55 protein-coding genes, 1 tRNA gene and 3 pseudogenes (1 of these 59 cut by a window edge) are annotated in these 55387 nt (G+C 66.6%); 34 read left to right on the forward strand and 25 right to left on the reverse strand.

Features of this window, described 5'->3' with window-relative positions:
• Positions 1-334: 334 nt before the first annotated feature.
• Positions 335-666: pseudogene (locus H7347_RS10830) on the forward strand (integrase core domain-containing protein); the annotation flags it as partial.
• A gap of 477 nt (positions 667-1143) precedes the next feature.
• Here the strand turns inward: H7347_RS10830 and H7347_RS08765 are convergent.
• The 5 genes from H7347_RS08765 to H7347_RS08780 all read right to left on the reverse strand — a co-directional run bounded on the left by H7347_RS08765 (position 1144) and on the right by H7347_RS08780 (position 6252).
• A complete protein-coding gene (locus tag H7347_RS08765; protein WP_152823145.1) occupies positions 1144-3072 on the reverse strand; it encodes an OPT family oligopeptide transporter in 1929 nt (642 codons plus the stop codon).
• A 159-nt stretch (positions 3073-3231) separates the two neighbouring features.
• On the reverse strand, positions 3232-3858 hold the full coding sequence (locus tag H7347_RS10835) for a DUF3800 domain-containing protein (RefSeq protein WP_370513950.1): 627 nt from the start codon (positions 3856-3858) through the stop codon (positions 3232-3234).
• Complete coding sequence (locus H7347_RS11015; protein ID WP_370513951.1) at positions 3846-4121, reverse strand: DUF3800 domain-containing protein; 276 nt, start codon at positions 4119-4121, stop codon at positions 3846-3848. Before H7347_RS11015 ends, H7347_RS10835 begins: the two co-directional genes overlap by 13 nt.
• A gap of 121 nt (positions 4122-4242) precedes the next feature.
• Positions 4243-4722: a methylated-DNA--[protein]-cysteine S-methyltransferase gene (locus H7347_RS08775; protein ID WP_152823146.1), complete on the reverse strand. Its 480-nt coding sequence runs from the start codon at positions 4720-4722 to the stop codon at positions 4243-4245.
• A gap of 3 nt (positions 4723-4725) precedes the next feature.
• Complete coding sequence (locus H7347_RS08780; RefSeq protein ID WP_152823147.1) at positions 4726-6252, reverse strand: adenylate/guanylate cyclase domain-containing protein; 1527 nt, start codon at positions 6250-6252, stop codon at positions 4726-4728.
• Between the two features lie 35 nt (positions 6253-6287).
• Here H7347_RS08780 and H7347_RS08785 point away from each other — a divergent pair, with 35 nt between their 5' ends.
• The 10 genes and pseudogenes from H7347_RS08785 to H7347_RS08825 all read left to right on the forward strand — a co-directional run bounded on the left by H7347_RS08785 (position 6288) and on the right by H7347_RS08825 (position 17376).
• Positions 6288-7517 (forward strand): DNA polymerase III subunit delta', encoded by a 1230-nt coding sequence (locus H7347_RS08785; protein WP_186337429.1) that lies wholly within the window; start codon positions 6288-6290, stop codon positions 7515-7517.
• Positions 7518-7533: 16 nt separating this feature from the next.
• Positions 7534-7609: transfer RNA gene (locus H7347_RS08790), tRNA-Thr, on the forward strand.
• Between the two features lie 748 nt (positions 7610-8357).
• Positions 8358-9944: pseudogene (locus tag H7347_RS08795) on the forward strand (FAD-binding oxidoreductase).
• Positions 9945-9969: 25 nt separating this feature from the next.
• On the forward strand, positions 9970-10899 hold the full coding sequence (locus tag H7347_RS08800; RefSeq protein ID WP_152823149.1) for a diacylglycerol kinase: 930 nt from the start codon (positions 9970-9972) through the stop codon (positions 10897-10899).
• Between the two features lie 27 nt (positions 10900-10926).
• The gene (locus tag H7347_RS08805) at positions 10927-12789 is read left to right on the forward strand and encodes a YhgE/Pip family protein (protein WP_152823150.1); all 1863 of its coding nucleotides are present in this window, start codon (positions 10927-10929) and stop codon (positions 12787-12789) included.
• Positions 12790-12796: 7 nt separating this feature from the next.
• Positions 12797-13372 (forward strand): TetR/AcrR family transcriptional regulator, encoded by a 576-nt coding sequence (locus H7347_RS08810; protein ID WP_152823151.1) that lies wholly within the window; start codon positions 12797-12799, stop codon positions 13370-13372.
• A pseudogene (locus H7347_RS08815) lies at positions 13369-14928 on the forward strand (glycerol-3-phosphate dehydrogenase/oxidase). Before H7347_RS08810 ends, H7347_RS08815 begins: the two are co-directional and overlap by 4 nt.
• Before the next feature lie 175 nt (positions 14929-15103).
• On the forward strand, positions 15104-15229 hold the full coding sequence (locus H7347_RS10840) for a hypothetical protein (RefSeq protein ID WP_255476856.1): 126 nt from the start codon (positions 15104-15106) through the stop codon (positions 15227-15229).
• 417 nt (positions 15230-15646) lie between these two features.
• Positions 15647-16741 (forward strand): S-(hydroxymethyl)mycothiol dehydrogenase, encoded by a 1095-nt coding sequence (locus tag H7347_RS08820; RefSeq protein ID WP_152823152.1) that lies wholly within the window; start codon positions 15647-15649, stop codon positions 16739-16741.
• Positions 16741-17376, forward strand: coding sequence for an MBL fold metallo-hydrolase (locus H7347_RS08825; protein WP_152823153.1), 636 nt, complete (start codon positions 16741-16743; stop codon positions 17374-17376). The genes H7347_RS08820 and H7347_RS08825 overlap by 1 nt, the downstream gene beginning before the upstream one ends.
• 5 nt (positions 17377-17381) lie before the next feature.
• On the opposite strand, the gene panC is transcribed toward H7347_RS08825, so the two are convergent.
• The 5 genes from panC to H7347_RS08850 all read right to left on the reverse strand — a co-directional run bounded on the left by panC (position 17382) and on the right by H7347_RS08850 (position 20692).
• A complete protein-coding gene (gene panC, locus H7347_RS08830) occupies positions 17382-18233 on the reverse strand; it encodes a pantoate--beta-alanine ligase (RefSeq protein ID WP_370513954.1) in 852 nt (283 codons plus the stop codon).
• 8 nt (positions 18234-18241) lie between these two features.
• A complete protein-coding gene (gene panB / locus H7347_RS08835) occupies positions 18242-19060 on the reverse strand; it encodes a 3-methyl-2-oxobutanoate hydroxymethyltransferase (RefSeq protein WP_152823154.1) in 819 nt (272 codons plus the stop codon).
• A 37-nt stretch (positions 19061-19097) separates the two neighbouring features.
• Positions 19098-19799: an anti-sigma factor gene (locus H7347_RS08840; protein ID WP_152823155.1), complete on the reverse strand. Its 702-nt coding sequence runs from the start codon at positions 19797-19799 to the stop codon at positions 19098-19100.
• Positions 19796-20383 (reverse strand): sigma-70 family RNA polymerase sigma factor, encoded by a 588-nt coding sequence (locus H7347_RS08845; RefSeq protein WP_152823156.1) that lies wholly within the window; start codon positions 20381-20383, stop codon positions 19796-19798. Before H7347_RS08845 ends, H7347_RS08840 begins: the two co-directional genes overlap by 4 nt.
• Positions 20384-20446: 63 nt before the next feature.
• Positions 20447-20692: a hypothetical protein gene (locus H7347_RS08850; RefSeq protein ID WP_152823157.1), complete on the reverse strand. Its 246-nt coding sequence runs from the start codon at positions 20690-20692 to the stop codon at positions 20447-20449.
• A 277-nt stretch (positions 20693-20969) separates the two neighbouring features.
• Here H7347_RS08850 and H7347_RS08855 point away from each other — a divergent pair, with 277 nt between their 5' ends.
• Positions 20970-22718 carry a cytochrome c biogenesis protein CcdA gene (locus H7347_RS08855; RefSeq protein ID WP_152823158.1) on the forward strand — a complete coding sequence of 583 codons (1749 nt, stop codon included), beginning with the start codon at positions 20970-20972 and terminating at the stop codon, positions 22716-22718.
• Between the two features lie 15 nt (positions 22719-22733).
• Here the strand turns inward: H7347_RS08855 and H7347_RS08860 are convergent, their stop codons facing one another.
• From H7347_RS08860 to H7347_RS08870, 3 genes are all read right to left on the reverse strand, one after another.
• Positions 22734-22883, reverse strand: coding sequence for a hypothetical protein (locus H7347_RS08860; RefSeq protein WP_186337430.1), 150 nt, complete (start codon positions 22881-22883; stop codon positions 22734-22736).
• Positions 22884-22961: 78 nt separating this feature from the next.
• Positions 22962-23342: a hypothetical protein gene (locus H7347_RS08865; RefSeq protein ID WP_152823159.1), complete on the reverse strand. Its 381-nt coding sequence runs from the start codon at positions 23340-23342 to the stop codon at positions 22962-22964.
• A gap of 75 nt (positions 23343-23417) precedes the next feature.
• Positions 23418-23564, reverse strand: coding sequence for a hypothetical protein (locus tag H7347_RS08870; RefSeq protein WP_186337431.1), 147 nt, complete (start codon positions 23562-23564; stop codon positions 23418-23420).
• A 438-nt stretch (positions 23565-24002) separates the two neighbouring features.
• Here H7347_RS08870 and H7347_RS08875 point away from each other — a divergent pair, with 438 nt between their 5' ends.
• The gene (locus tag H7347_RS08875) at positions 24003-25217 is read left to right on the forward strand and encodes an MFS transporter (protein ID WP_152823160.1); all 1215 of its coding nucleotides are present in this window, start codon (positions 24003-24005) and stop codon (positions 25215-25217) included.
• Between the two features lie 10 nt (positions 25218-25227).
• Positions 25228-26160: an NAD-dependent epimerase/dehydratase family protein gene (locus tag H7347_RS08880; RefSeq protein WP_152823161.1), complete on the forward strand. Its 933-nt coding sequence runs from the start codon at positions 25228-25230 to the stop codon at positions 26158-26160.
• A gap of 1 nt (position 26161) precedes the next feature.
• Here the strand turns inward: H7347_RS08880 and H7347_RS08885 are convergent, their stop codons facing one another.
• Genes H7347_RS08885 through H7347_RS08905 form a run of 5 tightly spaced genes read right to left on the reverse strand, consistent with a single transcriptional unit; the run spans position 26162 to position 30265 of the window.
• Positions 26162-27070, reverse strand: coding sequence for a thioredoxin domain-containing protein (locus H7347_RS08885; protein WP_186337432.1), 909 nt, complete (start codon positions 27068-27070; stop codon positions 26162-26164).
• Between the two features lie 19 nt (positions 27071-27089).
• Positions 27090-27443: a DUF2304 domain-containing protein gene (locus H7347_RS08890; RefSeq protein ID WP_152823163.1), complete on the reverse strand. Its 354-nt coding sequence runs from the start codon at positions 27441-27443 to the stop codon at positions 27090-27092.
• The gene (locus H7347_RS08895) at positions 27440-28129 is read right to left on the reverse strand and encodes a glycosyltransferase family 2 protein (protein WP_227659107.1); all 690 of its coding nucleotides are present in this window, start codon (positions 28127-28129) and stop codon (positions 27440-27442) included. Before H7347_RS08895 ends, H7347_RS08890 begins: the two co-directional genes overlap by 4 nt.
• A gap of 13 nt (positions 28130-28142) precedes the next feature.
• Positions 28143-28973 (reverse strand): glycosyltransferase, encoded by an 831-nt coding sequence (locus tag H7347_RS08900; RefSeq protein WP_152823165.1) that lies wholly within the window; start codon positions 28971-28973, stop codon positions 28143-28145.
• 11 nt (positions 28974-28984) lie between these two features.
• On the reverse strand, positions 28985-30265 hold the full coding sequence (locus H7347_RS08905) for a hypothetical protein (protein ID WP_152823166.1): 1281 nt from the start codon (positions 30263-30265) through the stop codon (positions 28985-28987).
• Positions 30266-30528: 263 nt separating this feature from the next.
• Here H7347_RS08905 and H7347_RS08910 point away from each other — a divergent pair, with 263 nt between their 5' ends.
• Positions 30529-31008 (forward strand): hypothetical protein, encoded by a 480-nt coding sequence (locus tag H7347_RS08910; RefSeq protein ID WP_152823167.1) that lies wholly within the window; start codon positions 30529-30531, stop codon positions 31006-31008.
• A gap of 196 nt (positions 31009-31204) precedes the next feature.
• Positions 31205-31933, forward strand: a complete 729-nt coding sequence (locus H7347_RS08915; protein WP_152823168.1) for a class F sortase — start codon at positions 31205-31207, stop codon at positions 31931-31933.
• A 129-nt stretch (positions 31934-32062) separates the two neighbouring features.
• Here the strand turns inward: H7347_RS08915 and H7347_RS08920 are convergent, their stop codons facing one another.
• Positions 32063-33163: an alpha/beta hydrolase family protein gene (locus tag H7347_RS08920; RefSeq protein WP_152823169.1), complete on the reverse strand. Its 1101-nt coding sequence runs from the start codon at positions 33161-33163 to the stop codon at positions 32063-32065.
• Between the two features lie 117 nt (positions 33164-33280).
• Positions 33281-34048, reverse strand: coding sequence for a hypothetical protein (locus tag H7347_RS08925; RefSeq protein ID WP_152823170.1), 768 nt, complete (start codon positions 34046-34048; stop codon positions 33281-33283).
• Between the two features lie 522 nt (positions 34049-34570).
• On the opposite strand from H7347_RS08925, the gene lpdA reads away from it, so the two are divergent.
• The 9 genes from lpdA to H7347_RS08970 all read left to right on the forward strand — a co-directional run bounded on the left by lpdA (position 34571) and on the right by H7347_RS08970 (position 42989).
• Positions 34571-35980, forward strand: a complete 1410-nt coding sequence (gene lpdA, locus H7347_RS08930; protein WP_152823171.1) for a dihydrolipoyl dehydrogenase — start codon at positions 34571-34573, stop codon at positions 35978-35980.
• A gap of 371 nt (positions 35981-36351) precedes the next feature.
• Positions 36352-37107, forward strand: a complete 756-nt coding sequence (locus H7347_RS08935; protein WP_152823172.1) for a succinate dehydrogenase cytochrome b subunit — start codon at positions 36352-36354, stop codon at positions 37105-37107.
• A 29-nt stretch (positions 37108-37136) separates the two neighbouring features.
• A complete protein-coding gene (locus H7347_RS08940; protein WP_152823173.1) occupies positions 37137-39131 on the forward strand; it encodes a fumarate reductase/succinate dehydrogenase flavoprotein subunit in 1995 nt (664 codons plus the stop codon).
• Positions 39131-39880 carry a succinate dehydrogenase/fumarate reductase iron-sulfur subunit gene (locus H7347_RS08945; RefSeq protein ID WP_152823174.1) on the forward strand — a complete coding sequence of 250 codons (750 nt, stop codon included), beginning with the start codon at positions 39131-39133 and terminating at the stop codon, positions 39878-39880. Before H7347_RS08940 ends, H7347_RS08945 begins: the two co-directional genes overlap by 1 nt.
• A 47-nt stretch (positions 39881-39927) precedes the next feature.
• The gene (locus H7347_RS08950) at positions 39928-40266 is read left to right on the forward strand and encodes a hypothetical protein (protein ID WP_152823175.1); all 339 of its coding nucleotides are present in this window, start codon (positions 39928-39930) and stop codon (positions 40264-40266) included.
• Between the two features lie 157 nt (positions 40267-40423).
• Entirely contained in the window at positions 40424-41743 is a 1320-nt protein-coding gene (locus tag H7347_RS08955; RefSeq protein WP_186337433.1) for a DUF445 domain-containing protein, read from the forward strand.
• Between the two features lie 31 nt (positions 41744-41774).
• A complete protein-coding gene (locus H7347_RS08960; protein WP_152823176.1) occupies positions 41775-42245 on the forward strand; it encodes a hypothetical protein in 471 nt (156 codons plus the stop codon).
• Position 42246: 1 nt separating this feature from the next.
• Positions 42247-42549: a DUF2516 family protein gene (locus H7347_RS08965; protein ID WP_227659108.1), complete on the forward strand. Its 303-nt coding sequence runs from the start codon at positions 42247-42249 to the stop codon at positions 42547-42549.
• Positions 42549-42989 carry a hypothetical protein gene (locus tag H7347_RS08970; protein WP_152823177.1) on the forward strand — a complete coding sequence of 147 codons (441 nt, stop codon included), beginning with the start codon at positions 42549-42551 and terminating at the stop codon, positions 42987-42989. Before H7347_RS08965 ends, H7347_RS08970 begins: the two co-directional genes overlap by 1 nt.
• Here H7347_RS08970 and H7347_RS08975 read toward each other — a convergent pair.
• Genes H7347_RS08975 through H7347_RS08985 form a run of 3 tightly spaced genes read right to left on the reverse strand, consistent with a single transcriptional unit; the run spans position 42962 to position 45071 of the window.
• Positions 42962-43741, reverse strand: coding sequence for a DUF2993 domain-containing protein (locus H7347_RS08975; protein ID WP_152823178.1), 780 nt, complete (start codon positions 43739-43741; stop codon positions 42962-42964). The two genes, H7347_RS08970 and H7347_RS08975, sit on opposite strands and share 28 nt — an antisense overlap.
• The gene (locus H7347_RS08980; RefSeq protein ID WP_152823179.1) at positions 43716-44567 is read right to left on the reverse strand and encodes a class I SAM-dependent methyltransferase; all 852 of its coding nucleotides are present in this window, start codon (positions 44565-44567) and stop codon (positions 43716-43718) included. Before H7347_RS08980 ends, H7347_RS08975 begins: the two co-directional genes overlap by 26 nt.
• Positions 44568-45071 carry a DUF2505 domain-containing protein gene (locus tag H7347_RS08985; RefSeq protein ID WP_152823180.1) on the reverse strand — a complete coding sequence of 168 codons (504 nt, stop codon included), beginning with the start codon at positions 45069-45071 and terminating at the stop codon, positions 44568-44570.
• Positions 45072-45095: 24 nt separating this feature from the next.
• Between H7347_RS08985 and H7347_RS08990 the strand changes: the two genes are divergently transcribed.
• Both H7347_RS08990 and H7347_RS08995 read left to right on the forward strand, forming a co-directional pair.
• Positions 45096-46190, forward strand: a complete 1095-nt coding sequence (locus H7347_RS08990) for a UDP-N-acetylmuramate dehydrogenase (RefSeq protein ID WP_186337434.1) — start codon at positions 45096-45098, stop codon at positions 46188-46190.
• A gap of 45 nt (positions 46191-46235) precedes the next feature.
• Positions 46236-46910 carry a hypothetical protein gene (locus H7347_RS08995; RefSeq protein ID WP_152823181.1) on the forward strand — a complete coding sequence of 225 codons (675 nt, stop codon included), beginning with the start codon at positions 46236-46238 and terminating at the stop codon, positions 46908-46910.
• A 76-nt stretch (positions 46911-46986) separates the two neighbouring features.
• Here H7347_RS08995 and H7347_RS09000 read toward each other — a convergent pair whose 3' ends face one another.
• On the reverse strand, positions 46987-48699 hold the full coding sequence (locus tag H7347_RS09000) for a long-chain-fatty-acid--CoA ligase (protein WP_152823182.1): 1713 nt from the start codon (positions 48697-48699) through the stop codon (positions 46987-46989).
• Positions 48700-48826: 127 nt separating this feature from the next.
• Here H7347_RS09000 and mshA point away from each other — a divergent pair, with 127 nt between their 5' ends.
• The 6 genes from mshA to H7347_RS09030 all read left to right on the forward strand — a co-directional run bounded on the left by mshA (position 48827) and on the right by H7347_RS09030 (position 53673).
• Positions 48827-50092, forward strand: a complete 1266-nt coding sequence (gene mshA / locus H7347_RS09005) for a D-inositol-3-phosphate glycosyltransferase (protein ID WP_152823183.1) — start codon at positions 48827-48829, stop codon at positions 50090-50092.
• A 57-nt stretch (positions 50093-50149) separates the two neighbouring features.
• Positions 50150-50899 (forward strand): phosphoglyceromutase, encoded by a 750-nt coding sequence (locus H7347_RS09010; protein ID WP_152823184.1) that lies wholly within the window; start codon positions 50150-50152, stop codon positions 50897-50899.
• A gap of 15 nt (positions 50900-50914) precedes the next feature.
• On the forward strand, positions 50915-52165 hold the full coding sequence (locus tag H7347_RS09015; RefSeq protein ID WP_186337435.1) for an ATP-binding protein: 1251 nt from the start codon (positions 50915-50917) through the stop codon (positions 52163-52165).
• Positions 52162-52872 carry a response regulator transcription factor gene (locus H7347_RS09020; protein ID WP_186337436.1) on the forward strand — a complete coding sequence of 237 codons (711 nt, stop codon included), beginning with the start codon at positions 52162-52164 and terminating at the stop codon, positions 52870-52872. The genes H7347_RS09015 and H7347_RS09020 overlap by 4 nt, the downstream gene beginning before the upstream one ends.
• Before the next feature lie 112 nt (positions 52873-52984).
• A complete protein-coding gene (locus tag H7347_RS09025) occupies positions 52985-53341 on the forward strand; it encodes a hypothetical protein (protein WP_152823185.1) in 357 nt (118 codons plus the stop codon).
• A 137-nt stretch (positions 53342-53478) separates the two neighbouring features.
• A complete protein-coding gene (locus H7347_RS09030) occupies positions 53479-53673 on the forward strand; it encodes a hypothetical protein (protein ID WP_152823186.1) in 195 nt (64 codons plus the stop codon).
• Positions 53674-53715: 42 nt separating this feature from the next.
• Here the strand turns inward: H7347_RS09030 and H7347_RS09035 are convergent, their stop codons facing one another.
• The gene (locus H7347_RS09035; protein WP_186337437.1) at positions 53716-54606 is read right to left on the reverse strand and encodes a hypothetical protein; all 891 of its coding nucleotides are present in this window, start codon (positions 54604-54606) and stop codon (positions 53716-53718) included.
• A gap of 33 nt (positions 54607-54639) precedes the next feature.
• Here H7347_RS09035 and H7347_RS09040 point away from each other — a divergent pair, with 33 nt between their 5' ends.
• Positions 54640-55387 carry the 5' portion of a Ppx/GppA phosphatase family protein gene (locus H7347_RS09040; protein ID WP_186337438.1) on the forward strand. 200 nt of this gene lie beyond the right edge of the window, so 748 of the gene's 948 nt are visible here — the first part of the coding sequence; it begins with the start codon at positions 54640-54642; its stop codon lies beyond the right edge, outside the window.

The following is a 55387-nucleotide window of genomic DNA, read 5'->3' on the forward strand; positions in this document are numbered from 1 at the left end:
TCGTCCTGGTGGTGGAGATGGTCGCACCACCGGGAGGAGCTGGGAGGTTTCCCAGCACAATGTCTCCTAGCGGGAAGAGTCCCGAGGGGGAGGAGGTGTGATTACGCTTTTATGCCGTTGAGGAGTGCTGTGGTGTGCTCGCGCAGATATTCCCGGAGGCCGGGCAGGGGCAAGTCCACGTAACTGGTTTTGGTATGGCGAATTACCCCGGCAAACGCCTGTCTACCGGGGAGGGTCGTGCAGCCGTCGAAGGCTTTTATCGTGTGGTATCCACAGTGCCATCGGGTTGTGCGTCTAGGAGATCTTTTTTATCTAGCCCCGCAGGGTAACCTCACCTGAAGGATTAGTGTTTCATGCTGATCGTGGTACTCAGTTCACTAGTGATCAGCTATGGCAGGTATGCCAACAGCTCGGGATTGCCAGTCAGTAGGACGTACCGGCGTGCGTTTCGATAACGCGATGTCTGAATCATTCTAGTCCACCCTGAAAACCGAGTTTTATGATCGGAGAAAATGGGCCAGCCAAGATCAGGCCCGCACAGCGGTGGCCCGGTGGATCGAAGTAGTCTACAACCGTCGTAGGTGGCACTCATCGATCGGGATGATCAGTTCCGTAGAGTTCGAGAACCGGATCGCCGACCAAAAACAACAAAAAGCAGCAGCTTAACTACGTGTCCACGATTTGCGGGCAACCCCACCACGGCATATTTCCGCATCTCGGCAGGTTACACGGTGTCTTGGATGCACCGTACGGACTTCAAGCAGCTACGCCGGTGCCACTACGCGCGGCTTACTCACCGGCAGTATGCCGCAGTGTTGGTGGTAGACGTTGACCAGACAGGCTCGGAAGGCGGGCACCCATCCAACCTGAACCCCTATGTCCGATGCGTAGTACGCAGCCTTGTGGGCCGATGGTACTGGCCCGGCCTGGGTGGGTGGAGATCAACACTGAGGGCGCAAGTCCCAAATGCTCTGGCTAATCGAGTCTGTATACGCAGGCAAGGCTGGGTCGTTTGCCCGGATGTGGTTGTTGACGGCTACCAGTCAGGTGCTTGGTTTGCTCATGGGTCTTCCCGTTCGTCGTTCTACGCAGGGTATGCTCCGAGGGCCATCAAGGATCCGAGCCGCTTTATAACCCACTTCCTTATGCGCTCGCGCGACGTACCCAGCGATACAATCCCGCCGTGAGTGCCGCAAAGACCACCAGGCCCACCCACTGCCCGGCGGCCTCGTAGCCCTCCGGCAGGAGCGCCAGCGGGTTGGCTTTACCCGTGGTGGCGATGACCCCGGCGTGAATCACCCCAAAGAGGCTTTCGCCCACGATCAGGCCGGTGGCCATGAGCACGCCCAGGCGAGTGGCCTGCTCGGGGTGTGCGCTGCGGGCCGCCCGGCGGTGGTAGAGCGCGCCGATCACGCTGCCCACTACGATCATGAGGGTCAGCCCCATCGGCAAGTACATGCCCATGCCCACGGCCAGCGGCGGCAGCGCGAGGCGTCGGGAGCCGGTGCGCCCCAAGGCCTCGTCGATGGCGATGATACCCACGGCGATGAGAGCACCCAGGCCCACCTTGCCCCAGTCCAGCGAATCCCCGAAGATCCCCTGCGCCACGGAGCTCATCAGCGCGGCCTGCGGCGCGGCAAGGGCATCCGGCCCCGCACCCTCTGCGCCCTGAAAGCCGAAGGCCTGCAGCATGAGCTGGAGGATCGGCGGGATCACCAGGGAGCCAAACACCACGCCGATGATCAGCGCCACCTGCTGCTTCCATGGGGTGGCGCCCACGAGCTGGCCGGTCTTAAGATCCTGGAGATTATCGTTCGAGATCGTGGCGATGCCAAACACCACGGCGGCGGTAAAGAGCGTATAGGCCACCAGGGCCGTGGGGTTGCTCTGGGACTCCGCGCCCGTTGCCACCTTGATCAGCAGCGCGGCGGAGAGCACCGTGATGATGCCCATCGAGGAGATCGGGCTATTCGACGCCCCGATCAGCCCCGCCATGTACCCGCACACCGCCGCGATCAACAGCCCAGAGACCAGCGTGAACACCACGCTCAGGGCGATGAGCACGCCGGTGTGGTGGCCGATCGCAGTGCCGCGCACAAAGCCCCACAACAGCAGCCCGATGGGGATCATGGACGCCGCGATGCTGCCCAGCACCAGCGGGAAGGGAAGGTCGCGCTCCGCCAGCTCCACCCGCTGCCCGCCGCGGCGCGCCCGCGAGGCCAGCAGGGAGGAACGAATGCCCCGGGCGATGGGGCCGATGATCTTCAGCAGCGTCCACAGCGCCGCCACCGCCATCGCGCCCGCGCCCACGAAGCGCACGTCCTGGCTGAACACGGCCGACACGGACTCCGCCACCTCCCCCGAGGCGGGAACCTGGCCCTGGGTGAAAATCGGCATGAGCACCCCGTGCGCGATGATCAGCCCGGTGAGCATGGCCACCCCCACCGTGACGCCCACCAGGTGGCCCACCCCGATCAGCGCCAGCGACAGGCTGCTGCCCACCATCACCCCGCCCGAGCCCACGCGGAAGGCGGCGGAGACCTCCCCGGCCACGGCCTTGATAGCACCCAGCAGCCCCAACGAGGCAGACGCCAGCGCCCCGCCGATAATCACGCGCAAGCCCCGACGATTCTCCTCCGCCGAACCATGCTCATCGCCCACGCGCAGCACCTCGGCCGCGGCCACCCCCTCTGGGAAGGGCAGATCCGAGCCGGTGACCAGGGCGCGGCGCAGCGGGATGGAATACATCACGCCCAGCACCCCGCCGATCATGCACACCAGCAGGGTGGTCCAGTACGGGAAACCCTGCCACCAGCCCACCATGACCAGGCCGGGCAGCACGAAGATGATGGCGGACAGGGTTCCGGCCGCCGAGGCGATGGTCTGCACGATGTTGTTCTCCACCACCGTGTGCTCGGAGAACCTGCGCAGCACCGCCATGGAGATCACGGCGGCGGGGATGGAGGTGGCAAAGGTTAGTCCGACCTTGAGGCCGAGGTAGACGTTGGCGGCGGTAAAGACCAGGGTGATGAGTCCACCCAGGATGACCGCGCGCACGGTGAGTTCGCGCATGGGAGCCTCCCTGCTAGGGGAATGACAATGATGAGAGGTAGGTTACCCCTCCCTGGGAACGCGTGGGGAGCAACCTGATGGTGTGTGCGTCACAGGGCGGTTTCTTCTGGGGTGTGTGCTCAGCTGTGCAGGGTGATTGTTTGCAATCTTGCGTGTTTATTAATGGAATGACGCCCTTCGTATGTTCTCTAACTTTTTCCTATTTTCTTCGCTTTGTGTGATACTTTCCAGTACTGGTTGGTGTGATGAGAGTATGTTGGAGTGGTTGATGTCGTCTACCACTCTCTTGTGAAGATGAAGTTTTGATTCGTAAGTAAATACCCCTCGTGTCACCTTGGAGAGTGAGGATTTGGCTATCCAGGAATAGCGTGATCCTTGAACGAGCTGATATTCTATTGCTCGTTTGGTTAGGGCTGCTATCCAGTCAGCGAATTGGATATTTGCGGATAGCTGACTGTCGATGTGCATGGGCGGTTCGAGGATGCGGTGCATGTCCTCGTGCTTGGAGGCTCGCCCCAGGATGTGTGCATACATCTCGGGAAGTCGCTGCTTCCGGGATTTTTCATTGATCTGATCCATCATGACCAGCAGATTCTTTTGGCGGGAGTCGGCATGGCGTGCCAGTCGATTGAGGCTTTCATGCATGGCGGCTGATTCTCGTTGTCTGAACTCCTCTGGGCCCGTGTTGGTTTCCTTCGGGGTGCCTACAGGCTTCTCGTTAGTATAGTAGAATAACTTTCCGTCCAGTTTGTTTAAGAATTCTATCAGCCATGTTAGGGCTCGCACATTTTATGGCCTCTCCTGTTGGGCTTTTGCATAGAGGAGTGAGGAGCCCTTCTTCTCTCAGCGGCCAGGGTGATGGGCCTTTGATTCCCCCTTGGGGAATATTCCTTTTTGGTTTTGGTGAATAATGCCCCAAATTCGCGTACGTGCTTTTCGTCTATTATAAATCCTGCATATCCAAAAGCTGGGCTTTCGTTATGGCGTGGGTGTTGTAGGCTAACGAAAGCTCCTGGATGGCCAATCTCATCGAGATAAGCGACAAGCATGAGTAATCCTTGCGACTAGCGGATTTCTGGTATACACAAAAACCCGCGACAAGCGCGGGTTTTTGGAGTTGGTGCCCGGGATATTCTTGCAGCTGCTCAATCCTGGCTTCCGCTGGTCAGTCTATGGCTCCACGATGGTGGCGTCAAGAGCGGGGATAGTCAGGGGCTCTCCGGTTCCCCGCTCCAGCCCTAGCAGGTACTCCTTGACCGCGAGCCCGCCGGCGTAGCCGCCCAGGGAGCCGTCGGAGCGTATGACCCGGTGGCAGGGCACCACGATGGGCAGGGGATTGGTGCGGCAGCCGCTGCCCACGGCGCGCGCCGCCCCGGGGCGGCCCAGGGCGACCGCCACCTCGCCGTAGCTGGAGGTCTGGCCGTAGCCTATGGTGAGCAGGTGGCGCTGCACCCGCGCCCGGAAGTCGCTGGCCTCGCCCCAGTCGAGGGGCACGGTGAACTCCCGGTGCCTCCCGGCGAAGTATTCCGCCAGCTCCTGCCGGGCCTGGGTCACGATGGGGGAGTCGGTGGAGGCGCCTGCGCCGAAGATCACGCGGGTCAGCCCCCGCGGGGAGGCCAGCAGTGTCAGGGGTCCGAGGGGTGTGTCCATGTTTTACGACCGATCCGCCAGGGTTTCCCGGATGGGGCGGGCCAGCTGCGTCATCTCCCGGCGGCCGCGCAGCTCCACGGATTTCATCAGCGTCCATCGGGCCTGCTCGGCTTCGTTGGCCCCGCGCAGGGTGGCGGAGTTGGTGAGGATGCGCCCGGGGGTGTCCTTGGCCAGCTCGGTCAGGCGGGCGGCCTGGTTTACGGCGTCGCCGATCACGGTGTATTCGAAGCGGTCGTGGCCGCCGATGTGCCCGGCCACCACGTGCCCCGCGGCCACGCCGATGCCCGCCTGGAGCGCCATACCGCGCAGTTCCTCGCGCAGCTCGCGGGCGGCGCTCAGGGCGAGCGAGTTGGCGTCGGCAAGCGGCAGCGGCGCGCCGAAGACGGCGAGGGCGGCGTCGCCCTGGAACTTGTTGATGATGCCCTTGTTGCGGTGCACCACCGTGACCACGCGCTCGAAGAAGCGGTTGAGCTCCGCCACCACCTCCTCCGGCTCGTGGTGGACGGCGAAGGTGGTCGAGCCGATCACGTCGATGAAAAGCACCGCCACCTTGCGGTCCTCCCCGCCCAGGGTGGGGCGCTCCTCGAGGGCCCGGCGGGCGACCTCCGTGCCCACGTAGCGGCCAAAGATATCGCGCACGCGCTGGCGCTCGCGCAGGCCCCGCATCATCTCGTTGAAGCCGGCCTGGAGTACGCCGATCTCGGAGCCGTCGTAGATGTCCACCTGGGCGGTGGCGTCGCCGCGTCGCACCCGGTTGATGGCCTCTTGGAGCTCCTTGATGGGATCCACCACGCTCATGATGGATAGCGTGGTGCCCACGAATCCGGTGATCAGCGCGCTCACGATCAGCCAGAGGAGGGCGGGGATGATGTCCGCGGCGTCGTCCGTGAAAAAGCCCGCCTGCTGTCCCCAGAGCAGCAGCAGCACGCCCAGGGCCGGCACCCCGGTGGTCAGCACCCAGGTCATGCGCAGCCGGGACTTGATGGGAGGCTCCAGGGTGGAATCCTCGAAGCGCCGCGCCAGGGCCTCCGACGCTACCGGGCGCACCATCCGCTCGGCCGCCAGGTAGGTGATGATGATAACCACCGACCCGGCCAGCCCGCAGGCCACCGCGATGACCAGGGCCATCCTGCCGCTGGCGGAGGAGGTCACCAGCACCGCGATGAGGATGCCAAAAAACCAGACGATCGCGCACACCGCCGCCTGATACACCGGCAGCCGCAGCACCAGGTTGCGCACCATGTTGGGGTCGTGGGAATCCGGGGAACGCTGCCAGTCAAGCACCGGGCGGAACAGAATAAACGTGGCCGCGATGCCCATCACGGCGGCAAAGACCACGTAACTGATGCCGATGGGGGCCAGGTGTGAGCCGGAGGAATCAAAGTCATGCAGCTCGGGCAGCGGAATGAGGAAGCGGATAAAGAACATGATGGCCGCCGCGCCGAGGACGTTCGATCCGAGCACAAGGGCGGCGTACAGGGGCCAGGAGGTTCCCCATAGCCATGTGAGGGCCCTGAGCAATCGGTTCATGCTAGATACTCTATCTATTCGCTACCCTGGGTGCGGTGAGTACTTCCCCCCGCAGCGTAGCCGAGCGCCTCGCGGATACCCCCAGCGTGTGCGACGTGGTGCTGGCGGCCGCGCGCGCGGCGCGAGCCCTGGAGGCCCCGGGGGGCGAACCCGCGCAGGCCGCCCGCGCGGCGATGACCCACTCCTGGGTCTTTACCGGGGCGCCCGGTTCCGGGCGCTCCCGGGCCGCGCTAGCCTTTGCCGCCGCCCTGGAATGCACCGGGCCGGAACCCGGCTGCGGGCGCTGCGAGGCCTGCCGCGCCGTGCTCGAAGGGGCGCACACCGACGTCGTGCACGTAGTGCCCCAGGCGCTGTCCATCGGCGTGGACTACGTGCGCGAAACGATCATCGCCGGGGCGCACCGCCTGCCCACCGTCTCCCCGTGGCGGGTGGTCATCATCGAGGATGCCGACCGCCTCTCTGGCTCGGCGGCCGACGCCCTGCTCAAGACCGTCGAGGAACCCCCCTCGCGCACCGTGATCGTCTTCTGCGCGCCGTCCACCGACCCCCAGGACTTCTCCACCACCCTGTGCTCGCGGTGCCGCCACGTCTACGTGCCCTCCCCCTCGGTAGCCGAGATCACGCGGCTGCTGGTGGCCGAGGAGGGCGCCACGGAAAGCGACGCCCGGCTTGCCGCCCAGGCCTGCCTGCGCCACGTGGGGCGGGCCCGACGGCTGGTGACCACCCCCAGCATGCAGCGCCGCCGCGCCGCCGTGCTCAACCTCGCGGAACTCATCCGCCACGGCGACCAGGCCTTTCAGGCCATGCATGCCCTGGTCAAGGCGATAGAAAAGGAGGCCACCGAGGCCTTCGCGCAGGCCGATGCCGAGGAACGGGAGCGTCTGGAGCGCTCCCTGGGTGCGGGCGGCAAGGGCAAGGGGGCCCAGAAGGCCGCGCGGGGCACCGCGGGCATGGTCAAGGAGCTGGAAAAGACCCAGCGCATGCGCACCACCCGGCGGCGGCGCGACCTGCTGGATCTGGCGCTGGTGGATCTCTCCGGCCTCTACCGCGATGCCCTTCTGCTGGCCGTGGGGGCCTCCGTGGAACCGGTGCACCCGGATTTTTCCGCGCTCGCCGGGGAGCTGGCGGACACCGTGGGGGAGCGCGGCCTGGTGGAATGCCTGGACGCTATCGCGGTGTGCCGCAGGCACATCACGGAAAACGTGCAGTTCACCATCGCTACCGACGGCCTGGTGGGCCGTTTGCGGCAGGCCTACGGGGTGTAGTAAACTAACCGCTCGTGCCGCCTTAGCTCAGTCGGTAGAGCGATTCACTCGTAATGAATAGGTCGCGAGTTCGATTCTCGCAGGCGGCTCCAGTTTTGGGATGGGGGTGAGGGCTGCGCCAAGGGTGGGCGCAGTTTTTTGTGTCTGGGAGATGACTTGACCCCTGCCGAAGTTTTCCCCCACAGAGTAAAATGACACTCGTCCGTGCTGCGAAGGTGGCCTGGACGCATCATTCCCTTCTTGCGGCTCCGTCCCGGCCGCGCGCGGGATGGGGCCTCATGGGGGCACCTCCTAGCGGTAGAAGGGAGGTGGGCACAGTGGTTAAGCGGCATGAGAAAAGCCGCCGAGAGATTGGGCGATCTCTACGGCGGCTCTCGCGTCGAGTCACTATCAGCGTCATCGCGGGCTACATCCGTGATGGTATTAGCTGGTTAGTGAACTCGCTGTAGTCCCATCGGGAACCTTCATCTGTTTTCAGCGACGGGTGAGGGTTCCCGCATTTTTGTTCCCTCCATAGGAAGGATGGCCCCCAGTCTAGGCCTCCCATGCTCCGACGGCAAGCTGTCATACCCACGAGGGTGCGTGAATTATTGATTTTCATGCGCTGGGGTGATAAAGCGCGTGGCTCACGTCCCGAGCTGCGCGCCGTCCCAATGCCCCCTAACGGGGGGTAGCCTCCTTGCGGCGTCCAGTCCGCCCAGCCGACCACCACCAGGGATTTTTCCGCCCAGCTGCGGCGCGGGGGAAAGACTCATTTTTACACTTCCTCTAGAAGTGTAAAAATGCAATGATGTGACCATGACTACTCAAGCGCGTCAATCTGGCATTCCGTTACCTCCCATGACCCACAGCCTCTGGGGCACGACGGAGGAAGCCAAGCCGCTTTCCGGTAGCGTACGCAAGCTCGTCGCCACGATGCTGGGGGCGGATGGCGGCAATAACGCCCGCCTTCCGGCCGAGGAGGTGCACCTGAGCGAGGTGCGCCTGAGCGAATCTGACCTCGCCGCTCTATCCGGGATCGTCGGCGAGGGCTACGTGAGCACTGAGCACGAGCAGCATCTGCGCCGGGCTCGCGGCAAGTCCTACCCGGATCTGCTGGATTGACGCTCCGGCCGCGTCATCGACGCCTCGGACGCCGTGGTGGCTCCCGGCACCGAGGACGAGGTGGCAGCCCTGCTTACCTGGTGCACCGAGGAGCGGGTGGCCGTGGTTCCCTTCGGCGGCGGCACCAGCGTGGTAGGCGGCCTGGCACCGAAGGACGGCGGCCTGCGCGCCGTGATCAGCCTCGATATGGTGCGCTTCGATCAGTTGGAGGACGTCGATACTGTGTCCATGCAGGCTACCCTGGGCGCGGGGTTGTCCGGCCCCCACGCGGAGCTGAAGCTGGCCGAGCACGGGTTGCAGATCGGGCACTTCCCGTAGTCTTTCCCCTATGCCTCCATCGGCGGCTACGCCGCCCCCCGGTCCTCGGGGCAGAACTCCGCGGGCTACGGTCGCTTCGACGAGATGGTGCGCGAGCTGACCGTGGTGACCCCTGTGGGCGTGACCACGGTGGGCTACCAGGCCCCGGCGTCGGCCGCCGGCCCCGATCTACGCCAGCTTTTTCTCGGCTCGGAGGGTACCCTCGGCGTGATCACCCGGGTGCGCCTGCGTGTCCACCCCATCCCCGAGGTCAAGCGCTACGAGGCGTTTAGCTTCCCCTCCTTCGCCGAGGGGGCCGAAGCGATGCGTAAGGTGACGCAGACGGGCACCGGCCCCACGGTGCTGCGCCTTTCCGACGAGATCGAGTCCAGTCTCAATCTGAGCTCCACGGACAAGATCGGGGACTCCGACGATGCCGACTCCGGCTGTCTGCTGCTGACCATGTACGAGGGCACCCCGGAGCACACGGAGTCCCGTCACGAGGAGACCCGCAACCTCCTGTTGTCTCTGGGCGGTGTTTCTCGAGGCGAGGTGCCGGTGCGGCAGTGGGAGCGCGGCCGTTTCGGCGCGCCCGTGTTGTGAGACGGCCTCCTCGATCAGGGGGCCGTGTGCGAAACCTTCGAGACGGCCACGGATTGGTCCAACATCGACCGGGTGAAAAAGGCCGTGACCGAGGCGGTGGGCACCGAGCTGGCGGAGTCGGGAAGCTCCGCGATCATCATGTGCCACATCTCTCACGTGTATGAGGGCGGCTGCTCCCTGTATTTCACGATCATCGCCGGTCAGCGCGGGGAAGATCCGGCTAGCCAGTGGCGGAAGGCCAAGGAGGCCGCCTGCCGGGCGATGGTGGACAACGGCGCGACGATCACGCACCACCACGCGGTGGGCACCGATCACCGCCCGTGGGTGCAGGCCGACATGGGCAACCTGGGGGCCACGATCCTCGGCTCGGTGAAGGCCACCCTGGACCCCGCGGGCATTCTCAACCCCGGCAAGCTGTTTTAGACGGAAATGACAAGGCAACAACATCATGAGCAATGACTACCAGTTGGGGCACCGAGAGATTTCGCGCGTCGCCGTGCTGACCAACCCCGCCGCGGCTAAGGGCAGGGCCGTGGAGGCCTCGAACATCGCCGCCCGTGCCTTTTATAGCTACGGCGTGGACGTGGTGCGCATCTTCGGTTCCTCCTCGGAGGTCTCGCGGAACCTGGCCCGCGAGATGGTCGAGGATGATTCCATCGATGCCCTCGTGGCCTGCGGCGGCAACGGCTTCATCAGTCTTGTCCTCCAGGAACAGGCTGGAAGCACCACGCCCTTGAGGATCATCCCGGCGGGCACCGGCAACGATCACGCCCGGGAATACGGCATACCGCTGGATGCCCGCCGCGCGGCCAAGACCATCGTCCAGGGCTTTACCACCCGAACGGACCTGGGGATCATGCGCACGGACGACGGCCAGCAGCGGTACTTTGGCACGATTGCCTGCGCCGGCTTTGACTCCCTGGTGACCGACCGCACCAACCGCATTCCGTGGCCCTCTGGCCAGCCCCGCTACGTGCTGGCGATCCTGTTGGATTTTATCAACTTCCACTCCCTACCCACCCGCATCACGCTGGACGACGGGGAGGTCATCTCCGATGAGGTGACCCTGTGCGCCATCGGCAATACCCGCACCTACGGCGGCGGTATGCAGGTGTGCCCCGATACAGATCATTACGACGGTCTTTTTGACATCACCCTGGTGTCCAAGATGCCCCGCCGCAAGGCTGCCCTGAACGTGAACAAGATCTTCTCAGGAGACTTCGACGATGTTGCAGAAGCCCGCCGATACCGGACCCGCAAGGTGCGCGTGGAGATGCCGGGCATTAACGCCTACGCCGACGGCGATAAATACTTCGCCTGCCCGGTGGAGTGCGAAATCGTCCCCGGCGCCGGTTATTACCTCGTGCCTAGGCCCTAACCCGAAAAAGTTAACGAAAGGAGCCCGATGATGAGTGCGTCCTCGCGGCTGACCCGGGCGCTGGACTGGCGTCCGCGCGGCCATCTTTCCCGCACCCTCATAGTGCTGCTGCTGGTCATGCCCCTCATCGTGGCCGTGGCCTACATGTGGGCCATGTGGGATCCGCGCCATTACCTGCACGACGTGGAACTAGCGGTGGTCAATAACGACAAGGGAGCCACCCAGGCGGGCAAGGTGGAAAACTTTGGCGATCAGGTGGTCGATGGGCTGCTTGATATTGATTATCTCCACTTTGTGAAGGTAGACGCCGAGGAAGCGGATCAGGGATTGGCCAAGGGCACATACCTCTTTACCGTGGAAATCCCGGAAACGTTCTCCCAGGACGTCGTGACGGTCATCGACGATAAGCCACGCCAGCCGGTGGTGGAAATTTCCTACAACGACTTCAACGGCACCAACGCCCCCCTGCTGACCAACGGCCTGGTCTCCGAGATCCAAAAGGGCGTGGCCCAGGGCATTCAGGAGGGCTACGCCAAACAGATCCTCGACGGCATGAACCAGCTGGGCAAGGGCCTGGGCGAGGCGGCCAACGGGGCCCGGCTGCTTGACGACGGCGCGGGTCAAGCCCACGACGGCACCACCCAGGGAGTGGACGGAACCCGCCAGCTCAAGGACGGCACCACTCAGCTGGGTGCAGGTATGGTGCAGATCGACGAAGGTGTGGGCCAGCTCACCGGCGGCCTGATCCCGCTGCTGGATCAGGTGCAATCCGCGGTGACCGCGCTCCAGCCCGTGCTGGATACCATGCGCGCGGTGGGCCTGGGTGCCCAGGCCGATCAGCTGGCCGGAACCCTAAGACAGCTCAACAACGCCAACCCAGAGAGCATGGCCGCCCAGCTACGCAAGCTCAAGGCGGGCACGGCGGAGGTGCGGCAAAACCTCACCGACCCCTCTGCCCCCTACCTCAGTGGCCTGATGCAGCTGGGCGACGGCCAGCGTCAACTCCACGACGGCATCATCCAGGTGGACGACGGCGTGGGCCAGCTCTATGACGGCACCCTGCTGCTCAACGACGGCACCCGCCAGCTCAAGGAGGGCACCGGGCAGCTTGCCTCGGGCCTGAGCGAGGGGGCCAAGCAGGCGCCGCGGATCAACGCGGTGCCGCTGTCCGCCAAGCAGATCGCCGCCCCGATCCTGTACGACTCCAAGAACAACCCCGCCGTGCAGACGCAGGTGGACGTCCATGACCCCACCAACCTGACGCTGTCTGGCGGCGTGTCCATGATCCTCATCCTGGTCTTTGGCTTCCTGCTCATGGCCACCGTCTCCATCCTGCTTCCGGAGGTACTGGGCCGGATGCATGATCGCGTGGTGACCGCCCCGGTGCTCAAGGCCTTCGCACTGCTCTCCGCGATCAACACGCTGATCCTGTTAGTCCTGGCCGGATTCTCCTCCGTCCTGGGCTGGTATCCTGCGCACTGGTCAGCCACGATCCTCGTGTTCGTTTTGATGGGTATGAGCGGAGCCGCAGTGTATCAGTTCCTGCGGATGCTCTTCGGGCGGCTCGTCGGCGCGCTTTTCGCCCTCGGCTTCCTGGGTTACGGGGTCTTCGCTTTCGGCGGGGTGTGGCCGCTCGCGCTGACCCCCGGCGCGCTGCGCGCCCTCCACGGGGTGCACCCGATGTCCTACGCCCGGTACGCCTTCATCCGCGCCACCGACGGTGCGCTGGATGCCACCTTCTGGTTGGGCGTTCTTGGCCTGGTCGCCTCCATCGCGATCTCGCTGGCGCTGACATTCCTTGTTCGCGCCGCCCGGCAACGCCGTGAGGCTCAACCCACGGGCCGCCACGCCGAGGAGCCGACCGCGACCTTCAGCACCGTGGAGGCCTGAGGCGAACATGACGCGCGGTAATGCAGCCATCCGCGAGGCGATCTACGCCGGTGCCCGGGAGTGCTTCATGCAGCGCGGAGTCAGCGGCACCACCATGGCGGCCGTTGCCCGCGCGGCCGGAGTATCGCGTCCCACGGTGTACGCCCACTTTGGCAGCGTGGACGCCCTGGTGCGCAAGGTTCTCACCCGGGAGGTCATTGGCCTTCTCGATGCTGCCTACCCGCCCCCGAGGGACATCGATACGCTGTGCGAGACCACGGTGGCCGTGGCCCTGGCGGCCCGGCGCAACGAGTTCCTTTCTTCGATCCTGCGCAAGGATCCCGAACTTCTGCTGACCTACCAGTTCCAGCGCCTCGGGGAAAGCCAGCAGATCATGGTCAGATTCATCAAAAACGTCATCGTGCGCATGCACCAGGACGGCGTGGTGATGCGCCGCGGCGAGCCGCAGGTGATGGCCACTCACATCTTCATGGTGGTTCAATCCCTCGTGCTCTCCTCGGCCGTGCTCGGCGCGGTGACGCAAGCGGAAGACGAGTGGGCCAACGAGCTCACCGCAATGTTGAAGGGATACCTACATCAATGAACACTCACGGTGCACTCAACGCCGCGAGGCGAGATGCCGACCTTGACGCCCTGAGCCAGGCCACCGAGCCGGTGGACGTGGTGATCATCGGCGGCGGCATCACCGGGGTGGGCTTGGCGCTCGATGCCGTCACCCGGGGCCTGTCCATCGTGCTGATAGAAAAGCACGACTTCGCCTTTGGTGCCTCCCGGTGGTCCTCCAAGCTGGCCCACGGCGGCCTGAGCTACCTGACCAAGCTAGAGCTGGGGATCGCGCGTCACTCGGCGGTGGAGCGGGGAATCCTCATGGAACGCACCGCGCCGCACCTCATCAGGGCGTTGCCGCAGGTCATGGCTCTGGGAGAGGACACCAACCTGGTGCAAAAGGCCGCCGCCCGGGTGGTTTTTTGCCGGAGATGCCCTGCGCATCACCGCTGGAACCTCGGCGCGCACTCTGCCGCGCTCCCGCTACGTCTCCGCGGCAGAGACCACTCGGCTGTGCCCGGCGGTGCTGCGCCCCGGCCTCAAGGGCTCCTGGGTTAATTATGATGGCCAGATGGTCGATGACGCCCGCGTGGTCACCGCCATCGCCCGCACCGCCACCAGCGAGGGGGCGCGCATCCTCACCTACTGCGAGGCCACCGAGGCCACCGGCAGGTCGGTGCGGCTGCGCGACACCCTGGGCGGTCGGGAGATCACCCTCCAGGCCCGCGCCGTGATCAACGCCACCGGGGTGTGGGCCGGCAGGCTCGACGCGGGCATCAAGGTGCGCCCTGCTCGGGGCACCCACCTGGTATTTAGGGCCGAGACCCTCGGTAACTCCACCGGGGCGCTCACGGTGCCGCTGCCGGGATCGATCTCCCGATACCTCTTCATCCTCCCCGCCCCGCACGGACGCTGCTACCTTGGCCTCACGGACGAGGACGCCCCCGGGGCCATCCCGGACGTGCCTCCCACCCCCAAGGAGGACGTGGAGTTCCTGCTGCGCAACATCAACCAGACCCTGGATAAGAAGCTCACCCGCGCCCACGTGATGGGTACCTTCACCGGCTTGCGCCCGCTGCTCGATAACGGCGGGGGCGGCTCTACCGCGGACCTGTCCCGCCGCCACGCTATCGTCTGCTCCGAGGACGGTATGTTCTCCGTGGTGGGCGGCAAGTTCACCGAGTACCGCCTCATGCCGAGGAGACTCTCGACCGGGTCATCGTGGAGCGGTGCCTCACCGCGCGCCCGTGCGCCACCCGTGACTTCCCGCTGCTCGGCGCGCCGGGGCACCGAGGCTACTCGCACGTGGCCACCCGGGATCTCCACGGGTTGCCACGTGCGATGGTGGCCCGCTTTGGTAACGAGGCCCCCGCCGTGCTGACCGCAGCCACCGTGGAATGCCCCCTGGACACGGTCAGCCCCCTGGACGTGACCCGCGCCGAGGTGGAATACGCCTTCACCCACGAGGGGGCGATCACTGTCGAGGACGTGCTGGAACGACGTACCCGGGCCGCCATGATCCCGGAAGACGCCGAGGCCATGCGCGCCGGGGTCGAGGAGATCCGCAACCACGCGATGGAAAAACTACAGTGAGGAAATGACATGAAAAAGCTGCGCAAGGTTCTCGATACCGCCTTTGTTAAGGCCCAGGCCCGATACCCCGTTGCCACCGGAAACATCATGCACACAGTGGTGGCCGCCGCGTCCGGTTCGGGAAAAAGCACAGGAAAGCCACCGCTACTTCCCCTGCCGCGACCCCGTCAGCGGGATGGCGGCGGCCAATCGGGCCGCCGGGGTGCCCGCTGCGGGTGTGGGGGCCGTGGAGCGCCCCAATGGGGTGCTGGCGGCCAATATCGCGGCTGGTATCCCAGGCTTTGAGTCGCTGCGTGAATAGCAACCGCGCGGAATACTTGCCTTCCGGTAGATTCCTGCGCCGATAAAATCACGCGCATATTTAGCGGAATGGGCGTATGTCTTTGGCGGTGAGTTTTTCTGCTTGGGCGATGATGCTTTGTTGCGACAGCCTTAGCTGCTCCCGGGGTAGCCGCGTGAGCCACAGGATGTCCCTGGGGGTGTTGGCTTTGGCTCGCGTCTGCATGCGTTCACCATAGGGCATCGAGCAGATATCTCGCGTTAGCCATGTTTCTGAGCATCCGCCACCTCCTCGCCGCGTTTGTGCCCACCGTCACCGGCAACGTGGTTCCGCTCGATCCCCTTTATTGAAATACGTTCTCACCTGCGGCGGGGCGGAAAATCTGGCGTTAGACTCGGCCGGGTAGTAACCCCCGTATGCGTCGAAGGAGACCAGAACATGCCGCAAACCGTGACCGGAATCATCGCTGCCGCCAAGGGGCAACCCGTGGAATCGACCCGCATCGTCATTCCCGATCCCGGCGAGCGCGACGTGGTGGTGAAGATTCAGGCCTGTGGGGTGTGCCATACCGATCTGGCGTACCGCGACGGCGACATCGAGGACGCCTACCCCTTCCTGCTCGGGCACGAGGCCGCGGGCGTCGTCGAGGAGGTCGGCCCGGGCGTGACCCACGTGGCGGTGGGGGACTTCGTGGTGCTCAACTGGCGCGCCGTGTGCGGGGAATGCCGCGCCTGCAAGCGCGGCGAGCCGCACTATTGCTTTGCCACCTTCAACGCCTCCAAGAAGATGACCCTGGAGGACGGCACTGAGCTCACCCCCGCCCTGGGCATCGGCGCCTTCGCGGAAAAAACCCTGGTACACGAGGCTCAGTGCACCAAGGTCAATCCCCAGGAGGATCCCGCCGCCGCGGGCCTGCTCGGCTGCGGCGTGATGGCGGGCGTGGGCGCGGCCGTCAATACCGCGCAGGTCAGGCGGGGCGAATCCGTGGCGGTCTTTGGCTGCGGCGGCGTGGGTGCGGCGGCCGTGGCCGGTGCCGCCATGAATGACGCCACCACCGTGATCGCCGTGGACGTGGACGAGCGCAAGCTCGCCTGGGCGCGCGACCTCGGCGCCACCCACACCATCAACTCCGCCGAGATGGAGGAGCAAGACGTCATCGACGCGGTGCGCGAGCTCACCGGCGGCTTCGGCGCGGACGTGACCATCGACGCCGTGGGCATCATGCCCACCTGGCGGCAGGCCTTTTACTCCCGCGATCACGCCGGGCGCATGGTCATGGTGGGCGTGCCCAACCTCACCTCCATCATCGAGCTGCCGGCCATCGACTTCTTCTCCCGCGGCGGCGCCCTCAAGCCCTCCTGGTACGGCGACTGCCTGCCCGAACGTGACTTCCCGGCCTACGTGGACCTGCACCTTCAGGGGAGCTTCCCCCTGGACAAGTTCGTCACCGAGCGCGTCGGCCTGGACGAGGTAGAGGAGGCCTTCGCCACGATGAAGGCGGGCACCGTGCTGCGCTCGGTGGTGGTGCTCTGATGAGCCACGGCGACCTGCGGGTAGACCACGTGGTGACGTCCGGCGTCTTTGCCCTCGACGGCGGGCAGTGGGACGTGGACAACAACATCTGGCTGGTGGGCGACGAACACGAGGTCTACGTCATCGACGCCGCGCACGACCCCGCCCCCATCGTCGAGGCGGTGGCCGGTCGCACCGTCAAGGGGATCCTCTGCACCCACGGGCACAACGATCACATCGGCGCGGCCCCCGAGCTCTCCCGCCTGCTCGACGCCCCCCTCTACCTCCACCCCGGCGACCACATGCTCTGGGAGCACACCCTGCCCGGCGTGGCGCACCGCGACCTCGCCGATGGGCAGGTATTCGAGGTGGCGGGCACCCAGATGCGGGTGCTCAACACCCCCGGCCACTCGCCGGGTTCCTGTTGCCTCTACCTCCCCGAGGCCGCCGAGCTCTTCTCCGGGGACACCCTCTTCCAGGGCGGCCCCGGGGCCACCGGGCGCAGCTATAGTTCCTTTGACACCATCATCGCCTCGCTCAAGACCTCCTTGCTCGACCTGCCGGCCGAGACCACCGTGCGCACCGGGCACGGGGATCACACCACCATCGGGGCGGAGGCCCCGCACCTGGAGGAATGGATCAGGCGGGGGTACTAAGGCCCCTACACCGTGGCGTTATCAATCAACCGCACCCCGCCCACCGTGGCCGCCACCAGGGCCAGCGCCGGGGCTGCCAGCGGCCGGGCGAGGGTCTCCTCGTTCAGCGGCTCTAGGGTGAGGGGATCGACCACCACCAGGTAATCCAGATCCACGCCGGGGGAGCGGGCGAGGTCGCGGCGCGCGCCGGGCAGGTCGAGGGCGCGCCCGGCCGCCGAGTGCTCCCGGAGCAGCGCCAGGGTCCGCGAGAGCGCCAGGGCGTGCCGCCGATCCTGCGCGCCGAGGCGCTGGTTGCGGCTGGATTCCGCCAGCCCGTCCGCGGCCCTGGCGATGGGCACCTCCTCGATGTCCACGGGCAGGTTGAGATCCCGCACCACGCGCCGCACGATCGCCACCTGTTGGGCGTCCTTGCGGCCGAAGTAGGCGCGGGCGGGCCGCACGAGGTTCATCAGCTTGGTCACCACGGTGGCCACGCCGTCAAAATGCCCCGGACGGCTGGCGCCTTCCAGGCGCGCGCCCATCTCGCCGGTGCGCACCCACACCAGGGGCGTGCCGCCGGGGTACATCTCCTCTACGCTGGGCATGAAGGCGATGTGCACGCCGTGGCGTTCCAGCAGCTCGAGGTCCTTGTCGGGCTGGCGCGGGTAGCGGCGGTAGTCCTCGCAGTCGCCGAGGTCGGTAAACTGCAGGGGATTGACGAAGACGCTGGCCACCACGACGTCATTATCCGCCACCGCCTGTGCCAGCAGCCGACCGTGCCCCTGGTGCAGGGCGCCCATGGTGGGCACCAGCCCGAGGCCGGAGGAATCGTGCTCGGCCAGCGCCGCGCGCAGCTGGGCCACGGTGTGGCACACGATGGCCACGGCTATTCCTCCCCGAAGGACTCGGCCGCGCCGGGGAAGTCCCCGGCCTGCACGTCCTGGATGTAGGCGCGGGTGGCGCGGCCCAGCTCCTCGCCCAGGTGGGCGTAGGCGCGCACGAAGCGCGGCGTTGTTCCCCGGGTCAGGCCAAAGGCGTCCGTCCACACCAGGATCTGGCCGTCGGTGCCGGCCCCGGCCCCGATGCCGATGGTGGGAATGGACAGCTGCTTGCTGATTTGCCCCGCCGTGGCGGCCGGAACCATCTCAAAGACCACGGCGCAGGCCCCCGCCTCCTGCACGGCCAGGGCGTCCTCGCGCAGCCGCTGCGCCCCCGCGCCACGCCCCTGCACCACGTGGCCGCCCAGGGCGTGCTCGGACTGCGGGGTATAACCCAGGTGACCCACCACCGGGATGCCCGCCCGGACGAGCGCCGCGATGGTGGGGGCGATCTCCGTGCCGCCCTCCAGCTTGACGGCGGCCACCCCGGCTTCCTTCATAAACCTGGTGGCGGTGGCCAGGGCCTGCTCGGGACCCGCCTCATAGCTGCCGAAGGGCAGGTCGGCCACCACGAAGGCGCGGGTGGCGGCTCCGGTCACGGCCCGGGCCAGGGAGACGAGCTCGTCCACGGTAATGGGAAGGGTGGAGGGGTGCCCCAGCACCACGTTGGCTGCGGAATCTCCCACGAGGAGGAGATCGATGCCCGCATCGTCAAAAATCCTGGCCGTCAGGGCATCGTAGCTGGTCAGCGCGGTGATTCTGCGTCCTTGCTGCTTGGCCTGAAGGAGATGACGGGTGCGTACTCGCCCGTGGGTGATCTGTGCCATGAACAGAGTATAGCGAAGGCGAGGAACGCCCCTGACCCTAGAGCGTGCCCTCCGCCAGGACGGTGCCGCTGGGGCGGGGGCTTCCCGCCATCGGCTCCTGCGTCACGCGCACCGTTTCCGTGTCCCCGGGCAGGGGCATCCACACGTCGGTGTGCTCCTCCTGTCCGATGACCCCGGCCGACCGGGCGTTGCCGTGGCGGTCGATGGACCACACCTGGGCACCCATGCCCGCCTCCAGGCGGGGGGCACCATTGACCATCGCGCCTCCCGAATCCATGTCGGCGGAGACCACCACGGCCAGCTCGGAACCGTCCGCGCTCAGCGATACGCTGCGCATATCCTCGGCGGCCATGATCTCGTGCATCTTATCCGTGGCCGCCGGGCCCTGCACGATGCCCTCGGCCTGCACGGTGGCGGTATCGGAGGAACCGCCCGGGCCGACCTCGCTCCACAGCAGGCCTGCCCCCGCCACCGCGAGCACCGTGGCCGCCGCGGCGGCCACGTATCCTCTGCGTCCTCTGCGCCGCTGTTCCAGCGAGACCACCTCGGCGCCCGCGCAGCCTTCTTCGCTCGGTTGCTGCGCCCCGGCGGGGTGCGGGGGGTACTCGCCGGAGGCGATGGCCGCCATGATCGACCGCTTCAACTCCGCCGGCGGGACGATCGGCTCGGCCGCCTGCGCCAGGTCCTCCTCCAGGCGAGGGGGGATGGGAATGCCCTGGGGGCGAGGGCGGGCGCTCATGGGGTGCCTCCTTCCTGAGGGGCCAGGCGGCGTTGGACAAGAATCTTTTCCAGCTTACGCAGGCCATCGCGCACCCGGGTCTTGGCCGTGCCCAGGGGTACGCCGGTGGTGCGCGCCAGCTCCGCCTGGGTGAGGCCGCCAAAGTAGGCCAACAGGATCGCCGTCTTGTGGGGCTCACCCACCAGGTCGAGCGCCTCGCGGATCCCGCGCCGCTCCACGTTATTAAGGGCCTGGTTTTCCACCGACTCCACCGTGGCGCTGGCTATGAGGAAGGCCTCTCGGTCGTCGCGGTGGAGGGTGGAGAGCACGGAGCGCAGCCGGTCGATGGCGCGCATGCGGGCCCGGCGCAGAATCCAGCTCTTGGCGGATCCCCGCGCGGGATCATACTCCGCAGCGTGCTGCCATAGCTCGATGAAAAGCTCCTGGGTAACCTCTTCGGCCTGGGCGCGGTCGCGCAGGATCTGCGTGATCAGGCCCAGAACCTGGGGAGCGGTGGCGTCGTAGAGCCGCTCGAAGGCGGCCGCGTCACCGCCCTGGATGAGCGGCATCAAAGCCTCAAGGGGCTCGCATTCATCGACTGCCATGCCATCACATACTAAGGTATGGGCGCTCATGACGGTTGCAATCGGGCGTCCCGGCGGCGGATTCTAGTTCGACTTCTCCATCTGCTCCGTCATCGCCTCGCCGGAGTGCTCCTCGCCGTCCATCTTGTCCATGGCCTCGGAGGGCTGCATCGTCTCTTGGCTCATCTTCTCCTCGGTCATCATGGCCCCGGAGGTGGACGCCGGGGCCATCTTCTCGCTGGAATCCATCGAATCCCCGGAGTCGTTGCAGGCGGCCAGGCCCAGTCCCATCGCGATGGTCACGGCGGCGGTGGCGGCAATGCGCTTCATGATCTTCTCCTTGCGGTAGGCGTGATTCGGTCCTTCGACCTCGTCGGGTGCCCGGTGCGGGCCCAACTATGAGTGCATACGGAGCCGACCCCGGCCTTGGATGGGAGGATCGCACAATTTTTTACTACCCCCGCCGCGTAGCCCCGCGCCCCGTATCCAATCCACCGCGCTCCGGTGCTCCGTACCCCAAGGGTGAGGGGCCCCAACGACGTCGAGCCCCGCCGGGCGCGTGGCCGACCGACACACGAGGGGCATGACGAGGAGGAAAGAAGAAGCCATGTGGGAATTACTCTTGATCGGCCTCATCGGGGGCCTGGTGACCGGCCTCTCGCCGTGTATTTTGCCCGTTTTGTCCATCGTGTTTGCGGTATCGGCGGATAAAAACCGCCGCCCCATCCTGGTGGCCACCGGGATCGCCATCAGCTTTACCCTGGTCACGCTCCTGGGAACGGTGGTGCTGGAGGCTCTGCGCCTGCCTCCGTCCACGCTGCGCTGGCTGGGCGTGGCGCTGCTGGTCGTGGTGGGGCTGAGCATGATGTGGCCCGCCCTCAACGACGCGCTGGAGCGCCCCTTCACCAGGATCAGGATCCCCTCCCGCATTCAGGGGGCCACCCGCAAGGGCGGGTCCGGTTTCGGGGTAGGCCTTGCCCTGGGCGCGGTGTACTCCCCGTGCGCGGGCCCGGTGCTCGCCGCGGTCACGGTGGCGGGGGCCACGGGGGAGATCGGCTGGGGAAACGTCGCGCTGGCGGTCTCCTTTGCCGCCGGGGCGTGCACCCCGCTTTTCTTCTTCGCGCTAGCGGGCAAGAAAATGAGCGCGCGGGCCGCCTTCGTGCGCACGCACCGCACCGCCATCGCCCGGGCGGCGGGTGCGCTGATCATCGCCCTGGCGGTGGCCATCGCGCTGAACCTCCCCGCCGCGCTCCAGCGCGTGTTGCCGGACTGGACGGCGGGCATTCAGGATTCCTTCAACTCCTCTTCGCACACCCGGGATGTGGTGAACTCCGTGCAGGGTGCCGCCGCCGAGGGCGGGGCGAGCGCCTTCGACGAATGCCGCGGGGCCGATCCGGGTCAGGCGCAGGACTGCGGCGAGGTGCCCGAGCTGGTGGGGCTGGGCGAATGGCTCAACACGGAGGAACCGATCGACCCGCGCCGCCCCGCCGAGGGTACCTCGGTCACCCTGGTGGACTTCTGGGCGTACGCCTGCATCAACTGCCAGCGGGCCAACGAGCACCTCACCAAGCTCTACGACCGCTACCGCGACGCCGGGCTGACCGTAGTGGGTATCCACGCGCCGGAATACGCCTTCGAACACGATGTGGACAACGTGCGCGCCGCCGTGCGCGAGCAGAACATCCACTATCCGGTGGTGCAGGACAACGACTTTGCCACCTGGCGGGCCTTCCACAACCGCTACTGGCCCGCCCATTACCTCGTGGACGATCGGGGGCGGGTGCGTCAGATTCACGAGGGCGAGGGCGCGTACACACAGACAGAACAGCTGGTGCGCGAGCTGCTGACCCGGGCCAACCCCGGGATTGACCTCCCGGAGCCGGTGGAACCCGGCGTGGCGGGCTCGGCCGACGGGGGCGCGCCGGCGGACGCGGCGGAAGCACCTGGGGCGATCCACCGGAACCCGGAGACCTACCTGGGAACGCAGCGGGCGCGCTACTTCGACCACCCACGCGACCAGTATCGACCCGGCTGCCGGGACTTTGCTCCCACGGAGCCGAAGGATCGGCGCTACGCCCTGGAGGGGCCCTGGCAGCTGGGGGAGGAGTTCTTGACCCCCGGCGAATGCGGGGCGGGGTTATCCCGCATCCGCCTGAACTATGCGGCCGCGCACGTGCAGCTGGTGGTCTCGGGGCGCGGGACGATCAGGGTGGAGCACCGCGACGGGCGGGGGGAGGAGTTTCCGGTGACCGCCGACGGCTCGGTGGATCTGGTTAAGGGAACGCAATCCCGGCGAGAGACGGTGAGCATCACCATTCCCCAGGGGCTGCGGGTATACTCCTTTACCTTTGGGTAGGGTCGCCCGAGGGGATTATTCCGGTTGTCGCTTGATGAACTCCGCCATGCCGGGGACGGTGAATGCCACGATTCCGTGTTCGGGAGAAAAGATCATTCCCTTGCTGACGAGATTTGCCCGCAGCGGGGCCACGGAATTGGGGTCGCGCTTCATATTCTGGGCCACCGTTCTGCTTCCTATTCCGTCGGTACCTTCCGGGCACATGGCCTGGAGGTATTCCCTTTCCTTGGGGGTGCACCGATCTCAACGGGCTAGAAAGAATCCCTTATCCAGCTCCTTCTGTCCATTGCGCACGCCTTCTTCCGCTGCGGCTTCGGAGATGGTGTCCGGGGATTCCTTTTCGGCGTCCCAGCTTTCTTTACCGAATTGCTGGATGAAGTAGGGGTACTGGCCGGAATGGCGTACGGCGAGGTCAAGGGTGCCGGGGCTCCAGGTTACGCGCTTCTCTTTGGCCGGTTGCCGGAATGCCTCGCGAGCTTCGTCCTCGGTCAGGCGCTCGATGTTCTTGAAGGAAAAGCGCTCGGTGTAGGATTTAGCATCGCATGTCTTCTTTCTGAGGGTGGGCAGTCCGGCCAGTCCCAGGAGGAATGGCAGCCTCTCCGAGGCGGCCATGTGCGCGCACATGGCAAGGGTGGCTAGCTCCTCTTTTGCTAAGTCCTGGGCCTCGTCGATGAGAATGGCCAGGCCCTTTTCCTTCTCCTACATGGCGGCGGCCACGTCGCGGATAATATTTTTGGTGTCCATGGCCAAGGAGCCGCTATCGGCGGCACCACCGGTGGTCTTAGAAAGATCGAGGCCAAAGCTCCAGTTTCCGCTCGAATCGTAGGAGGTCTTGAAGGAAAGCATAGTTTTGAGGGCGCGGAGAAGCTTCTTGGCCGGTGCGCGGCCGGTGTTGTGCTGATCTCGTACAGGGGCTCGTAGAGCCCATCGCCGATCATCTGGCGGAGGTCTTTCCCGGGTTCCGCTTTCTAACCTGCACACCACCCATTTCTTGTCTTGGGCGATTCTGCTCATCTCGGAAAGGAGAACCGTCTTGCCCACCCCGCGCAGGATATGCGGGGCGTCAGTGTAGCCGTTGGCGGCGCGATCCAGGGAGATGTCCCATGCCTCTAGCTCGGCGGCGTGGCCTACCAGGGCTCCGGGGGGGATAAGGATCCGTGCGCGGATTCATGCGTGCCTCCCGTGGGGAAAATCGCTCCCGCATAGTCTACCTGTGCCCGGTGATGGGGGAGGGACGGCGGCAGGGTAAAAGTGTCTGGCATCACCTTGCGCTAGAGTCTTAGCATGGCTAACAAGGAGTTGTCCCCCCGCCTCTGGTTGCGTGTGGCCCCGAGCATGTTCGTTGTGGCCTGGGGAGGCAATCAGTTCACCTCCATGATCGTGTTCTATCGGGGCGAGGGGGAGTTCGCGGATCTCTTCGTGGACTCGATGCTGGCGCTCTACGCCGTGGGCGTGGGGGTGGGGCTGCTGGGCGCGGGAACGCTGGCGGACCGCTGGGGGCGTCGTGCGGTCATGCTCCCGGCCCCGGTCCTGGCGATGATCGGTTCCTTCCTCATCGCCGCCGGGGAGCACCGGGAGGCGCTGCTGGCCTCCGGTCGGCTGATCGCGGGCGCGGCGCTGGGCATCGCCATGACCGCCGGGGGAAGCTGGCTCAAGGAGCTGTCCATGCCGCCCTACGAGCCGAACGCCTGGGCCTCCGCGGGGGCGAAGCGGGCGTCGATGACGCTGACGATGGGCCTGGCGCTCGGCCCGGTCACGGCGGGGCTGCTCGCCCAGTGGGCCATCTATCCCGGCCAGCTCATCTACGCGGTGCACATCGCCCTGACCCTGGTGGTCTACCCGCTGCTCTTTTCGGTGCCGGAGACCCATCGCCGCCGAGCCGAGGTGGGGCGTTCCCGCGGGCTGTTCGGCGACATCGCGGTGCCCTCGCTGCGCAGCAGGCGCTTCCTCACGGTGGTGGTGCCGATGGCCCCCTGGGTGTTCGGCTGTTCCTTTACCGCCCAGACCATCATCACCTCCCGCCTGCAGGGAAACATGGAGCACCCCGTGGCCTATACCGGCCTGATCTCGCTGATCACGATGGGCTGCGGATTCGCCATCCAGCAGGTGGGCCCGAGGTTCGATACGGGCGGGCGGCGCGGCCCCGTGAGCGCCATGACGCTCGCGGCGCTGGGGATGCTGATCGCGGCGATTACCGCCGCGCGCCCCACTGTGGGCGGGGGAATCATCTGCGCGGTGGTGTTGGGCCTGGCCTACGGCCTGGGAATGTTCATCGGGTTGGCGGAGACCCAGCGCGTCGCCCTGCCGGAGGACCTGGCGGGGTTGACCGGGATTTTTTACTGCTGCACCTACGTCGGCATGGTCTTTCCCGCCGTGCTCACCTTCCTGGGCGATACCTTCACCTACCCGCAGATGCTGACCTTTGGCCTCGCGATGGCCGTGGCGGGGGTGGCCCTGGCCCTGCGGGCGGCGAGACGACGCCCCCTGGGCCACCGCTAAGGTAGTACCCATGCGCACACTTGTCACCGGCGGTGCCGGATTCATCGGCTCTAACCTGAGCGACGCGCTCCTGGCCCAGGGCCACAGCGTGGTGGTGCTAGATGACCTCTCCTCCGGCAGGCGGGAGAACCTCCGCCAGGCCGAGACCACCGGGGGGCTGACCCTCGTGGAGGCCGACGTGCGCACTGCGGACGTGGACGCCCTGCTCGCCCACCACCGCCCCGAGGTGATCTTCCACCTCGCCGCTCAGATCGATGTGCGCGCCTCCGTGGCCGATCCGGTGGCGGACGCGCAGACCAATATCCTGGCCACCATTCGGCTGGCCGAGGCCGCCCGCCGCCACGGCGTGCGCAAGATCGTGCACACCTCCTCCGGCGGCTCCATCTACGGCGAGCCCGATTCCTTCCCCGTGGGGGAGGACACCCCGGTCGATCCCCATTCCCCCTATGCCGCCTCGAAGTTCGCGGGCGAAACCTACCTCAATACCTTCCGCCACCTCTACGGCCTGGACTGCACCCACATTGCCCCGGCCAACGTGTACGGGCCCCGCCAAAACCCCCACGGGGAGGCCGGGGTGGTGGCGATCTTCTCGCAGCGCCTCCTGGCCGGGCAGCCCACGAGGGTCTTTGGACGGGGAGAAAACACCCGAGACTACGTGTACGTGGGCGATGTGGTGCGCGCCTTCTGCCTGGCCGCCGGGCAGAAGGGCGGCGGCCTGCGCTTCAACATCGGCACCTCGGTGGAGACCTCGGATCGTCAGCTGCACACCCTCGTGGCCCGGGCCGCCGGTGCCCCCGATGACCCCGAGTTCGCCCCCGCGCGCCTGGGGGACGTGCCGCGCTCGGCGTTGAGCTATCGGCGCGCCCGCGACGTCCTCGGTTGGGAGCCGCAGGTGCCCCTGGAGGAGGGCGTGCGGCGCACCGTCGAGTTCTTCCGGGGCTAAGTTAGCCCTCGACGGGAGCCGGGTTGGCCTCCTGCCCGGGCGAGGTTCCCTCGCCGGGGTTATTCTCCGGCAGGGTGGGCGGATCCGGTTGCCCCTTGTCCAGGGACTGCTCGATGGCCTTTTTGAGGGAGTCGTAGTCGTTGTCTAGCACCGGAACCCCGTTGATCACGAAGCTCGGGGTGCTGTTGATCCCCAGTGCGGTCCCGTAGGTGAGGGCCTGGATGATGGTACCGGCGTACTTATTGCTTTCTAGGTCGGTCCGGAACCGATCCAGGTCGGGCACCCCGGCCTGCTCCGCGAAGCCCACGAGGTCGTCCACGCCGTAGGTGGGGTGCTCGTTGCCCGTGAACTTGCCGTACAGGGCCTCCTTGTACTCCCAGAACTTCCCCTGCGCGGCGGCCGCGCGGCCGCCCTGGGCGGCCAGGATGGAGCTCTCGCCGAGGAAGGGGAAATCGTTCCATTCGATGCGCACCCGGCCCTTGTTCACGTACTCCTCGATGATCTTGGGCTCCGTCTCCTTGGCGTAGGCGGCGCAGGCGGGGCAGGCGAAGTCCGAGAAATAGGAAATCACCACCGTGGCATCCTGCGCGCCGAGGGCGAAGGGATCGGCGGGGTTGACGCGGTGAATATCGGCGAGGGAGTGCAGCGGGCCGCGGGGGCCACCGATGTAGGCGGCCTCGGACTCCGAGGTCGAGTTCGCCATCGTGGAGCCGAGGAAGTATCCGCCCGCGCCCGCCGTCAGCGCGAGGACGGTCAGGACGCCGAGGGCGGCCTTGGCCCAGCCGGGGGTGCGGCCTGCGGCGGGAGCCTCCTCGGGCTCCGGGGCCTCCGCCTCGGGGGAGGTCGCCGCCTCTGTTGGCTCGTCGGGGTGCGTCGGTTGTGGATTCTCCGGGGTATGTTCGTCGCTCATGGGCACGAGTCTACGTGTCCTAACGCGGGAGGTCGTCGCCTGGCCGGACGGCATTTTGCAGCGCCACCGCGCGCGCGAGGCGCGAATACCGCAGTTCCAGCTCCCGGAAGCGCACGTAGGTGGACATGGTCACGAACATGAAGGCTGCCACCACCCCGTAGAGCAGCAGGTCGGTTCCGCGATCCACGCCCACCCAGTTGGCGATCACCGTCAGATCGTCCGGGCGCAGCACCGCCCAGATGCACACCGCGATGAAGAGCACGAACAAGAGCTTGACGTAGGCCTTGGCGCGGGCCTTGCGGCGGTGGTTGATGAAGTACCACACCAGGCCGATGGTGGTCAGCAGCAGGATGATCTGGATGGGGGTGGTCATGGCAGCCTCCTCGACAGCAGCTCGTCGGCCAGGATATTCACGCCGTTAAACAGGGACTGCCCCTTGCTCATCGAATACTCCGTGTACAGGATGTCCACCGGCTGCTCCGTCACGCGCCAGCCCGCGCTGTCCATCAGGGAAACGAACTCCGAGGCGTGGGACATGCCGTTCATCCGCAGGTTCAGCTCCTCGGCCACCGTGCGGTTGAAGGCGCGCAGGCCGTTGTGGGCGTCGGTCAGCCCCAGGCGGCGGGTGCGCGGGGAGAGCAGCACCACCGTCTTGAGCACCACGCGCTTGATCCAGGGAACCTGATCCGTCTCGCTGCGGGGGCGGCCAAAGCGGGTGCCCACCACGATATCGACCGGCTCGGTGCGCAACCGCTCCACCATCGCCTGCACGTCCTTGACCTGGTGCTGGCCGTCCGCGTCGAAGGTGACGAAGTAGCGCGCGCCGGGCTGCCTGCGGGCGTACTCCACCCCGGTCTGGATGGCGGCACCCTGCCCGAGGTTCACGGGGTGATTAACCAGATGCGCCCCGGCCTGGTGAATGGCCTCGGCGGAGTGATCCGAGGAGCCGTCGTTGACGGCCACGATGTTCGGAAAGGTCTCGCGGGCCTGGCTGATGACGTCGCCGATGACGGCGCCCTCGTTGAAGCAAGGGACAATCAACCACGTATCTTCATTCATGATGCCCCACATACTAATCTGTCTTGGGTTTTCTATGGAATAGCCGCGCGTGGGCGCGCCGCAGGATTCGCCGGGGCAGGAGACGATAGCCGCTGCGCACCGCGAAGTTCCACGCCGCGCGGGGATACCCGATCAGCCCGTAGGAGACGAGGCGCCGCTGCATCTGGAGCTCGGCGGCGAGCATATCCCTCCCGGTGCGTCGATCCAGCTGTGCGGCGGAGACCCGGAAGTAGGTGAGAGGCTCGGGGAGATTGTGAAAGCGCGCCCCGGCGGCCAGCGCCCGGGCGTAGAGGTCGTAGTCCTCCATGAAGTGCACGTGCTGGTACCCGCCCGCCGCCCGGATGGTGCTGGCGCGCATCATCACGGAGGGGTTGTTGATGGGCGAATTGATCCTGGCGTAGCGGGCGATCTCCGCGTGGCGCTCCGGCAGGCGGCGCACCGCCGTGACCCGCTCGGGGGAGTCCTCGAACTCCGCCAGGGCCGTGCCCAGCACGTCGATCTCCGGGTGCTGATCCAGGAAGCGACACTGCACCTCAAAGCGGCGCGCGTCGGCGATGTCGTCGGAGTCGAGCCGCGCGATGAGCTCCGTGTTCATCGCCTTCATCCCCTCGGCGGAGGCCAGGCCGGAACCGACGTTGCGGGGCAGGCGCACCGCCTGGGCGCCGGGATGGGCGGCCACGAAGGTGTCGATAAGCTGCCGCACGGGCGCGGGCACCGGCCCATCCTCGACGAGCACGACGCGATCGGCCGGGCGGGTTTGACCGGCGAGCGAGTCGAGGCAGGCGCTGGCGTGGGCGGGATCGGATCCGCGGTAGAAGGTGATGAGAACCCCGAGCGTGGACATACCTTTCCATGCTAGCGCCGGTGGTGGGCGGGGGAAGAGGCGGCGGACCCGGCGGGGGAGCGCAGGGCGCTGAGCTGCATGAGGACCCCGGCGGCGGGGCCGGAGATCAGCGCCAGGGGAATGGTGCGCAGGGGGTCGGTGCCCCACCACAACACCGCACACACCATGCCGGAGGCGATCAACCAGCCCGCCACGTAGAGGCGGTGGCGCTCGGCGGCGATGCTGGCGGCCCCGGTGATCATGAGCACGCCGGTGCACGAGGAGGCGAAGGTCAGGGCGGCGAGCAGCGGGCCGGGCACGGCGTAGGCGGGGTCGTGATCCCAGCCCACCGCGAGGATCCACGGCCCGACCAGCCACGCCAGCGTGGCCCCGAGGAATCCCACCGCCAGCACGGCGGCGGCCGGGCCCAGCGCGGCCTGGCGCATCCGCTCGCGGTGCCGCACGAAATAGACGATCAGCGCGGACTGGAACCGCTGAAGCGGCACCAGGATGGGCGCGCGGGTGAGCGAGACCGCCAGCATGATGCCGGTGAGCGCCACCTCGGTGTCGGTATCCGGTTCCTCCATGGTCGCGTTGATGAGGGGGGCGATGCCGGTGATGATGGCCGCGGAGGCCCCCGTGGCCATCATGGCGGAGGTGGCGCGCCGGGCGAAGCCACCCAGGCCGATCGGCAGCGGGCGGCGGGCCGCGGCGCGCGCGGCGGGGTCGGCCGCGAGGATGATAAGCCAACTGAGGCTGCCGATCACCGTGACAACGAGGAACGGCAGGAGCCGCCAGTGCAGGAGCGCGGCGAGGCCCACCAGTAGGAAGCGAACCCCGGAATCCAGGGCGATGAGGCGGGCGTAGGAGGGCCATCGCTCCCAGCCGGAGAGCACCCCGGAGAGCACCGCCTGGAAGGCATACAGTGCCAACCCCAGGGCGAGCAGGCCGCTGCCGGCCATGCTGTGCTCGCCGGCGATCACGCGCGGTGCCCAGAGCGGCTCGGTCAGCAGGCTCAGCGCGGCGGCGGTGAGCCCCACGAGGAGGGCGACGTGCCAGTGGGCGAAGGTGCGCCTGGCGACGCCCTCGTGGTCGGGCTCGGCGCTTTCCCCCGGGTGGTTCTGCCGGTGCGCGGAGGTCGCGCGCGTGGTCTCCTGCATGAGGCCGTCGAGTACGCCGGTGCAGGCGAAAAAGAGCCCCCAGTAGGCCTGGAAGAGCTTGGCAGCCTCCTCGTCGAGCGTGCGGGTTCCGATGATGATGACGAGGAAGCCGGAAAGAGCAGCAAAAATGGTGGCTGCGCTGAGGGATCTCAACGATACACTCCTGAACCTATGGCGGTTGGGGAAGCGGGGTAAGTGGAGGGTAACATCGCGGGTAATCATACGCGCGGGAAATTTTTCCTGGGCGGGGCCTGTAGCACTTGCGCAGCGGAAGATGTCTGCTAACTTATAGAGCATATTCTTCCTGAGCGGCCTCACTGAGTGGATAGTGCAGCGGGTCGTTAGTAGAGTGTTAAGCCAGGTTGTGCCGTAGGTGCGGCCGCAACAAGACGAAAGTGAACACGAGCATGCTGAAAATGAAGAAGCTTACTGCCGGTTTCGCCGCTGGGCTTTGTGCTCTGGCGGCTGGTGTTACCCCGGCCCACGCGGCCACCTCGATGTACGGGGAAGACGGCTCTTACTCCTACGTTGCCCGCTACATCATGATGGTGCCTACCGACGTGGTGATTTCCGTGGCGGAGATTTTTGACAACGGTTCCTCTTCCTCGGAGGCTCCGGTGGAGGCCGAGGCTCCCGCCGAGGCGGAGACCACGACCAACGCCACCGAAGCCGCTGAGGCCGACTACACCGCAGGCGTCGAGCTGAGCAGCCTGGCCGAGGGGGATACTTTCGCTAGCCAGATGGTAGAGCTTGTGGGCAAGACCATCGACAACATGACGAGCAGCAAGGCGCGCGGCGGACGGATCAACGCCGTGACCACCTATGACGACGGCACTGTCCTCAGCTTCACCAAGGAAGCCGGTGCCGCCGAGTACAAGCTCGTGGGAATCGAATAGCCGTTATTTTCCGCACCGAACGCGCGTCAAGGGGCACAGCTTTGCGTGGCTGTGCCCCTTGTTTATGCCCGCCGTGCCCGTGGCGGCAGGCCTCGGGGGATGCTTGCGCCCGCCGGAGGCCTCCAGGATAATGGCTCTTTGGATCGTGCCCAGGGCACAGGAAGCGTCCGCCACATCATCGAGGAAAAGAGAACACATGAGCAGTACGAACAACCTTCCGCCGCAGCCCGGACCATCCAGCTCCGACGCGGATAAGGTCGATGCCGCCGAGCAGAAAAAGCGCTGGCCCGCGGTGCTCGTTGGCGTGGCGATCTTTGCGGTCATCGTCATCGCCGCGGCATGGGTTCTCCTTGCCGGAGGCAAGGACGGGGACGATGAGGCACCCGATACCGCCGTCTCGGCCCCGAACAGCGCCTATGTGGACGACTCCGGCGAGCAGGAACACGAGCTCGAGATGGCACCGGGGGAGTCCGATGACGTCTCCGAGATGCAGCTCGCCGTGGGCGACGAGGAACCCGCGCCCGTTGATCCCATCCAGGTGACGGACGACGGCGCCCTCATCCCGCCGCAGGACGTGTCCCGCCTGGGGTGGTATTCGGCCTCGGCCGTGCCCGGAGACAAGGGCAACGTGGGCTCCTCTGTGATCACCGGGCACGTGAACTTTGCGGGCCAGGGCGAGGGCTACGCCGCGAAGTTCGTGAAGCTGAAGAAGGACGACACCATCACCATCACCGTCAACGGCGAGGAGCGCACGTTCCGGGTGACGCAGGATCCCTATCACGTGACCAAGGGCGCCGACTTCTCCGACGTGATGGACGATATGGATGGGGAAAACCGCGTGGTGCTGGTGACCTGCGGCGGCGAGTTCGTCGGCGGCCAGTTGGGTTACGCGGACAACGTCCTCACGATCGCCGAGCCGGTCTAAGCTCCGCCCGCCGCCGGGATCCCCCGCGCCGCCTCCCGCGAGGCCGCGCGGGGGATCTTTTTATAGCGGAAAGGCCCCGCAGCCGGAGGGAAAGGGGGTGCGGGGCCCAGGGGGGCGCGTGGCGGGTGCCTAGGCGATCCCGAGGCCGCGCGCAAAGGTGGGCCAGGAGGCGCGCAGGTCCTGCTGCCAGTAGCCCCAGGAGTGGGTGCCGGTGTTGTGGAAGTTGAAGTCCGCGGGGATATTTAAGGAATCCATCTTGGCCTTCAGGTTGTGGGTGCACACGTTGGTGCCGCCCTCGATGATCCCACCCAGGCCGATCGTTTGGGCCATGGCCCAGGCCTTCTGCACGTCGGTGTAGTCCTTGAATCGGGGGCCGTGGGGCATGTCATTTTCCCCGGCGGTGCCGGAGCCGTTAGAGACGTACACCTGCGTTCCCGCGAGCTTATCGGCGTTGAGCAGGGCGTCGTTATAGCGATTGATTTCGCCGCCGCGCTCGCCCCACATCTTCTCGAAGGAAAGGCCCGTGAAGCTGTTGTGATCCAGGGTCAGCGCCACGGAAGCGTAGCCCAGGGGAGTGGAGGTCTCGGCGCAGCCGGAGAAGGACCCCACGGCGTCGTAGAAGCCGGGATTGTGCTGGGCCAGCAGCAGGGAGGAGGTGGCGGACATGGACATGCCGGCGATGGCGCGCTGGCCGTTGGCGTGGAGGTATTCCTCCATGGGGCCGGGGAGTTCCTTGGTGAGGAAGGTTTCCCACTTCTGCGCCCCGCCCAGGGCGGCGACGTCCTCGATCCAGTCCGTGTAGTAGGAGAACTGACCGGCCATCGGGATCACCACGTTGATCCCCTTGTCCAGGTAGAACTCGATGACATCGGTCTGCTGTATCCAGTTGGCGGTGCCCTCGCCGCCGTCGCCGCCGTTGAGCAGGTAGAGGGTGGGGGCACCGGGGCGATCCGCCTTGATGAGCGCGAGCGGCACGCGACGGTTCATGGCGGGGGACGAGGCGCTGACTTCCTCCACGCGCTCACCGTACTCCCGCACGATCGTGCGCCAGAGCGGGGAGCCCTCCGGTGCGGGGCCGGGAACGGGGGTGATGGTGGCGGGGGCGGTCTCCCCGGCCACCTGCGCGGCGGTGAGTTCCGCGGCCTGCGCGGGGGTGATCGCGGTGAGCGTCGCGGCAGCGATGGCGGTGACCATGGCAGGGGCGGCGAGGGCGGTCTTCAGGAACTTCATGGTGTAACCCTTGGGTGAAATTATGTGCGTGGGGTGAAAATGCTGGGTAAACAGGGAAAACCCCGGCGGGAGTCCGCCAGGGTTTCCTCTTCGGGCCATAGTGGCACGATCCGCAGATTAGACGGACTGCGGGATGTCCGGGAGGTTCAGCTCGCCGTCCAGGTTCAGATCCAGCAGATCGGAGAGATCCAGATCCAGCACGTCGGAGGAACCGTTGTTGCCGGAAAGCTCGGTCAGATCCGCGAGGTCGGTGGAGCCGTTATCCCCGGAGGAGAGCTCGGAAAAGTCACCGAGGAAGTCGGTGGAACCCTGGTTGTCGCCGGAGGACAGCTCGCTCAGGAAGTTGGAGGAGCCGTTATCCCCGGAGGAGAGCTCGGAAAAGTCACCCAGGAAATCGGTGGAGAGCTGGTTGTCGCCGGAGGACAGCTCAGAGATGTCGCCGAAGAAGTCGGTGGAGAACTCGCCCTGGTTGTCGCCGGAGGACAGCTCGCTCAGGAAGTTGGAAGAACCGAAGTCGTTGTCGCCGGAGGAGAGCTCGGAGATGTCCAGGTCACCAAAGAGATCGGTGGAGAACTCGCCCTGGCTGTCCCCGGTGGAGAGCTCGGAGATGTCACCGAAGAAGTCGGTGGAGCCCTGGTTATCGCCGGTGGAGAGCTCGCTCAGGAAGTCGGAGGAGCCGTTATCCCCGGAGGACAGGTCACCGAAGGAAGAGCCCAGGTCGCCGACCTCAATGTTCTCAGGGAGGGTGAGCTGCGGGGTCAGATTGATATCCGGGAGGTTCGGCAGCTCGATGTTCGGCAGCTGAAGGCCGCCGGTGCGCAGCTGAACGAGCAGGTCACCGATGGGGCCCTGAACGAACTCTTTGATTTGCAGCAGGAAATCCATGTGTAGAAGTACTCCTTGATAGCCCTGGGCTGGAACAGTTGGGTGCAGCCTAACAGGGCTGGCACCATCACGCAATGGTAACGCGCGACCGCGCAGCGATCTTGACGGCGACGTGGAGGGCCCGTGCAGGCAGGGGGGTACTTAGGGACGTATAGGGGGGTGGCCGTCGCGGTATCGGGGATGAATGACGCAGGGAATCGTCTCCGCAATGGAGATGTACTTCATTTATTATTGATATTGTGATGGTTTTGCCGCGATGGGCGGGGTGAGGGCGCTATGCCCCCGTTAGGGGGTGGCGTATCCTCATCGGTGACGATGCCTCCCCGCGAGGTTAGATGAGAGAAAGGAACGCTCCATGACTCCCCTGGAAAACCTCACCGTGACCATCAGCGATGTCCTGGGTCAGGCGGTTCATCTCGGCTCCTCCAACATCGCGGAGCTGTCCCTGGTGCTCCACCTCTTCTAGGGATCGGCCGGGGCCGTCGGGGCGGCGCGTGCGCTCTTTCCGTATTCTATAGAGCCATGAGCGATCATTTTGATGTTGTAGTCCTCGGTGCTGGCCCCGGCGGATACGTTGCCGCCATCCGCGCTGCTCAGCTGGGTAAAAAGGTGGCGGTGGTGGAAAAGCAGTATTGGGGCGGAGTCTGCCTCAACGTTGGCTGTATCCCGTCTAAGTCCCTGCTCAAGAACGCCGAGGTGGCCCACATCTTCCACAAGGAGTCCAAGACCTTCGGTATCTCGGGGGAGGTCTCCTTCGATTTCGGTGCGGCCCACCAGCGCTCCCGCAAGGTCTCCGCGGGGATCGTCAAGGGCGTGCACTACCTGATGAAGAAGAACTCCATCACGGAGATCGATGGCCTGGGCTCCTTCAAGGATGCCTCGACCATTGAGGTCGTCGAGGGCAAGGACGCCGGCAAGGTCGTGACCTTCGACGACGTCATCATCGCCACGGGTTCTGTGGTGCGCACCCTGCCGGGGGTGGAGCTTTCCCAGAACGTGGTGTCTTTCGAGGAGCAGATCCTCAACGAGGAGCTTCCGGAGAAGATGGTGGTGGTCGGTGGCGGCGCCATCGGCATGGAGTTCGCCTACGTCTTGGCGAACTACGGCGTGGAGATCACCATCGTGGAGTTCATGGATCGCGTGCTGCCTAACGAGGAGCCCGAGGTGTCCAAGGAGATCGCCAAGCAGTACAAGAAGCTAGGCGTCAAGCTACTCACCGGTTATAAGACCACCGCGGTGCGCGATAACGGTTCCTCGGTGGACGTGGACGTGGAGTCGAAGGACGGCGCGAAGAAAGACACCCTCACCGTGGATCGCGTGCTGGTGTCCGTGGGCTTTGCCCCGCGCACCGAGGGCTACGGCCTGGAGAACACGGGCGTCGCGCTCACCGAGCGCGGGGCGATCGATATCGACGAGCGCATGCGCACCAACGTCGAGCACATCTACGCCATCGGTGACGTGACGGCCAAGCTCCAGCTCGCCCACGTGGCCGAGGCGCAGGGCGTGGTGGCCGCCGAGACTATCGCCGGGGCGGAGACCCAGGAGCTGGGCGACTACATGATGATGCCCCGCGCCACCTTCTGCAATCCCCAGGTGGCGTCCTTCGGCTACACCGAGGCTGCGGCCAAGGAGAAGTGGCCGGATCGCACGATCAAGACCGCCGTGTTCCCCTTTAGCGCCAACGGCAAGGCCGCGGGCCTGGCGGAGACGGCCGGCTTCGCCAAGATCGTGGCGGACGCCGAGTACGGCGAGCTGCTGGGTGGCCACATGGTGGGGGCAAACGTGTCCGAGATGCTGGCCGAGCTGACGCTGGCGCAGCGCTTCGATCTCACCGCCGCGGAGATCGGCCGGAATGTGCATATTCACCCGACCATGTCCGAGGCGCTCAAGGAGGCCGCCGAGGGCATCGAGGGGCATATGATTAACCTGTAAGTCACAGCGACACAAAGAGGGGCCGCCCCTGGGCGACCCCTCTTTGTGTCTCCTTTTCTTCGTGTTTTCTCCGGGGTGACCAGCACCGACAAAAGTTTGACGCCTTACGGGGCTAATGACCCCCGCGCGCCCCTCTCTGGGAAGATAGAGTGATAAAACTCACCATATTGGGTCTCGATGAATCTTTCGGCAAAGTCTGTGCACCTCGCGGCCGATAAGGCAAACCTCACGTTGCGTGACCTAGAGGTAACCCTCACCTAAGAAATATCGTCATCACTCGGAGAAAAGCCTTTGTGATGGCCCGGAATCTTCCTGTGGACTGTGAGTTTTGTCCGCTACCCACTTATGGTTAAGACGACATTGGAGGTGCCATGACTGTAAAGAATCCAGACCGTGAGGCAATCCGTCACGGCAAAATCACCGAGGAGCCGCTGCGGCAGGCTCCGAAAGTTCCCTCGTGGGCGCTCAAGCTTGGCATGGCCGTCACGGGCCTTATCTTTGGCGGCTTCGTGCTCGTGCACATGGTGGGTAACCTGAAGCTCTTTCTGCCCGATCATGCGGGCGTGCCCGCCATCAACGAGTACGGCGAGTACCTGCGCACGATCGGCGAGCCGATCTTCCCCCGCGAGTCCATCCTGTGGATCTTCCGCATCGTGCTGCTGGCGTCCCTGGTGATTCACATCTACGGGGCCGTCGCGCTGCACGGCCGCTCGCGCCAATCGCGCGGTAAGTTCCGCCGCACCAATCTGCTGGGCGGGATGAACTCCTTTACCACCCGCACCATGCTGGTCACCGGCGCCGTGCTGTTGCTCTTCATCATCTTCCACATCATGGATCTCACCCTGGGCGTGGAGCCGGCCGCCAGCGCGGTCTTCGAGCACGGCGAGGTGCGGGCGAACATCATGGCCAGCTTCAGTCGGTGGCCCGTGGCGATCTTCTACATCCTGAGCATGGTGATCCTCTTCCTGCACCTCTCCCACGGCATCTGGCTGGCGGTCAGCGACCTCGGCATCACCGGGAAGCGCACCCGCTCCGTGCTGCTCTTCGTGGCATACCTGGTGCCGGCCGCGGTCGTGCTCGGCAACATCATCATGCCGCTGTCCGTGGCTGCCGGTTGGATCAGTTAAGGCAAGGAAGAAGGGTGAAAGGATTCAAGATGAGCAACGAAAAGCAGTTCACCGCCCCCGCTTCCTCCGTGGCAGGCGTGACCCTGGGCCGGGTTCTTGACGCCCACGAGCCTCAGGGCGTGCCCACCAAGGACATGTGGGAGTACCAGAAGGACCACATGAACCTGGTCTCCCCGCTCAACCGGCGCAAGTTCACGGTGCTGATCGTGGGCACGGGTCTGTCCGGCGGCGCGGCCGCGGCCGCGCTGGGCGAGCTGGGATATAACGTCAAGGTCTTTACCTACCACGACGCCCCGCGCCGCGCGCACTCCATCGCGGCTCAGGGCGGCGTGAACTCCGCCCGCGGCAAGAAGGTGGACAACGACGGCGCGTACCGCCACGTCAAGGACACGGTCAAGGGCGGCGATTACCGCTGCCGCGAGTCCGACTGCTGGCGTCTGGCCTACGAGTCCGTGCGCGTGATTGACCACATGAATGCCATCGGCGCGCCCTTCGCCCGGGAGTACGGTGGCGCCCTGGCCACTCGCTCCTTCGGCGGCGTGCAGGTCTCTCGCACCTACTACACCCGCGGCCAGACGGGGCAGCAACTTCAGCTCTCCACGGCCTCGGCCCTGCAGCGCCAGATCCACCTGGGTTCCGTGGAGATCTTTACCCACAACGACTTCCAGGACCTTATCGTCACGGAGGAGAACGGCACCAAGCGCGTGCGCGGCCTGGTCACCCGCAACCTCATCACCGGCGAGCTGTCCGCCTTCACCGGCCACGCCGTGGTGCTGGCCACCGGCGGTTACGGCAACGTCTACGGCATGACCACCCTGGCGATCAACTCCAACTCCTCGGCGATGATGCGCGCCTACGAGCACGGTGCGTACATGGCCTCCCCGGCGTTCATTCAGTTCCACCCCACGGGCCTGCCCATCAACGCGGATTGGCAGTCCAAGACGATCCTGATGTCCGAGTCGCTGCGCAACGACGGTCGCGTGTGGTTGCCCAAGGAAAAGGACGACCAGCGCGATCCGAACAGCATCCCGGAGGAGGAGCGCGACTACTTCCTGGAGCGTCGCTACCCGGCCTTCGGCAACCTCGTTCCCCGCGACGTCGCCTCGCGCGCCATCTCGCAGCAGATCAACGCAGGCTACGGCGTGGGGCCGAAGAAGAACTCCGCCTACCTGGACTTCCGGGATGCCTTCGAGCGCCTGGGCCGCGCCACCGTGGACGAGCGCTACTCCAACCTCTTCAAGATGTACGAGGAGGCCATCGGCGAGGACCCGCACCATGCTCCCATGCGCATCGCCCCGACCGTGCACTTCACGATGGGCGGGCTGTGGACGGACTTCAACGAGATGACCTCCATCGACGGCCTCTTCGCCGCCGGCGAGTGCTCTTGGACCTACCACGGCGCCAATCGCCTGGGCGCGAACTCGCTGCTCTCGGCCTCCGTGGACGGCTGGTTCACCATCCCGTTCACGGTGCCCAACTACCTGGCCAACCACCTCAACGAGCCGCTGCTGCCGGAGGACGACGCCGCGGTGACCGAGGCCCTGGACCGCGCCCAGGCCCGCCTGGATCGCCTGATGAATACCCACGGCGAGGATCCGCACGGGCCGGAGTACTACCACAACCAGCTCGGTGAACTGCTGTACAAGGCCTGCGGCGTGGCCCGCAACGTCAAGGACATGAGCGAGGGCATCGAGAAGATCCGCGCCCTGCGCGAGGATTTCTTTGCCAACGTGCGCATCCCCGGCGGCCAGTACGAGATGAACCAGGTGCTGGAGCGCGCCACCCGCGTGGCGGACTACCTCAACCTGGCGGAGCTGATGTGCGTGGACGCCCTCGACCGCGACGAATCCTGCGGCGCACACTACCGCGAGGATCACCTCTCCGAGGAAGGCGAGGCCGAGCGCGACGACGAGAACTGGTGCTTCGTCTCCGCGTGGGAGCCGGACGGGGAGAACCGCTTTATCCGCCATGCCGAACCGCTGTACTTTGAATCGATCCCGCTCCAGACAAGGAACTACAAGTAATGAAGCTTCATCTTGAGATCTGGCGTCAGGCCGGACCGACGACCGACGGCGCCTTCGAGAGCGTCGATGTAGACGATGCCGAGGAGCAAATGTCGATCCTCGAGCTCCTCGACTTCGTCAACGACAAGCTCATCGAGCAGGGCAAGGAACCCTACGCCTTTGCCTCCGACTGCCGCGAGGGCATCTGCGGCACCTGCGGCCTGCTGGTGAACGGCCGCCCACACGGTGCGGCTAAGAACTCCCCGGCCTGTCAGCAGCGTCTGTTTCATTACTCCGATGGCGACACGCTCAAGATCGAGCCGCTGCGCTCCGCCGCCTACCCCGTCATTAAGGACATGGTGGTGGATCGCTCTGCGCTGGATCGCGTGATGCAGCAGGGCGGCTACGTCTCCATCAACGCCGGCACCGCCCCGGACGCCGATACGCTGCACCTTAACCACCAGACGGCGGAGTGGGCGCTCGACCACGCGGCCTGCATCGGTTGCGGCGCGTGCGTGGCGGCCTGCCCGAACGGCGCGGCTCACCTCTTTACCGGGGCCAAGCTGGTGCACCTGTCCAAGCTGCCGCTGGGTGCCGAGGAGCGCGGCAAGCGCGCCCGGAAGATGGTGGATGAGCTGGAGACCAACTTCGGGCACTGCTCCCTCTACGGCGAATGCGCGGACGTGTGCCCGGCGGGTATCCCGCTGACGGCCGTGGCCGCGGTGACCAAGGAGAGGGCGCGAGCTGCTTTCCGCGGTAAGGACGACTAAGCTGATGGCCATTGGACCTGCACGAAAAGAAAGCGAGTAAGGCGCTCATGTCTAACACGCATACCCCGGAAGCCGTGGGGCGCATGCACTACATCGATGGTTACGATCCGGTGAGCTACGAGGCCCCCCATTCCTCCCTCCTGCGCTTCGAGACCTGGGTGGGCATGGGGCTCGTGCTGTCGGCGCTGTGCCCTGCGGGCATCACCATCTTCGCCGTGGCCCTCATGATCTTTGGCAATACCGGGCAGGCGGATATCACCCCGACGATCCTGCTGTGGATTGGCGTGATCCTCACCGTGGCCTTCGTGGCGGCGGGTTCCCTGCTGATTCGCTACGGGCGCCGCTACTACAAGCAGTACGTCAAGGAGACCGGCCGCAAGAACTAATCCGGCCGCCGAAGCGGGTCGCTTTCTCCCCGAATGGGGCGGGGGCGGCCCGTTTTTCTACACTGTCGTGTATGCAACGCAAGATACTGCTCCTGGCCACCGGGCTGATCAGCCTGATCACCGGCGTGACCCTGATCGTCTCCGGGCTCCAGGGCCTATGAGAAAAGACAACACCGAGGCAGGCCGCCCGCGCCACGCCCGGCCGATGCCCGGGCCCAGCCCCGAGGCCGAGGCGAGGCGCCGCCGCGCCCTGCGCGCCCACAAGGCCTTCGTTACCGGACTGCTCGCGGTAGCGGCGCTAATCTTCCTCGGTTGCTCCTGGTGGCAGCACCATCCCGGCGGCGCGCCGGGATGGGTGGGCTACGTGCGGGCGGCGTCGGAGGCCGGCATGGTCGGCGGCCTGGCGGACTGGTTCGCCGTCACCGCGCTGTTTCGGCACCCGATGGGCCTGCCCATCCCGCACACCGCGCTGATCCCCAAGAAGAAGGATCAACTGGGGGATTCGCTGTCCGGCTTCGTGGGGGAGAACTTTCTCAACGCGGAGCTCATCACGGAGAAGGTAGCCACGGCCAACCTCCCCCTTCACGCGGGGCGGTGGCTGGCCGATCCCGCGCACGCGCGGCGCGTTTCCGCCGAGGCCGGGCGGCTGGTGCACAACGCCCTGGTGTCCATCGACCCGCAGGACGCCGAGGCCGTGATCCGCCGCCTCCTGGTGGACAAGGCCGCCGAGCCGCAGTGGGGACCGCCCGTGGGCCGAGCGCTGGAACAGCTCATCGACGATGGCAAGACCGAGCCGCTCATCGACGACGCGATCGCCTGGGCGCACCGCAGGGTGCTCGGCTCCCAGGACCTTATCATCCGCCTGCTCGACGAGCGCAAACCCGCGTGGGCGCCGCGCTTTGTCAATGATCTGGTGGGTGAGAAGATCTACCGCGAGCTGGTCAATTGGACCGCGGACGTGGCCGCCGATCCGCAGCACGAGGCGCGCCGGGCCCTGCGCCGTTTCCTCGGGCAACTGGCGCTGGATCTCCAGCACGACGCGCAGACGATCGAGCGGGTCGAGGGCTGGAAGGCGGAGATCATGGCCTCGCGGCCCGTGACCCAGGCCGCCCCCGCGCTGTGGAGCGCCGCCTCGGCCTCGTTGATCCAGGCGGTCACCGATCCGGATTCCCTGCTGCGCCGCACGGTGGCGGACTACGCCCTGCACTGGGGTCAGCGCCTGGAGGCGGAGCCGGACCTGCGCGCGGAGGTAAATCGCAAGGTGGTCGCCGCCGCGGCTTTCGTGGCTGATCATTACTCGGGCCAGATCACCGCCATCATCTCCGATACCGTGCGGGCTTGGGACGCCCAGGAAGCCAGCGAGAAGATCGAGCTGATGGTGGGCAAGGACCTCCAGTTCATCCGCCTCAACGGCACCCTCGTGGGCGCCCTGGCGGGGTTGGCTATTTACACGGCCTCGCAGCTGCTCTTCGCCTAGGCGCTGCGCGCGTCCGGTTATACTCGGATCCATGAGCTCAGGCAGGAATCGTGTGTCCGAGGTGCTGCGCGCCGGGCGGGAGGCGGTGCGCAGCACCGGCGCAATGATCGGGGAGTTCGGCGGGCATCTGCGCCAGGATGAGGCCCAGGGCCGCCACGCCCTGCGAGGGGAGACCGTGGCGGATCGCCTCCGCGGGGCCGCCCGGGACGTGGCGGATCACCGCAGCGCGGACTCCCTGCGCGCGGGCGCGGGGGCGGTGGCCGACGCCACGGGGGAGGCCCTGGGACTGCTGGTGGACCGCGTGGGCCGGGCCGCGGCCGCCACCCGCCGCTCCGGGGCCACCGAGCGCGCCGGTGTGGCCTTTGCCCGCGTGGGGCGCACCATCGGCGATGCGGCCCGGGGCGCGGCGGACTTCCGCACCCCGGGGGAGGCACCGCGCGATATCATCGACGGTGAGGTGCTCTCGGAGACGATCCATGAGGAGGGGACCCACCGTGACTGAGATGCTGGTCATGATTCTCACGGGCCTCTTCTACCTGCAGGTGGCCCTCTACTGGGTGGCCGCCGCCGCCGGCCTGGTGGGCGTGGTGCTGCTCGCGACCACCCGCGCGGACGCCTTCCCCGCCGCCGACCGCCAGAGCAAATGGACCTGGCTTGCCCTGCTGGCGGCGGCCACCTGCGCCTGCCTGATCGGCCCGAGCTTCGCCTTTATCTCGATCGCCGGCGTGGTGATCGTGGGCTTGTACTGGTGGGATCTGCGCCCGCAGCTGCGCGATCTCCTTGGCGGCCAGCAGGGCGGCTGGTGATGCGGGACCTCACCGGGGCGGCCTCCCGGCGGGCCGTGGAGCAGGCCCTGGCCGAGGGGGAGACCAGCCTTGTGGTGCCGGCCTCCTGGGTACCCGCCGAGGTACCCGAGGGCGTGTCCATGATGGTGGCCTGCGGCTTCCCCACCGGCCGCCACCACCCCCTCATCAAGGCCTCCGAGGCGCGCCTGGGGGTACAAAGCGGCGCCGATGCGGTGCTCATCATCCTCGACGCCGCCGCGGGGGAATACGCCTGGACGACCGATATCGTCACCGCCCGCGAGGCCGTGAGCGAACAGGTGCGCCTGGTCGTGGGCCTGCCTGCCGGGGCCGCTCGCCTACCGGAGATGAAACGCGTGGCCCGCCGCGCCGGGGCGCAGGGTGTGCTGCTGATCGAGGGGGCGGACCCGCGCGGCTACGGGGTGCGCAGCTCGGAGACGTGAACCCCCTCGCCGCTGACCGTGGCGCGCAGCCCTTCCCCGGTGACCTCGGCGTCGGTGATGGATAACCCGCCGGAGGCCAGGAGCTGTTCCTCCACACCCTGCTGGAGCTGCCGGGAGATTTCTTCGGTGGCGGTGGGCGGCAGCTCGAAGCCCAGCACCGTGGTGTTGAGGACCTCGAAGCGGGTGCGCCCCTGTTCTGTGAGGGGGGTGAGATCCAGGCTGCCCGCCCCGCCGCTGAATTCCACGCGGATGGTGCGGGTATCGGGGTACGAGGTCACGCCCGTGACCTGTACCAGTTGGCGCAGGAAGGCGGCGCCGAGGTCGCCGGGCTGCTGCTGGGCGCCCCCGGAGATATTTTGTTGCAGCATCGCCAGCAGGAACTGGTTGCTCAGCTCCGCGGTGGCCTCAAGGTGCCCGGCCACGGGATCGCTGCGATCCGAGATGTCCAGATCCCGCAGCGAAATATCGGCGGCCGGGTTGCCGGTGGCGGCGCCTCCGTCTACGCGCAGAGTGGAGGGGGTGTGCACCGCGACCCGCCCCACCTCGCCGCGCAGCAGGCCGAGCAGCACGGGGGAGGCCCCGAAGGAAACGGACGGGTCCTCGGTCGGTTCCACGCCCTCGGCCTGCGCCTGGGCGCGAAACTCCTCGGTGAGATCCTTTGCGATCACCCAGCGCGCGCCGAATTCCGCGGTCACCAGCAGGAGGGCGAGGACGAGGAGGGTCGAGCTAAAAATCTTGGCCGGTTTTGACATGGGGCCAGTCTACGGGCACTCGGCCAGCCACGGCGGCCCACGGCACCATGAGCACGCTATCGCGCAGCGGACGGCGCTGCCGATCCACGGGCAGTCCCCACTGGAGCAGCAGCTCCTTGGCCTTGCGCCAGCGCACCCGGGGGCCGTAGGGCGCCCACCCCGCGCAGCGATCCCAGGCGGCATCGCAGGCGCCGAGCAGGCCGTGCACCGCCTCGCCGGGCACGTTGCGATGAATAAGGGCCTTGGGCAGACGCTCGGCCACGTCCGAGGGGCGCTCTACGTCGAAGGGATCCCAGGCCAGGGTGAGGCGGCGGGGCCCGTCGCGGTCTAAGACGATCCAGGCGCTGCGCCGTCCCAGTTCGTCGCAGGTGCCCTCCACGAACAGCCCGCCGGGGGCCAGCCGAGAGGTGACGCAGCGCCAGGCCTCGGGCACGTCCGCGACGTCGTACTGCCTTAACACATTGAAGGCCCGCACCAGGTGCGGGCGGTGCCCGGCGAGTTCAAAGCCGCCGAGGCCAAAGGTCACGCCCTCGCGGGGCGGGAGCACGCGGTGGGGATCGATCTCCAGGCCGAGCACGCGCACGTCCGGGCGGGTGCGGCGCAGCCACCGGGCCCACTCCACGGTGGTGGTATGGCTGGCCCCGTAGCCCAGGTCGATGGCCAGGGGCGCGGAGGCACCTCGGAGAACGCGCCGCGCGGGTTCGTGGTGATAGAGCCAGCGATCGCAGCGGCGCAGGCGATCGTGCCCGGTGGTGCCCCGGGTGATCACGCCCACCGGGCCGCGCGCGGGAAAGCGCGTCCGCAGGTTATGGGCGTGATCTGCCATTTAGAGGTTCTCGTTGATCCAGGTGGAGATCAGCTCGCCCTCGTTGTCAAAGATCTCGCCCAGGGCGTCGGCCACCTTGGGCTCGATGGCGCCGCCCATGAACGGGATGTTCACGGACACCTCGTTCTCGTAGTCGAAGGTGGTGGTCTGGTCGTCGCCGGAGATGGTGGCCTCGCCCTTGTAGTCCACGGGGGTGCCCTTGACGTCGGCGGTGTATTCGAGCTCCGCGCGGCCCTCGTTCAGCGGACCCACGGTGACCACGCGCTTGACCTTGAGGGCCTGGGACACCATGGAGCGCACGGCCTCGGGCAGCACGTCGAGCGGCAGCACCTCGAAGAGGGTGGCCTCGCCCCCGCCGTTGTTCTCGGTGAACTCGTGCACCTCGCCGGGCTCGGGGGACAGGCGGGCGACGTCGTAGGCCCAGAAGTCGGCGTTGGTCAGCGCGGCGTGGACCTTTTCCACCGGCTGATTGATCGTTACGGTGTTCTCACTACGAGTAGCCATGACCTAGAGACTACCGTGAGTGGGGTGAGTGATGTAGCCCTGACCCAGCGACTCCATAACGTCCACGGTGCCACCTGCGATGCCTCCTTAAGCCTCGCGGAATTGACCACCCTGCGCCTGGGGGGGCGCCCACGGTTGACGGTGCGCTGCGCCACGGTGGAGGCCGCCGCCGAGGTCGTGCGCGTGCTCGACGAGCACGGCGTGCCGCTGCTCATCGTGGGGGGCGGCTCCAACCTCGTGGTGGCCGACGGCGACCTCGACCTCGTGGTGGTGCTTGTTGAGGACGACGCGATCCGGATCGATCCCGCCACGGGACTCGTGCGCGCCGCCGCTGGGGCAGCCTGGGACGACGTGGTGCGCGCCTCCGTGGAGGCCGGGTTGGGCGGTCTGGAATGCCTCTCCGGTATTCCCGGCAGCGCGGGCGCCACGCCGGTGCAGAACGTAGGGGCCTACGGCGTGGAGGTCGCGGATGTGCTCACGCGCGTGCGCCTGTGGAACCGCCGGGAGGGCAAAGACGAGTGGGTCCCGGCCTCCGACCTGGAGCTGGCCTACCGCTATTCCAACCTGAAGTTCACGCACTGCGCCCTCGTGCTGGAGGTGGAGTTCCGCCTGCACACGGACGGCCTCTCCGCGCCCCTGCGCTTCGGCGCCCTGGCTCGCGAGTTGGGGGCGGGGGAGGCCGGTGAGCGCTTCCCGGCGGCGCGGGTGCGTGATGCCGTGCTCCGAATCCGACGTGGCAAGGCGATGGTGTTGGACGCGGCGGATCACGACACGTGGTCCGCGGGATCTTTTTTTACCAACCCCGTGGTGGATTCTGCGGTGGCGGACGCCGTGCAGGACGCGGTGGGCGGGGAGCCCATGCCGCGCTTTGCCGCCGGGGAAGGAAGGGTGAAGCTCTCGGCAGCGTGGCTGATCGAGCGCGCCGGTTTCCCCCGCGGGTATCCCGGGGAGGGGGCGCCCGTGCGCCTTTCGACGCGCCACACGCTGGCCCTGACGAATCGCGGCGGGGCCAGCACCGAGGATCTGGCGTCCCTGGCGCGTACGGTGATCGCCGGGGTGCGCCGGGAATTCGGGGTGGAGTTGGTACCCGAACCGGTGTGGGTGGGGGCGGCATTATAGCAATACCGTTGTGGGGGGACGGTAATGCCTGTTACCATTTAGCCCATGAAGCTATCTATGCGATCCCTAGTGGCGCCTGCGGCTCTCGCCGGGGCGGCCGCCCTTTCGGTGGGCGTGATCGCCCCGGCCGCCTCCGCGGCCGAGGGGAACACCACGGTGGTGCTGACCTCCTACGGCGCCTTCGCCCGGGATCACAACACCTCCGGCGAGGTGGCACAGAAGGCCAAGGAGGTCCTGGAACAGGACGGCATCACGGTGATCTACCAGGAGATCGCCACCGACTGGAGCACTTTCGCCTCCGATCTGGATTCCCTAGTCGAGGCCAATGATCCCGATGTCGTGATCAGCCTGGGGGAGACCTCTACTATTCCTGCCCCCGCGGTGGAGCTGGTCGGCTACAACGAGCGCTCCGGCGTGGACGCTAACGGCAACGAGGGCACGGGCGCGGTAATCGAGGGCGGCCCCCGCGAGCGCCGCGCCCCCGCGGAGAACAAAGCCGCCCAGCAGGCCGCCAAGAAGGCTGGTTACAAGATCAACCCGAGCTATGACGCCGGACGTTACCTGTGCAACGCCGCGCTGTACACCAACCTCGGTTTCCTGGAGGAGGGCCGCGTGGAGCACGCCGGCTTCGTCCACGTTCCCGTCCGCGCCAAGGGTGCGGCCCAGAACGACAAGGACGGCGAGGCCGTCGCGGAGTTCGTGAAGAACCTGGTGGGATAGTCCTGTGAGCGCACCCTGCGGGTGCGGACATGCGTGCAGCGGGCCCTCCCGGATCGGGAGGGCCCGCTCTTAGCTCCTAATCCCGAATCCCCAGGTGCTCCAGCAGGTCCGCCTGTACCTGGCGGCGGCGAATCTTGCCCATCGGATCCCGCGCCAGCTCCTCGAAGTGATAGAAGGTGCGCGGAACTTTGTACCTGGTCAGGCGCTCGCGCGCGTGCTTCTTGAGCCCCTCGGGGTCCAGCGCCGCGCCGGGGTTGAGGGTGATGCATGCCACCACGGACTCGGAGCCGTCGTGGCGGGGCACGCCCACCACCGCGATATCCGCGACGTCCGGGTGCTTCCGCATCACCTCCTCTACCTCGCTGGGGTAGACGTTGAAGCCGCCGGTGATGATGACCTCCTTGATGCGGGCCACCAGGCGGATGAAGCCGTCCGGCTCCATCACCCCCACGTCCCCGGTGCGGTACCAGCCTTCGTGGAAGGACTTGGCCGTGGCCTCCGGGTTATTCAGATAGCCCTGGAATACCTGGGGGCCGCGTACCAGCACCTCGCCCTCCTCGCCGTCGGGCATGGTGCGGGAGAGGTCCTTGGGGTCGGCGATGCGCACCTCGGTGTCGGGGAAGGGGATGCCCACGTAGCCGGGGCGGCGCTGCGTGGACATGGGGTTGCCCACGATGATGGGCGAGGTTTCGGTCAGGCCGTAGCCTTCCACGAGCAGGCCGCCGGTCATAGATTCCCACCGCTCCACGGTGCTCGTGGGGAGGGTCGAGGCCCCGGAGAAGGAGCTGCGCACCCCCTTGATGGCGATGTCCGCCTCCGCGGCGGCTTCCACGATCTTCTCGTAGAGGGTGGGCACGCCCGGCACCCAGGTGGGGGTGTGCTTCTTCATCACCTCCATGATGAGGGGCACCTGGGGGCTGGGCAGCAGGATCAGCTCGCCGCCGATGAGGAAGGCCAGCGTGGCGTTCATCGTCAGGCCGTAGGCGTGGAACATGGGCAGCGCGGCGAGCATCCGCTCGTCCTGGTCGCCCAGGCCCGGCACCCAGGCGATCCCCTGAAGGATGTTGGCGTAAAGATTGCCGTGGGAAAGCTGCGCGCCCTTGGGCGTCCCGGTGGTGCCGGAGGTGTACAGGATCAAGGCGACGGTGTCCTTGGTGACCGTCTCCAAGGACACCACGTCCGAGCCGTCCCCGCCCAGCTGGGGGGAGAGCAGCATCTCCCAGGGGATCGTGTTGGGGGCCGGGGCCGTCAGCTGCGCGCGGGTCTTTTTGACCTTGGGGATGGGCAGGCGCAGGGCCAGGCGCTTGAGCGTGGGCATGGCGGCCACCATGTTGACAGAGACGATGGTCTCCAGCTCGGTCGTGGCGCGCAGCTTCTCAAAGACCCCGGCGGCCTTATCCCAGGCGATGGCCACGCGCGCCCCGTGATCGCGGAAGGGGTGTTCCAGCTCGTGGGCGGTGTAGAGGGGATTGTGTTCCACCACCACGGCCCCCAGTTTGAGGATGGCGTAGAAGATCACGATGTGTTGGGGGCAGTTGGGCAGCGCCACGGCCACTTTATCGCCGGGGCGTACCCCCAGGGCGCGCAGCCCGGCGGCGGCCGCGCGCACCTGCTCGTCCACGTCCGCGAAGCTCTGGCTGCGGCCGAAGAACCAGGTGGCGGGCTTATCTGGCTTGGTGGCCAGGGTGTGATCGTAGATATCGAGCAGGGTGGTGTCCCCGTAGTCCAGGTGGTGAGGCGTCCACTCCGGGTAGTGCTTGAGCCACGCGTGTTCCTCTGCGGCAGACATCGGTCTCCCTTCCTGCATCACCGTGCGGCGTGCGTTGGGCAACAGTCAGTTTCCTGCGCTTGACTATACGCGCCGCCCGGCGGCGAGGCGCGCGGCGTCGGCGGCCAAGGTCGTAGCATGGGGCCTCATGCGCATCGCCATGATCTCCATGCACACCTCGCCCCTGCAGCAACCGGGTTCCGGAGACGCCGGTGGCATGAACGTCTACGTTCTTTCCACCGCCACCCAGTTGGCGCGCCTGGGCATCGAGGTGGACGTGTACACCCGCGCCACCCGCCCCAGCCAGGGCGAGGTGGTGGAATTGGCGCCGCGGCTGCGCGTGATCAACATCGTGGCGGGGCCCTACGAGGGCCTGGCCAAGGAGGAGCTGCCCACCCAGCTGGCGGCCTTCGCCGGCGGCATGCTCCAATTCGCCCGCTGCCACGGCCTGGCGTACGACCTCGTGCATTCCCACTATTGGCTCTCCGGTCAGGTGGGCTGGCTGGTGCGCGACCTCTGGCAGGTGCCGCTGGTGCATACCGCCCACACGCTGGCGGCGGTCAAAAACCTGCACCGAGCCGCCCACGACTCCGCGGAGACGGAGGCCCGCCGCATCTGCGAGCAGCAGTTGGTGGACAACGCGGATGCGCTGGTGGTCAACACCAAGGAGGAGCGCGCCGACCTGGTGGCGCACTACGATGCCCCCTCCCGGCGCATCGAGGTCGTCTCCCCGGGGGCCGATATCGAGTTATTTACCCCCGGCACCGATCGCAGCACCGAGCGCTCTCGCCGCGAACTCGGCGTGCCATTGCATGCCAAGGTCATCGCCTTCGTGGGCAGGCTCCAGGAATTCAAGGGACCTCAGGTGCTCATCCGGGCCGTGGCCCACCTGCTGGAGCGCGAACCCGAGCGCAACCTCCGGGTGCTCGTCTGCGGCGGGGCCTCCGGGGCCGAGGCCACGGCCTCGCGCTACCGCGACCTGGCCCACGAGCTGGGCGTGGCCCACCGGGTGCGCTTCCTGGAACCGCGACCCCCGCAGGAGTTGGTGACGGTCTATCAGGCCGCCGACGTGGTGGCCGTGCCCAGCTATAACGAGTCCTTTGGCCTGGTGGCGCTGGAGGCCCAGGCCACCGGAACTTCGGTGGTGGCGGCCCGCGTCGGGGGGTTGCCCATCGCCGTGGCCGAGGGCACCACCGGCCTGCTCGTGGACGGCCACGATCCCGCCGACTGGGCCCGGGCCCTGGGCGATCTGCTCGATGACGATGCGACGCGGATCCGCATGGGGGAACGCGCCGTAGGGCACGCCGCGGCCTTTTCCTGGGCGGCCACCGCGCGGCGGCTCCGGGAGGTCTATGCCGAGGCGGTGGCCGCCCCGGGGGAGGACTGCCGGGCGCGGCGCGCCTCCGGGCTGTAAGAGGGCGCGGCGTGCGGCGTCGGGCGGGATCGGGAGGATTATGGAATGCTGGAGGGTATGAGTAACGGAAAGTTGATCCTGCTGCGTCACGGCCAGAGCGAGTGGAACGCCTCCAACCAGTTCACCGGGTGGGTGGACGTGAACCTCACGGACAAGGGGGAGGCCGAGGCGCGCCGAGGTGGCGAGCTCATCAAGGAATCCGGCCTTGAGCCCCAGGTGCTCTACACCTCCCTGCTGCGCCGCGCGATCCGTACCGCCAACATCGCCCTGGACGCGGCGGATCGCCTGTGGATCCCCGTGCAGCGCGACTGGCGTCTCAACGAGCGCCACTACGGCGCGCTCCAGGGCCTGAACAAGGCGGAGACCCGCGAGAAGTACGGCGACGAGCAGTTCATGGAGTGGCGTCGCTCCTACGGCACCCCGCCGCCGGAGCTGGACGAGGGCTCCGAGTACTCCCAGGCCGCCGATCCCCGCTACGCCGACCTGCCCCAGGTGCCCGCCACGGAGTGCCTCAAGGACGTGGTGGAGCGCCTGGTTCCGTACTTCGAGGAAGAGATCCTGCCGCGCGTGCGCCGCGGCGAGGTGGTCATGGTGGCCGCCCACGGTAACTCCCTGCGCGCGCTGGTGAAGTACCTCGACAAGATCTCGGACGCGGACATCGCCGAGCTGAACATTCCCACGGGCATCCCGCTGGTCTACGAGATCGACGCCGAGGGCACCGTGCTCAACCCCGGCGGCACCTACCTTGACCCGGAGGCGGCCGCCGCCGGCGCGGCCGCCGTGGCCTCCCAGGGCGCCCAGAAGTAACCTCGCCGCGCCACGGTGTCCTGGTCGCTCGTCGCCGCCTTCGGCCTGGGAGCCGCCCTCGCCGGGGGCCTGTCCCGGTTCTCCGCCCGCCTGCGCGCCACCGCGCGGCGCCACCGGGAGGCGGCCACGTTGGAGGAAAACCGGGTGACCACCATCGGCCAGGTGCTGCACCTGGCCGTACAGGGCTCGCCCACGGGCCTGGTGGTCATCGATCACGACGGCGAGGTTTTGCTGTCGAATGCCTGGGGCCACGAGATGGGCCTGGTGCACGACCGCACGCTCAACCCCCAGGTATGGGAGGCGGCCCAGCGCGCGCACGAGGACAAGGAAACCCATGTGCTCAGCCTGGTCACCGCGGAGCGGCGCACCGGCTCCCGGGTGACCAACGTGCGGGCGGTGGTCAAGCCGCTCACGCTCATCGACGATCGCTTCGTGATCGTGTACAGCACCGATGAGTCCGAGTACGTGCGGATGGAATCCGCTCGCCGCGATTTTGTGGCCAACGTCTCCCACGAGCTGAAGACCCCGGTCGGGGGCATGGCCCTGCTGGCCGAGGCGCTGGTGGAATCCGCCGACGATCCCGAGCAGGTGGATTACTTCGGCACCCGCCTGCGCAAGGAGGCGCTGCGGATGTCCGACCTCATCAATGAGCTCATTTCCCTGTCCAAGCTCCAGGGCGCCGAGGCCCTGCCGGAGATGGAGCCGGTGGCCGTGGACGAGGTCATCGCCGAGGCGATGGCCCGCAACCAGGTGGCCGCCGAGGGCCACGGCATCCCGCTGCTGTGCGGGGCGGCCTCCGGGCTCTGGGTGCACGGCAATAAGTCCCTGCTGGTGACCGCCGTGTCCAATCTGGTGAGCAACGCCATCAACTATTCGGGCGCGGGCGCGCCGGTTTCCCTCTCCCAGCGGGTGGTGTCCGGCGCGGCCGTGCAGATCCGGGTGACCGACCGGGGCATCGGCATCGCCCCGGAGGATCGGGAGCGGGTGTTCGAGCGCTTCTTCCGGGTGGACAAGGCCCGCTCGCGCTCCACGGGGGGAACGGGCCTGGGATTGGCCATAGTCAAGCACGTGGTGGCAAACCACGGCGGTACCATCAACGTGTGGTCGAAGCCGGGCGTCGGCTCGACCTTCACCATCGAACTTCCGATCCAGCCCCCGGAGCGCGAGGATCCCTCGCCCGCCCCGGGCAACGACGATGCGACCGAACCGCCCCCGCTCAGGGCGGTATCGCGCGTGACGAACCGGCGAAAGGATACCCCTGCGTGACCACCGTTTTGATCGTGGAAGATGAAGAATCACTGTCCGACCCCCTTGCCTTCCTCCTGCGCAAGGAGGGCTTTGACACCATCATCGCCGACGACGGCCCCACGGCTCTGGTGGAATTCGGCCGCACCGAGGTAGACATCGTGCTGCTCGACCTCATGCTGCCGGGGATGCCCGGCACCGACGTCTGCCGCGAACTGCGCGCCCTCTCCAACGTGCCGATCATCATGGTCACCGCCCGCGACGCCGAGATCGACAAGGTGGTGGGCCTGGAACTCGGTGCCGACGACTACGTGACCAAGCCCTACTCCTCGCGCGAACTCATCGCCCGCATTCGGGCGGTGCTGCGTCGCCACGAAGCAACCGATCCGCACGCGGGTGACGCGGGAAACTCGGAAGAACCCCTCGGGGAGGTGTTGCGCGCCGGGGCGGTGCGCATGGACGTGGAGCGCCATACCGTGCGCGTGGCGGGCCAGGAGGTGGCCATGCCGCTGAAGGAATTCGAGCTTTTGGAGTTTTTTCTGCGCAACTCTGGACGCGTGCTCACCCGAGGCCAGCTCATCGACCGGGTGTGGGGGGCCAACTACGTGGGGGACACCAAGACCTTGGACGTGCACGTCAAGCGGTTGCGTGCCAAGATCGAGGAGGAACCCTCCCGGCCCACCCGCCTGGTCACCGTGCGGGGGCTGGGGTACAAGCTGGAGCGGTAGGGGGTAACAGGGGGAGGTATGATGGTGGGTGGTATAGCAGGCGGGTAGAATACCGGGAGAACAGCGTTCTTTGGCCTGTCGGGGGGCTTTGCGCCAATGAGGAGGGGGTGGTGTGGTGAAGGGATTTAAAGTACCTCGCTGGCTTTACTTTCTTGTCTCTATTATCCTTTTCTGTTTTATCTTTCTTCTCCTTATTCTCGATGTGGGAACACTGGTAAATAAAGGAAAGCTTGCCGTGAGTGCGGTCATGGTAGTGGTGGCGGTACTTACGATATGGCAAAAGATACTCTCGGATGAACGCTCCGAATGGTGGCGGAGATTTGAGTGGGCGGTCAAACAGGAGAACGAGCCTACGCCGGACTGGCTCCTTCTCGCTCAGGTCTATGATGGATTGCTTCGGGAACGGAAGTGGCCGAGGGTGGATGCGGATTTTTACGGTTGCCTGGCTGATCACGGACTGCGGTGCTAGCTGGAGTTTTATGCGCGCAATGGTGTCTGAAGAGTGCGCTTGCGGCGGTTGGCAGCGGCCCCCGAAGGAAGCGCGTCCTTCCTCTTGACGCGGGTGAGGATAGGATGAGGGCGATGGCGGTAAGGAGGTGAGCTGTTATGGATGTTCGCCGCGATAGCGCAGAGGTGTTCTCTGGCGATGAGACGCAGATTGCTGCGTCTCTCCAGGGATGGATGGACGTATACGATGAACTCGATCGGCAAAAGAAGCCTGGTTTTATGTGGAGCGATATTTTTGGTTTCAGCTTAAGGCGCAGAACAGTGAAGAACTACGGTGGGAATCTCCTCAGCTGATCCGGTCTGGTCAGTGCCAGGAGCGATAAAAAGTCGAAAAATCTACCCAAGCGCCTCCCGGGTCGCCGGGTGTACCGGCAGCAGCCCTGCGGGTACCCGCGCCCGGGCTCGCAGGTGGGCGGCCAGCACCTCGTAGGGGGCGTCGCCCATCAAGGTGCGCAGCTCCGCCTCCTGGCTGATCCACACGGGGGTGGCGGCGGTGTGGCAGCCGGGGGCGCTGGAGCAGTACCATTCGAAGTCCTCCCCGCCGTTGCCCCAGCCGCGCCGGTCGTATTCCCCGATGGTGGTGCGCAGGATCTCCGCGCCGTCGGCGCGCTCCTCCCATTCCTCGGTGCGCCGCAGGGGCAGCTGCCAGCACACCTCGGGCTTGTCCACGGTGAGGTCGCGGCCCTCGGCCACGCACCACTGGTGGAGGGCGCAGCCGGGGCCGGTGGGCCAGCCGCGCCGGTTGGCAAAGATGCAGGCGCCGTCCACCACCTTGGTTTTGAGCGCGGGCTCGGGGTTGCCCTCCTCGTCGTCGAGCTCGTCCCACACCAGCCACGGTTCCAGGTCCTCCGGCTCGCCGTGGGTGAGGTAGGCGTCCGTCTCCGCGGGCCGCAGCTGCCAGTAGCGGGCGGGCAGGGCGGCCGCGGCGTCGTAGAGCTGGTCGCGGTCGGTCTCGTCGGAGAGGAAGGCGCCGTGGTGGCAGCAGCCGACGTCGGGTAGCGCTGCGTTGATCCCGCGGCAGGCGCTGGTGCCAAAGGTGCACTGCCAGCGCGATTCCATCCAAGTGAGATCCACGCTAAAGACGTGGTGGGGGTTATCCGGGTGGGTGAATTCCAGCCACTCCCGGGGGAAGTCCGGGGCCGTTTCCACGCCGCTGGCCACGGCCTTTCCCGCGGGGGAGGAGGCGGGGAAGCCGAGAAAAACCTGGGTGGATTGTGGGTGATTCACACCTGATGAGGGTAGACCGTCTACCCTATAGGTGTGCGATTAGGTGTATTGGATGTGGGCAGCAACACTGTTCATTTGGTGGCGGTGGATGCGCGGCCCGGCGGCCGACCCACTCCGATGAGCGACTGGAAGACCACGATCAAACTCGTGGAGCTTCTCGACGCTCGCGGGGCGATCCACGACAAAGGCGTCAAGAAGCTCACCAAGGCGGTGAGCGAGTCCGCTGACCTGGCCCGGCAGCTGGGGTGCGAGGAACTGATCGCCTTTGCCACCTCCGCGGTGCGCTCCGCGACGAACTCGGAGGACGTGCTCGCCCACGTCTACAAGGAAACCGGCGTGCGCCTGGAGGTGCTCTCCGGGGAGGACGAGGCGAGGCTGACCTTCCTGGCGGTGCGCCGCTGGCACGGCTGGTCTGCCGGACGGATCACCAACCTGGACATCGGCGGCGGCTCCCTAGAGATCTCCACCGGGGCCGACGAACAGCCCGACGCGGCTTTTTCGCTCAACCTCGGAGCGGGTAGATTGACCCACGAGTGGTTTGACACCGACCCGCCCGAGCGGAAAAAGATCAACCTGCTGCGCGACTTCATCGACGCCGAGCTGGTGGAGCCAGCCCGCCAGGTACGTAGTTTTGGCCCCGCCCGCCTCGCCGTGGGTACCTCCAAGACGTTTCGTACCCTGGCCCGGCTCACGGGCGCGGCGCCGTCGGCGGAGGGCCCCTACGTGACGCGCACGCTCACCGCCCCCGGCCTGCGCCAACTGATCGCCTTTATCTCCCGGA

The sequence above is a fragment of the Corynebacterium sp. zg-331 genome, from assembly GCF_014267345.1.
Taxonomy (GTDB): Bacteria; Actinomycetota; Actinomycetes; order Mycobacteriales; family Mycobacteriaceae; genus Corynebacterium.

What these genes read in the sequence shown, in the direction of transcription:
- H7347_RS08765 (WP_152823145.1), bottom strand. Translation starts at nt 3,072, where the DNA reads ATGCGCGAACTCACCGTGCGCGCGGTCATCCTGGGTGGACTCATCACC.
- H7347_RS11015 (WP_370513951.1), bottom strand. Translation starts at nt 4,121, where the DNA reads ATGCTTGTCGCTTATCTCGATGAGATTGGCCATCCAGGAGCTTTCGTT.
- H7347_RS08775 (WP_152823146.1), bottom strand. Translation starts at nt 4,722, where the DNA reads ATGGACACACCCCTCGGACCCCTGACACTGCTGGCCTCCCCGCGGGGG.
- H7347_RS08780 (WP_152823147.1), bottom strand. Translation starts at nt 6,252, where the DNA reads ATGAACCGATTGCTCAGGGCCCTCACATGGCTATGGGGAACCTCCTGG.
- H7347_RS08800 (WP_152823149.1), top strand. Translation starts at nt 9,970, where the DNA reads ATGAGCAATGACTACCAGTTGGGGCACCGAGAGATTTCGCGCGTCGCC.
- H7347_RS08805 (WP_152823150.1), top strand. Translation starts at nt 10,927, where the DNA reads ATGATGAGTGCGTCCTCGCGGCTGACCCGGGCGCTGGACTGGCGTCCG.
- H7347_RS08810 (WP_152823151.1), top strand. Translation starts at nt 12,797, where the DNA reads ATGACGCGCGGTAATGCAGCCATCCGCGAGGCGATCTACGCCGGTGCC.
- H7347_RS10840 (WP_255476856.1), top strand. Translation starts at nt 15,104, where the DNA reads ATGGCGGCGGCCAATCGGGCCGCCGGGGTGCCCGCTGCGGGTGTGGGG.
- H7347_RS08820 (WP_152823152.1), top strand. Translation starts at nt 15,647, where the DNA reads ATGCCGCAAACCGTGACCGGAATCATCGCTGCCGCCAAGGGGCAACCC.
- H7347_RS08825 (WP_152823153.1), top strand. Translation starts at nt 16,741, where the DNA reads ATGAGCCACGGCGACCTGCGGGTAGACCACGTGGTGACGTCCGGCGTC.
- panB (WP_152823154.1), bottom strand. Translation starts at nt 19,060, where the DNA reads ATGGCACAGATCACCCACGGGCGAGTACGCACCCGTCATCTCCTTCAG.
- H7347_RS08840 (WP_152823155.1), bottom strand. Translation starts at nt 19,799, where the DNA reads ATGAGCGCCCGCCCTCGCCCCCAGGGCATTCCCATCCCCCCTCGCCTG.
- H7347_RS08845 (WP_152823156.1), bottom strand. Translation starts at nt 20,383, where the DNA reads ATGGCAGTCGATGAATGCGAGCCCCTTGAGGCTTTGATGCCGCTCATC.
- H7347_RS08850 (WP_152823157.1), bottom strand. Translation starts at nt 20,692, where the DNA reads ATGAAGCGCATTGCCGCCACCGCCGCCGTGACCATCGCGATGGGACTG.
- H7347_RS08855 (WP_152823158.1), top strand. Translation starts at nt 20,970, where the DNA reads ATGTGGGAATTACTCTTGATCGGCCTCATCGGGGGCCTGGTGACCGGC.
- H7347_RS08865 (WP_152823159.1), bottom strand. Translation starts at nt 23,342, where the DNA reads ATGTGCGCGCACATGGCCGCCTCGGAGAGGCTGCCATTCCTCCTGGGA.
- H7347_RS08870 (WP_186337431.1), bottom strand. Translation starts at nt 23,564, where the DNA reads ATGCTTTCCTTCAAGACCTCCTACGATTCGAGCGGAAACTGGAGCTTT.
- H7347_RS08875 (WP_152823160.1), top strand. Translation starts at nt 24,003, where the DNA reads ATGGCTAACAAGGAGTTGTCCCCCCGCCTCTGGTTGCGTGTGGCCCCG.
- H7347_RS08880 (WP_152823161.1), top strand. Translation starts at nt 25,228, where the DNA reads ATGCGCACACTTGTCACCGGCGGTGCCGGATTCATCGGCTCTAACCTG.
- H7347_RS08885 (WP_186337432.1), bottom strand. Translation starts at nt 27,070, where the DNA reads ATGAGCGACGAACATACCCCGGAGAATCCACAACCGACGCACCCCGAC.
- H7347_RS08890 (WP_152823163.1), bottom strand. Translation starts at nt 27,443, where the DNA reads ATGACCACCCCCATCCAGATCATCCTGCTGCTGACCACCATCGGCCTG.
- H7347_RS08895 (WP_227659107.1), bottom strand. Translation starts at nt 28,129, where the DNA reads ATGAATGAAGATACGTGGTTGATTGTCCCTTGCTTCAACGAGGGCGCC.
- H7347_RS08900 (WP_152823165.1), bottom strand. Translation starts at nt 28,973, where the DNA reads ATGTCCACGCTCGGGGTTCTCATCACCTTCTACCGCGGATCCGATCCC.
- H7347_RS08910 (WP_152823167.1), top strand. Translation starts at nt 30,529, where the DNA reads ATGAAGAAGCTTACTGCCGGTTTCGCCGCTGGGCTTTGTGCTCTGGCG.
- H7347_RS08915 (WP_152823168.1), top strand. Translation starts at nt 31,205, where the DNA reads ATGAGCAGTACGAACAACCTTCCGCCGCAGCCCGGACCATCCAGCTCC.
- H7347_RS08920 (WP_152823169.1), bottom strand. Translation starts at nt 33,163, where the DNA reads ATGAAGTTCCTGAAGACCGCCCTCGCCGCCCCTGCCATGGTCACCGCC.
- H7347_RS08925 (WP_152823170.1), bottom strand. Translation starts at nt 34,048, where the DNA reads ATGGATTTCCTGCTGCAAATCAAAGAGTTCGTTCAGGGCCCCATCGGT.
- lpdA (WP_152823171.1), top strand. Translation starts at nt 34,571, where the DNA reads ATGAGCGATCATTTTGATGTTGTAGTCCTCGGTGCTGGCCCCGGCGGA.
- H7347_RS08935 (WP_152823172.1), top strand. Translation starts at nt 36,352, where the DNA reads ATGACTGTAAAGAATCCAGACCGTGAGGCAATCCGTCACGGCAAAATC.
- H7347_RS08940 (WP_152823173.1), top strand. Translation starts at nt 37,137, where the DNA reads ATGAGCAACGAAAAGCAGTTCACCGCCCCCGCTTCCTCCGTGGCAGGC.
- H7347_RS08945 (WP_152823174.1), top strand. Translation starts at nt 39,131, where the DNA reads ATGAAGCTTCATCTTGAGATCTGGCGTCAGGCCGGACCGACGACCGAC.
- H7347_RS08950 (WP_152823175.1), top strand. Translation starts at nt 39,928, where the DNA reads ATGTCTAACACGCATACCCCGGAAGCCGTGGGGCGCATGCACTACATC.
- H7347_RS08955 (WP_186337433.1), top strand. Translation starts at nt 40,424, where the DNA reads ATGAGAAAAGACAACACCGAGGCAGGCCGCCCGCGCCACGCCCGGCCG.
- H7347_RS08960 (WP_152823176.1), top strand. Translation starts at nt 41,775, where the DNA reads ATGAGCTCAGGCAGGAATCGTGTGTCCGAGGTGCTGCGCGCCGGGCGG.
- H7347_RS08965 (WP_227659108.1), top strand. Translation starts at nt 42,247, where the DNA reads ATGCTGGTCATGATTCTCACGGGCCTCTTCTACCTGCAGGTGGCCCTC.
- H7347_RS08970 (WP_152823177.1), top strand. Translation starts at nt 42,549, where the DNA reads ATGCGGGACCTCACCGGGGCGGCCTCCCGGCGGGCCGTGGAGCAGGCC.
- H7347_RS08975 (WP_152823178.1), bottom strand. Translation starts at nt 43,741, where the DNA reads ATGTCAAAACCGGCCAAGATTTTTAGCTCGACCCTCCTCGTCCTCGCC.
- H7347_RS08980 (WP_152823179.1), bottom strand. Translation starts at nt 44,567, where the DNA reads ATGGCAGATCACGCCCATAACCTGCGGACGCGCTTTCCCGCGCGCGGC.
- H7347_RS08985 (WP_152823180.1), bottom strand. Translation starts at nt 45,071, where the DNA reads ATGGCTACTCGTAGTGAGAACACCGTAACGATCAATCAGCCGGTGGAA.
- H7347_RS08995 (WP_152823181.1), top strand. Translation starts at nt 46,236, where the DNA reads ATGAAGCTATCTATGCGATCCCTAGTGGCGCCTGCGGCTCTCGCCGGG.
- H7347_RS09000 (WP_152823182.1), bottom strand. Translation starts at nt 48,699, where the DNA reads ATGTCTGCCGCAGAGGAACACGCGTGGCTCAAGCACTACCCGGAGTGG.
- mshA (WP_152823183.1), top strand. Translation starts at nt 48,827, where the DNA reads ATGCGCATCGCCATGATCTCCATGCACACCTCGCCCCTGCAGCAACCG.
- H7347_RS09010 (WP_152823184.1), top strand. Translation starts at nt 50,150, where the DNA reads ATGAGTAACGGAAAGTTGATCCTGCTGCGTCACGGCCAGAGCGAGTGG.
- H7347_RS09030 (WP_152823186.1), top strand. Translation starts at nt 53,479, where the DNA reads ATGGATGTTCGCCGCGATAGCGCAGAGGTGTTCTCTGGCGATGAGACG.